We start from the raw sequence: 57,671 nt of genomic DNA, 5'->3' as shown, positions 1-57,671 counted from the left end.
GAACACGGTGACCGCCGAGCCGCCCGCGAGGGAGATCAGCCGCCACAGCCCCGCGCCGCCCAGGAACCCACGGGCCAGCGGCAACGCCCGCCCCGTCCCCGGATCGACCACCTGCCCGAGGTCCCCCGCCAGCACCGGGACCACCCCCGCGACCGTCACCGCCAGGTGCTCCGCCCAGGGATCGGCCGCCACGCCCGCCCCGTACGCCGCGACCGCCTCCGCCACCCGCACCCCGGTCGGCAGCGCGAGGTCGTGCGACGACGCCGTCACCACGGCATCCGCCCCCAGGTCCACCCGCGACCGGCCCGCCCCCGGGTACGGGACCACCGCGGCCTCCACCACGCCCCCGACCGGGAGCGACAGCGCGGGCTCCCGCCCGGCCGCCCCGTACGACAGCACCAGGGCCGTCCGCCCGGACCGCGCCCCGTGCACCCAGATCCGCCGGGTCGTCAACGGGGGCTCCACCGTGTCGTACTGCGCCAGCACCGACCACCGGTCCGGCACCGGCTCCCCCTCCGCCGCGCACGGCAGCCCGACCCGCGTCCGCACCGTGGTCGCGAGGTCCCCCGGCAACGCGTCCCGCCGCAACCAACCCCGGGCCAACAGGTGCAACAGCGCGCACTCCTCCAGCATCCGCACCGGCCACCCCGGGCCCGAACCGGCGAGCGCTGCCAACTCCCGCGCCCGGGAGGCCAACCCCGGCGCCTGCGCATCGACCATCCGGGCCGCCGTCTCCTCCCAGAACGCCCGCCCCTCCCGTTCCGCCGCCGCCAGCCCGCCGCGCAGCACGTCCGCGAGCCGCCGCTCCAACTCCTCGGCCCCCGCCGTCACCCGGGCCTCCCGCCGCGCCGCGCGCCGGCGCGCCGCGGCCCGGGCCGACGCGGTGTCGGGCCCGGCTCCGCGGTCCGACACCGCGTCAGCCAGGCCCGCCCCCTTCGCGTCCTTCATCGCACCCACCCCCTGCCCAGCCATGTCACCGAAGGTAGGCCCTCCCACTGACAACCGCTCCTGACCTGCGAGTTCACCCTCCAGCGAGGTCACTGTCAGTGGTGTGGTGCACGGTGGACACCGGATCAGAACCGTCGATCTGGAGGGGGAACGCCGATGTCCGTGTCCGCGCCCACACCCACGCCGTCCGTCCGGTCGGGCTCGGAAGGAGCCGAGGGGACCCGAGGAGCCGAGGGGACGGACGGATCGGCCGCGCGGGTGCTGCGACCACACGCCGAACACGCCTTCGCCGCCGAACTCGGCGCGCTGGCCGCCCAGGACGACCGCCCGCGCCCCGAACGCTGGCGGCTCTCCCCCTGGGCCGTCGCCACCTACCTGCTCGGCGGCACGCTCCCCGACGGCACCGTCATCACCCCCAAGTACGTGGGCCCGCGCCGCATCGTCGAGGTCGCCGTCAGCACGCTCGCCACCGACCGGGCGCTGCTCCTGCTCGGCGTGCCGGGCACGGCGAAGACCTGGGTGTCGGAACACCTCGCGGCGGCCGTCAGCGGGGACTCCACCCTGCTCGTCCAGGGCACCGCGGGCACCCCGGAGGAAGCGATCCGCTACGGCTGGAACTACGCCCGGCTGCTCGCCCACGGCCCCCGGCGCGACGCCCTGGTCCCCAGCCCCGTGATGCGGGCCATGGCCGAGGGCGCCACGGCCCGCGTCGAGGAGTTGACCCGCATCCCCGCCGACGTGCAGGACTCGCTGATCACGATCCTCTCCGAGAAGACCCTCCCGATCCCCGAACTGGGCGAGGAGGTCCAGGCCGTCGGCGGGTTCAACCTCATCGCCACCGCCAACGACCGGGACCGCGGCGTCAACGACCTGTCGAGCGCGCTGCGCCGCCGCTTCAACACGGTCGTCCTGCCGTTGCCCGCAAGCGCCGAGGCCGAGGTCGAGATCGTCACCCGCCGGGTCGACCAGCTCGGCCGCGCGCTCGACCTGCCGTCGGCACCGGACGGCACCCTGGAGATCAGACGCGTCGTCACGGTCTTCCGCGAGCTGCGCGGCGGGATCACCGCGGACGGGCGGACGAAGGTGAAGTCCCCGAGCGGCACCCTCTCCACCGCCGAGGCGATCTCGGTCGTCACCCAGGGCCTCGCGCTGGCCGCCCACTTCGGCGACGGGGTGCTGCGCCCCGCCGACGTCGCCGCCGGACTGCTGGGGGCGGTGGTCCGCGACCCGGCCGCCGACCGGACCGTCTGGCGGGAGTACCTGGAGACGGTGGTCCGCGAACGCGAGGGCTGGGCCGACCTCTACCGCGCCTGCCGCGAGGTGGACGGATGACCGGACGGGCCGGCCCGGGCCGCGCGGGGCCCGGGCCGCTGCTGCTGGGCGTGCGGCACCACGGCCCCGGTTCGGCGCGGGCCGTGGCGGCGGCCCTGGACGCGGCCGGACCGCGCGCCGTGCTCATCGAGGGCCCGCCCGAGGCGGACGCGCTGCTGCCGCTCGCCGCGGACCCGGCGATGCGGCCTCCGGTGGCCCTGCTCGCCCATGTGCTGGACGGGCCGGGACCCTCCGCGTCCTCGGCGCCCGCTGTGTCCTATGCGTGCTGGCCGTTCGCCGACTTCTCCCCGGAGTGGGTCGCCCTGCGCTGGGCGTTGCGGCACGGCGTTCCGGTCCGGTTCATCGACCTCCCGGCCGCTCACTCGCTGGCCCGCGCGGTCCCCGATGCGGACGCACCCGAGGGAGCGCCGGCGCCGCAGCACGCCGACCCCCTCGCCGTGTTGGCGGGGCTCGCCGGGTACGAGGACCCGGAGCACTGGTGGGAGGACGTCGTGGAACACCGGGGCACCACCGCCACGGACCAGTCCACCCTGTCCGATTCGTCCGACCCCCTCGCTCCGTTCGCTCCGTTCGAAGCGCTCGCCGAAGCCATGACCGCGCTCCGCGAGGCGCCCCCCTACGCAGACACCACCGGTACCGACCCGGGCCACGTCGATGACTGGGACCTGATCCGCGAGGCCCACATGCGGCTGCGCCTGCGGGCCGCCCGGCGCGAGTTCGGGGACGACGTGGCCGTGGTGTGCGGCGCCTGGCACGTCCCCGCGCTGGGCGCCCGGGTCGCGGTCTCGGCGGACCGGGCCCGACTGCGCGGACTGCCCAAGGTCAAGGCGGAACTGACCTGGGTGCCGTGGACCCACCGCAGGCTCGCCCAGGCCGGCGGCTACGGCGCCGGCATCGAGTCCCCCGGCTGGTACGGGCACCTGTTCCGGTGCGTCGACCGTCCCGTGGAGCGTTGGTTGATCGAGGTCGCCGGCCTCCTCAGGGACGAGGGCCGGACCGTCTCGCCCGCACACGTCATCGAGGCGGTGCGGCTCGCCGGGACCCTCGCGGCACTGCGCGGCCGTCCGCTGCCCGGCCTGCCCGAGACCCTGGACGCCGTGCGCGCCGTGATGTGCGAGGGCTCGGACGTCCCACTGGCCCTGGTCCACGACCGGCTCGTCGTCGGGGACGTCCTCGGACGGGTGCCCGACGGGACGCCCGCCGTGCCGCTCCAACGGGACCTCACCCGGCTCCAACGCCGACTGCGGCTCACCCCGGAGGCGGGGGACCGGGAGCGCCACCTCGACCTGCGCAACGAGACCGACGCGGCCCGCAGCCGGCTGTTGCACCGGCTGCGGCTGCTCGGCGTGGCCTGGGGGGAGCCGTCCGACGCCCCCGGCTCCACCGGGACCTTCCGGGAGGGATGGCGGCTGCGGTGGGAACCGGAGTTGTCGGTGCGGGTCGCCGAGGCCGGCGTCTGGGGGACCACGGTGCACGCCGCCGCGACCGCGCGGGCCCGGGCGGACGCGGTGTCGGCCGGGCACCTCGCGGACGTCACGGCACTGGCCGAACGCTGTCTGCTCGCCGGGCTCGGGGACGCGCTCCCGGTGGTGGTGCGGGTGCTCGCCGACCGGGCCGCCCTCGACACGGACGTCGGTCGGCTCGCCGTGGCGCTGCCCGCCCTGGTGCGTTCGGTGCGGTACGGCGATGTCCGGGGCACCGGGACCGGGGCGCTGCGGAAGGTCGCCGAGGGCCTGGCCGACCGGATCTGCGTCGGCCTGCCGTCCGCGTGCGCCTCGCTGGACGAGGAGGCCGCCGCCCGGATGTGCGGCCAATTGGAGGCGGTGCACGGCGCGGTGCGACTGCTCGCCGAAACAGCTGAGACAGGAGCAACAGCCGAAGCGGCCGGTGCGCCGGACACCGCCGCTCCCGCCCGCGGCCCGCTGCCCCGCTGGTACGCCGTGCTGCGTGTGCTCGCCGACCGGGACACGGTGTCCGCTACGGTCCGGGGCCGCGCGGCCCGCGTCCTGCTGGACGACGGGGAACTGCCCGAGGACGGGGCGGCCCGGCTGATGGGGCTCGCCCTGTCGCCCGGCACCCCGCCCCGCGAGGCCGCCGCCTGGCTGGACGGATTCCTCGGGCAGGGCCCCGACGGCGGTCTGCTCCTCGTCCACGACCAGCGGCTGCGGAACCTGGTCGACGGCTGGCTGTGCGCCGTCCCGGAGGGAGCGTTCACGGACGTGCTCCCGCTGCTCCGCAGGACGTTCTCCGGCTACGGACCCGCGATCCGTCGCACCCTGGGCGAGCTGGTGCGCGGACGACCCCGGGCCGGGGAGACGACCGCGGGCCCCGACGGCTTCGGCCCGGAGACCGACCGGGCCCGGTCCGCCGCGGTGCTGCCGGTGCTGGCCCTGCTCCTCGGCGCACCGGCGCCCGCCACCCCGCCCGGACCGACGGGCGACCGTTCCACCGCCCCGCACCCCAAGGCCGCCCCGCATCCCGAGACCGCCCCGCACTCCGAGGAGGCCCCCGCATGACCGATGCGACCGGAGGAGGAACCCCGGACCACCTCGAACGGGGCCCGGCGGCCGACGAGCGGGCCAGACGCTGGCGACTGGTCCTCGGCGCGGCGGCCGACGGCCCGGGGCCCCCGCTCCACGGGCGGGACGCGGCGATGGACGGCGCCCTCGCCGCCCTCTACGAGGCTCCCGCCGCGGACCCGGGCACCGGCGGCGACCGCTCCGGCGGGCTCGGCGCCTCGGCCCCGTCCGTGGCGCGCTGGCTGGGGGACATCCGTACGTACTTCCCGTCCCCGGTGGTGCAGGTCATGCAGCGGGACGCCCTCGACCGGCTCGGGCTGTCCGCGCTGCTGCTGGAACCGGAACTGCTCGAAGCGGTGGAGGCCGACGTCCACCTGGTGGGCACCCTGCTGTCGCTGCACCAGGCCATGCCGGAACGGACCCGACAGACCGCCCGTACGGTCGTCCGCACGGTCGTGACGCAGCTGGAGCAACGCCTCGCGACCCGGACCCGGGCCGCCGTCAAGGGCGCCCTCGACCGGAGCGCCAAGGTGCGTCGGCCCCGCCACCGCGACATCGACTGGAACCGCACGATCGCCGCCAACCTGAAGCACTACCTCCCCGAACACCGCACGGTGGTGCCCGAGCGACTGGTCGGCCACGGGCGGGCCGCCGAGTCGCTCGCCAAGGAGGTGATCCTCTGCGTCGACCAGTCGGCGTCGATGGCGACCTCGGTGGTCTACGCGTCGGTGTTCGGCGCGGTGCTGGCGTCGATGCGGTCGCTCGCCACCCGGCTCGTGCTCTTCGACACCTCCGTGGTCGACCTGACCGGGGAACTGCACGACCCGGTCGACGTGCTGTTCGGCGCCCGGCTCGGCGGCGGCACCGACATCAACCGGGCGCTCGCCCACTGTCAGCGGCACCTCACCCGGCCGGCCGACACGGTGGTCGTCCTGATCTCCGACCTGTACGAGGGCGGGGTCCGGGGCGAGCTGCCGAAGCGGGTGGCGGCGATCAAGGCGTCCGGGGCGCAGTTCGTGGCACTGCTGGCGCTGTCCGACGAGGGCACGCCCGCGTACGACCGGGAGCACGCGCGGGCGCTCGCCGCGCTCGGCGTGCCGGTCTTCGCCTGCACGCCCGAGGCGTTCCCCGAGGTGATGGCCGCAGCGATCGAGCGCAGACCCCTGCCGGTGCCCGCCGACTAGCAACCGCTGAGCACCGTCACCGTGTGGTCCGGCCGGCCGCACACCCGCCGCTCGGGGTGGGGCGGGTCTCGTGAATCACACGCCTCCCACGTGCCCCACTGGGCCTTGTGACTGTTATCACCGCCCCCGGACCACCCGAGATTCAAGGTCCCCCGTCAGTCGGGGATAACCTGCGAGACGGACATGCCGCGTACCCGGCCGACCGTGTGCGCCCCCCAAGTGACCGCGGAGTCACGTTGCCCCTCGCGGCACGCCCACGCAGACAACGAACCGCGAGACCACGATAGGGACGGACGCGCGTGGACCTGTTCGAGTACCAGGCGAGGGACCTCTTCGCCAAGCACGGTGTACCGGTGCTGGCCGGTGAAGTCATTGATACGCCTGAGGCGGCGCGCGAAGCGACTGAGCGACTGGGCGGCAAGTCCGTCGTCAAGGCGCAGGTGAAGGTCGGTGGCCGCGGCAAGGCGGGCGGCGTCAAGCTGGCCGCGACGCCGGACGAGGCCGTCGCCCGCGCGACGGACATCCTCGGCCTCGACATCAAGGGCCACACGGTCCACAAGGTGATGATCGCCGAGACCGCGCCCGAGATCGTCGAGGAGTACTACGTTTCGTACCTCCTCGACCGCACCAACCGGACCTTCCTCGCCATGGCGTCGGTCCAGGGCGGCATGGACATCGAGGAGGTCGCGGAGAAGACCCCCGAGGCCCTCGCCAAGGTCCCCGTCGACGCCAACAAGGGCGTGACCATCGAGGCCGCCCGCGCGATCGTCGCCCAGGCGAAGTTCCCGGCCGAGGTCGCCGAGCAGGTCGCCGAGATTCTGGTGACGCTGTGGGACACCTTCAAGGCCGAGGACGCGCTCCTGGTCGAGGTCAACCCGCTGGCCAAGGTCGTCGACGGCCGGGTCATCGCCCTGGACGGCAAGGTCTCCCTGGACGCGAACGCCGAGTTCCGTCAGCCGGGGCACGCCGCCCTGGAGGACAAGGACGCGGCCGACCCGCTGGAGGCCGCGGCCAAGGCCAAGAACCTCAACTACGTCAAGCTGAACGGCGAGGTCGGCATCATCGGCAACGGCGCGGGGCTCGTGATGAGCACCCTCGACGTCGTCGCGTACGCCGGTGAGAACCACGGCGGCGTGAAGCCCGCCAACTTCCTCGACATCGGCGGCGGCGCCTCCGCGCAGGTCATGGCGGACGGCCTGGAGATCATCCTGGGCGACCCGGACGTCAAGTCCGTGTTCGTCAACGTCTTCGGTGGCATCACCGCCTGTGACGAGGTCGCCAACGGCATCGTCCAGGCCCTCCAGCTGCTCAAGGACAAGGGCGAAGAGGTCTCCAAGCCGCTCGTCGTGCGCCTCGACGGCAACAACGCGGAGCTGGGTCGCAAGATCCTGTCCGACGCCAACCACCCGCTGGTGCAGCGCGTGGACACCATGGACGGAGCGGCCGACAAGGCCGCCGAGCTCGCGGCTGCGAAGTAAGGGACGAGGTTCTCACAGCCATGGCTATCTTCCTCACCAAGGACAGCAAGGTCATCGTCCAGGGCATGACCGGGGCGACCGGCATGAAGCACACCCGCCTCATGCTCGGTGACGGCACCAACGTCGTCGGCGGGGTGAACCCGCGCAAGGCGGGCACCTCGGTCGACTTCGACGGCACCGAGATCCCCGTCTTCGGCTCGGTCAAGGACGCGATCGACAAGACCGGCGCCGACGTCACGGTCATCTTCGTCCCGGAGAAGTTCACCAAGGACGCGGTCGTCGAGGCGATCGACGCCGAGATCCCGCTCGCCGTGGTGATCACCGAGGGCATCGCGGTGCACGACTCGGCGGCCTTCTGGGCGTACGCGGTCGAGAAGGGCAACAAGACCCGGATCATCGGCCCGAACTGCCCCGGCATCATCACCCCGGGCCAGTCGAACGTCGGCATCATCCCCGGCGACATCACCAAGCCGGGTCGCATCGGCCTGGTCTCGAAGTCCGGCACGCTGACGTACCAGATGATGTACGAGCTGCGCGACATCGGCTTCACCACCGCCGTCGGCATCGGTGGCGACCCGATCATCGGCACCACGCACATCGACGCGCTCGCCGCGTTCCAGGACGACCCCGAGACCGAGCTGATCGTCATGATCGGCGAGATCGGTGGCGACGCCGAGGAGCGGGCGGCCGACTTCATCAAGGCCAACGTCACCAAGCCGGTCGTCGGCTACGTGGCCGGCTTCACCGCGCCCGAGGGCAAGACGATGGGCCACGCCGGCGCCATCGTCTCCGGTTCCTCCGGTACGGCGCAGGCCAAGAAGGAGGCCCTGGAGGCCGCTGGCGTCAAGGTCGGCAAGACCCCGACCGAGACGGCGACCCTGGCGCGCGAGCTGCTGAAGTAGTTCCCGCTCAGCTGGCGCACAGCACGGCCGGTGGGCCGCACCCTCACGGGGTGCGGCCCACCGGCCGTTGTGGGCACCGCTCAGTGCAGCTCCGGATGCGTCCGGTACGGGCCGCGGCGGGGGGCCTCGCGGAGCAGGTCGCGCAGGGCCAGCCGCTCGCCCGTGAGCGGACCGGGACCCATCCGCGGCGGAACGCCCCGCACGCTCTCCGGCGGGGCCTCGGGCGGCTCGTACGCGGTCGGCGCGGTGCGCAGGGTCAGCGCCGTCGCCCCGAGGATCAGCACGGTGAACGCGATGGCCGTCCGGGTCCAGAACCGGGTGCGGCGCTCGCAGTCCTCCCGGATCGTCCCCACCCGGGGCGGTTGCAGCTTCTCGCCGCGCGCCAACCGGTCCAGGCCCTGGTGCAGCGCGGTCGGGTCGCCCAGCCCGGGCACGCGCTCGGCCACGCTGCGGCGGGCGTTCGTCAACCGGTTCGCCGTCGCCGGGGTGCTCGCCTCGGTCTCCGCCGCGGTCTCCGGCAGGTCCAGCCCGACGCCGTCGTACAACAACAGCGTCCGGCGGTGGGCGGGCGGCAGCTCCAGCAGCGCGCCCAGCAGCGCACGGTCGTCGGGGTGCGCCGGGGGCGGTTCGGGCTGGCGGTGCGCCCGCCGGAACCGGTGCCAGGGCGACATCGCGTACTCGTACGCGGCGGCCCGCACCCAACCCGCCGGGTCCCGGTCCACGGCGACCTCCGGCCACCGCTGCCACGCCTGGTGGAACGCCCGTTCCACCGACTCCTGGGCGAGCGTCCGCCGCCCGGTGAGCAGGTACGCCTGACGCACGAGCGCGGGGGCGCTGTGCCCGTACAGCTGGTCGAACGCCTGGGTGGCGGTGAGTCCGTCGGCGCGCTCGGCGACGACCACGGAACTGTCGGCCGCGTGCCGGCGCCCGAACGGGCCCGTCACGGGCAGGGGCTGGGCGATGGCGTTCACGGGTGACTGCCCTCCGGGCGGTGCGTGACTGTGGTGGCGGACCTGGCCCGCGAGCGGGGGCGCGGTGGAGCGCGGCGGCGTGGTGCCGGGGCGGCGCCCGTGGGCGGGCGGCCGGGTGGGTGCGCGGGGCGGCGCGGGCGCTCGGGACGGCGTGGCGGGCGCCCTGGTGGCGGCCCGCCGCTCCGCCACCCCGCCCACCGTCTCGACCGCCTCAGCCGTCCGAAGCGCCTCGACCGCCTCGACCGTCTCCGTCGGGTACGGCCGATCGGGTGCAGTGAGTTCCGCCCGGAGCTCCGCCAGCAGGGTCGCGTACGCGTGGCGCTTGCGACCGCGCGGGTCGGTCCGGCCCGATTCCCAGGACCGTACGGTCTCCCGGGTGACCCCCACCCGGGCGGCCACCTGCTCCTGGGTCAGCGCTCCCGCCTCGCGCAACCGGCGCCGCTCCTTCGGCGGCGGCAGGGCGGCGGCGGGCCGGCTCACCACGGGTGCCCCGTCCTGGGGCGGGCCGACCACGCGTACGCCGTCCCCGAACAGAAGCCGGGCCACCGATCAGAAAAGAACATAAAAGTATCTTGAGCGACACATCCGGTAATCGCTCGTTACGCGAAGAAAGCGCGTGTCGTTGGGAGCATGGCGCGCGTGACCCGGAGCATCCCCCACACCCTCACCGCGCCCCCGCTCGTACCGGCCCCCCTGCCCGTGCCTGCGCCCGCCTCGGAACCCGTACCGGAGCCCGCACCGGCGCCCTCCCTGCTCGCCGGGGTCCGGGAACGGGCCCCGGCCTTCGGCTCCTGCATGCTGACCGGAGCGGCGGCGGCCGGGCTGGGCCTCGCCTCGCTCGCCGTGCTGGTCCTGGCCCTGTGGAGCAGCTCGCCGTACCCGGACAGCGGCCCCCAGGGCGCGCTGCACACGGCCGCCGGCGTCTGGCTCCTCACCCACGGCGCCGACCTGGTCCGCACCGACACGCTCACCGGGGCGGCCTCCCCCGTCGGCCTCACCCCCCTGCTGCTGGCCGTGCTGCCCGCCTGGCTGGTCCACCGGGCCGGCCGCGACGCCGCCCGGTCCGGACCGGGCGGGGTGACGACGGTCTGGTCCGGGGTGGTCGCCGGCTACCTCCTGGTCGCGGCGGTCGCCGCCGGGTACGCCTCGGGCGGTGACCTGCGGCCCTCCTGGCCGAGCGGAGGCGTCTGGATCCCCGCACTGGTCGGGACCGCCGCCGCGGCCGGCATCTGGACCGCGCACGGGCGACCGCGTCCCGCCTGGCCGCCGACCGGGTCCGGCTGGGCGGCCCGCTTCCCGCTGCTCCGCGGCGACGGGCGGGGCGCCGCGTGGCGCAAGCACGTGGGGTCGGGGGCGCTCGTCGGGTGGACCGGAGCACTGGTGCTGGTGGGCGCAGGGGCGCTCGTCGTCGGTGCGTCGCTGCTGTGGCACGGGGACGCGGTCCGTGCCTCGTTCCCCGGGCTCACCGACGGGTGGTCCGGACAGTTCACGGTGCTCCTGCTGGCGCTGGCGCTGGTGCCGAACGCCGCGGTGTGGGCCGCGGGGTACGGGCTCGGGACTGGGCTGCTGCTCGGCTCCCCGGTGCCCGTCGGTCTCCTCACCTCCGGGTACGCCGGTCCGCTGCCGCCGTTCCCGCTGCTCGCCGCGGTGCCCGGTGGGGGCGCCGGGTGGGCGTCCTGGGGGGTCCTCGTCGTGCCGCTGGCCGCGGGGGGTGCGGTGGCGTGGGCCGCGGGGCGCCTGGGCGGCGGGCGGTGGTGGGTCGCGTTGCGCGTGCTGGAGGGGGCGGTGTGGTGCGGGGCCCTTGCCGGGGGGTTCGCGTTGTTGTCCGGGGGTGCGTTGGGGTCCGGGGCGTTGGCCCACGTCGGTCCCGTGTGGTGGCAGTTGGGGTTGTCCGCGGCGGGGTGGACCGCGGTGGTCGGCGTGCCCTTGGCCTTCGCCCGCACTCGCCCCCGATGAGCCCCTGCTGGGGTGAGCCGGTCCACCTCGGGTGCGCGGTGAGTTTCGCGCAGTTCCCCGCGCCCCTGATCGGGTACGTTCGGCTGGAGGTGCGTTGTTCTGCGCCCCTGATCGGTCGTCCGCGGGCCGCACCCCGACAGGGGCGCGGGGAACTGCGCAACCGCACAGCGCACCCCGCAGAACAACGCACGCGCAGCAGGACGCACCCGATAAGGGGCGCGGGGAACTGCGCAATCGCGCAGCGCACGCGAGCCGAACCGCGCACTCCGAGCTGGACGTACCAATAAGGGGCGCGGGGAACTGCGCGAACCCGCAGCGCACCCGAGGTGCACCGCGCACCCCGAGGTGGACGTACCCGATCAGGGGCGCGGGGAACTGCGCAGAGCCACCGCGCACCCGAGCAGGAGCAGCGCACGCGCAGCGGATCGCACCCGAGCCCCGCCCGACCGAACGTCAGTCCTTCGTGCTGAGGAGCGGCCGCAACTGCTCCGGCAACAAGCCCTCGCAGGACTCCTTCTGCGGAACGGTCAACGCGTCCCGGACGCACACGTAGTAGTCCCGGTACACCAACTGCGCCGTGAACGTCGCGGCGACCATCGCCAGCGCGAGCCCCCCGGTGACGAGCCCACTGATCGCCGCGGTGCTCATCGACCGCGGGGTGACCCGACCGGTGCCCTCGGACGCCACGGCGCCCCCGTTCCCGGAACCAGAACCGGAGCCGTTCGCACCGGACCCCGCACCGGACCCCGCCGCACTCCGCTCACCCCGCGGCGGCGCACCCCGCACCGCGCTCACGCCCCAGTACACAGCCAGGGCACCCAACATCAGCGCCACGTACGGCCAGCTGAACAACGCGAAGAAGAAGGCCCACATACCGGTGAGCAGCGAGTACCGGGCCCGCCGCTGCGACGGGTCCGTGGGGTCCCAGCGCATGCCGGACTGCTGCCCCTCGGGGCCGCCGCCCTGCTGGCCGGGTCGGTCGCCGAACCGACCGGAGGAGCGCCCGGGCTGCCGATCGCTCCACTGGCCGCCCCACGGGCCGCGCCCGCCGCGCTGGTCGTCCTCGCCGCCGGAACCGCTGGAACCGTCGGAGCCCTCGGGGCGCCGGGGCCGCCAGGGCCGGTCGGGGCTGCCCTCGGGCGGCGGTGCGTAGGGGTTGTCCTGGTCCGCGCCGGGCCGGCTGCCGGAGCCGTTCTCGCTGCCGGAGCCCTCCCCGCCGTGCGGAGCGGGCGCCCCCTTGGGCTCGGTCTGTCCGCGGTCCCGCAGCAGGACGGCGCCGTGGGTGGACCCGGGCGCGGGCCACGTGTGCTGCGGCAGGAGTCGGAGGCTGGGATCCGGCATCAGGTGTGCGACTTCCCCTCGGTGGAACGCGGTGGATCTCGCGCGGTCCACCGATGCGGCCGGGACGATCCGGCCTGAGTCTTCGGTGACCGCTGTGGACCCCAGTGATGGTACGGGCCCCGCGCGGGTGAGCGACCGTACGGGCCCCCCATCGGGGGTGCCGTCGCCACGCAATCCGCCCGGGCACCCGGTCAACGAACCACACCGGGCCGGTGTTCCGGCCCGCCTGCGCGCCGGCCTCCGCGTCCCGACCGGGGCCCGGCCCGGCATCCGCCGCCGGCCGGACGCGTTCCGCCCCCGTCCAGGGGGTCACACCGCCCCGGACGGTATCGTTGCTGCCGGTCGGCCGCTTCGTAGAGTTCCCCGTATCCGGGGAGACCGCACCTTCGTACGAACGTCCAAGAAGTCGTACGGCGGGGAGGGACGGACGACGGCGGACCGCCCGGCTCATGCCGCGCCGGACCAGTGAAACGCCCCCGCAAGAAAGGGCCCCACCGTGGCCGCCAAGCGCCTCGTCGTGTTGGTCTCCGGATCAGGAACGAACCTCCAGGCCCTCCTCGACGCCATCGCCGCCGCGGGCCCGGAGCGCTACGGCGCCGAGGTCGTCGCGGTCGGCGCCGACCGACCCGGCACCCTCGGCCTGGAGCGCGCCGAACGCGCCGGACTGCCGACCTTCGTGCGACAGGTGAAGGACTACGGGTCCCGCGACGCGTGGGACCGGGCGCTCGCCGAGGCCACCGCGGCCCACGCACCGGACCTGGTGGTCTCGGCCGGGTTCATGAAGATCGTGGGCAAGGAGTTCCTCGCCCGCTTCGGCGGCCGGTTGGTCAACACGCATCCCGCCCTGCTGCCGAGTTTCCCCGGGGCCCACGGCGTGCGCGACGCCCTCGCGTACGGCGCCAAGGTCACCGGGTGCACCGTCCACTTCGTCGACGACGGCGTCGACACCGGCCCGGTCATCGCCCAGGGCGTGGTCGAGATCCGGGACGAGGACGACGAAGCCGCGCTCCACGAGCGCATCAAGGAAGTCGAACGCAAGCTGCTCGTCGAGGTCGTCGGCCGGCTGGCCCGCGACGGCTACTCGATCGAGGGACGAAAGGTAGTTATCCCGTGACCGCCGAAGGTACGCAGAGCCCCGAGGGGGCGCAGGTGGCCATCCGCCGGGCGCTGATCAGCGTCTACGACAAGACCGGGCTCGAAGACCTCGCGCGCGGGCTGCACGCCGAGGGCGTCGAACTCGTCTCCACCGGCTCCACCGCCGCGAAGATCGCCGCCGCCGGGGTCCCGGTCACCAAGGTCGAGGACCTGACCGGCTTCCCCGAGTGCCTGGACGGCCGGGTCAAGACGCTGCACCCGCGCGTGCACGCCGGCGTCCTCGCCGACCTCCGCCTCGACTCGCACCGCGCCCAGCTCGCCGAGCTCGGCATCGAGCCGTTCCAGCTGGTCGTGGTCAACCTCTACCCGTTCCGGGAGACCGTGGCGTCCGGCGCGAGCCCCGACGAGTGCGTCGAGCAGATCGACATCGGCGGCCCCTCGATGGTCCGCGCCGCCGCCAAGAACCACCCCTCCGTCGCGATCGTCACCAGCCCCGACCGGTACGCGGACGTGCTGGCCGCCGTGCGCGGCGGCGGCTTCGACCTGCCGGCCCGCAAGCGGCTCGCCGCCGAGGCGTTCCAGCACACCGCCGCGTACGACGTGGCCGTCGCCTCCTGGTTCGCCTCCGCGTACGCGCCCGTCGACGACTCGGCGTTCCCCGACTTCTTCGGCGCCACCTTCGAGCGCCGCAGCAGCCTGCGCTACGGGGAGAACCCGCACCAGGGCGCCGCCCTGTACGTGGACGGCACCGGCGGTCTCGCCGACGCCGAGCAGCTGCACGGCAAGGAGATGTCGTACAACAACTACACGGACACCGACGCCGCGCGCCGGGCCGCGTACGACCACGACGAGCCGTGCGTGGCGATCATCAAGCACGCCAACCCGTGCGGCATCGCGATCGGCGCTAACGTCGCCGAGGCGCACCGCAAGGCCCACGCCAGTGACCCGCTGTCCGCGTTCGGCGGGGTCATCGCCGTCAACCGGCCGGTGACGGAGGAGATGGCGAAGCAGGTCGCCGAGGTCTTCACCGAGGTCATCGTCGCGCCCGAGTACGAGGACGGCGCCCTGGAGGTGCTGACCCGCAAGAAGAACATCCGGGTGCTGCGTGCCCACCGGGCGCCCGCCGCACCCGTCGAGGTGAAGCAGATCGACGGCGGTCGGCTGCTCCAGGTGGTCGACCGGCTCCAGGCCGACGGCGACGACCCGTCCTCCTGGACGCTGGCGACCGGTGACGCGCTCTCGCCGGGCGAGCTGGCCGAGTTGGCGTTCGCGTGGCGGGCCTGCCGGGCCGTTAAGTCCAATGCGATCCTGCTCGCCAAGGACGGGGCCTCGGTCGGCGTCGGCATGGGCCAGGTCAACCGGGTCGACTCCGCGAAGCTCGCGGTCGAGCGGGCCGGCGCGGAGCGGGCCCGGGGCTCGTTCGCGGCCTCGGACGCGTTCTTCCCGTTCCCGGACGGGCTGGAGATCCTGCTCGCCGCCGGGGTGCGGGCCGTGGTCCAGCCCGGCGGCTCGGTCCGCGACGAGTCGGTGGTCGAGGCGGCGAAGAAGGCCGGCGTGACGATGTACCTCACCGGCACCCGCCACTTCTTCCACTGATCCGCAGGGCGACGGGCCGGGCACCCACCGGGGGCCCGGCCCGTCGCCGTACGCGCCGGTCGGTGCGGGCCGCACCCACCGGATTGGAACCCGGCCCGTGCCATCCGCGAAGATGGGGCCATGACCGCCCAGATTCTCGATGGCAAGGCCACCGCAGCAGCGATCAAGTCCGAACTGGCCGTCCGCGTGGCGGCCCTCAAGGAGCGGGGCGTGACGCCCGGGCTCGGAACGGTCCTGGTCGGCGACGACCCGGGCAGTCAGAAGTACGTGGCCGGCAAGCACCGCGACTGTGCGCAGGTCGGCATCGCCTCCCTCCAGCGCGAGTTGCCCGCCACCGCCACGCAGGAGGAGGTCGAGGCGGTCGTCCGCGAGCTGAACGACGACCCGACGTGCACCGGTTACATCGTCCAGCTCCCGTTGCCGAAGGGGATCGACGAGAACCGCGTCCTCGAACTCATGGACCCGGCCAAGGACGCGGACGGCCTCCACCCGACGAACCTGGGCCGACTGGTCCTGGGCGAGCCGGCCCCGCTGCCCTGCACCCCGTTCGGCATCGTCCGGCTGCTGCGCCAGCACGGGGTCGAGATCAACGGCGCCGAGGTCGTCGTCGTGGGCCGCGGGGTCACCATCGGCCGCCCCATGCCGCTGCTGCTGACCCGCCGCTCCGAGAACGCCACCGTCACCCAGTGCCACACCGGTACCCGTGACCTCGCCGCCCACTTGCGGCGCGCCGACATCATCGTGGCCGCGGCGGGCGTTCCGCACCTGATCAAGCCGGAGGACGTGAAGCCGGGCGCCGCCGTCCTGGACGTCGGGGTCTCCCGCGACGAGACCGGGAAGATCGTCGGCGATGTGCACCCCGGTGTCGCCGAGGTCGCGGGCTGGCTGTCCCCGAACCCGGGCGGCGTCGGACCGATGACCCGCGCCCAGCTCCTCGTCAACGTCGTCGAGGCGGCGGAACGGAACGCGAACGGTGTCGGCTGACGCCCCCCGCGCCGTGCCTGGCGCCGAGGGCGCCACCGGCCCGGTCCCGGGTGCGCCCGTCGCCAAGGTCCGCAACCGCCGTTTCTCCCTGACCCGGGACACCGCCCGTCCCGAGGGCGGCGGCCGGACGGCCCCCGGTGGCGCGCCGGCCCCCGCCCGCCAGTGGCCGATGCTCGTCGTGCTCGGTTCGGTCGGAGCGGGGCTGCTGCTCACCGGGCTCGACGCCTCCCGGGTCGGCGCGCTGCTGATCGGGGGCGCGCTGCTCGCGGCCGGGCTGCTGCGCTGGGTACTGCCGTCGGTGGGCATGCTGGCGGTCCGCTCACGCTTCACGGACATGATCACTTACGGGGTGCTCGGCGGGGCGATCGTGCTGCTGGCGCTGATGACCCAGCCCAAACCGTTGCTGGACGTCCCGTTCCTCGAAGACGTGCTCCACTTCACCATCAAGGCGTAGCCCCGGCCCGCTCGCGGCCCGTACCCCCACCCGGGTGCGGGCCGCCGTCGTGTCCGCACCCCGTGCGCCGACGGCTCCGGGCGTCGACCGCGGTTCGAAATCGCACACACCCCCTGCGCACGGGCCGCGGGCGCGGTACGGTGACCGGCGGTAAGCCGCCATGGACCGGGTGTCGGCCCGTCACCACGACCGTCGAAACCGAACGCCGGGTTCCGTATCGCGGACGGCCCCGACGGTGGGACACTGGCGCGCAGGCAGCGGACCACCCGCGCGCGAGAGGCGCATGCAGGGTGGTTCGAACGCTTCCGTGCGCCCCCGGGTGGGGAACTGATGTTCCCGCCCCGGGCATCCCTGTGGGTAGCCAGACCGGGATGGGCCGCGGGCTCGTGGGTTCACGGGTACGCACAGCGACGGCGACGGCGTACCGGTACGTTCAGGGGGATAGGGGGACACAATGCCTCGTTGGAAGGAATTGCCGGAAGAACTCGACCCACAGGTCAAGGAGTTCACGGGGCAGCTCCGCAGGCTGGTCGACCGCAGCGGTCTGAGCATCGCGGCGGTCTCGGACCGCACGGGCTACAGCAAGACCTCCTGGGAGCGTTACCTCAACGGTCGGTTGCTCGCCCCGAAGGGCGCGATCGTCGCGCTCGCCGAGGTCACCGGCACCAACCCGGTCCACCTGACGACGCTGTGGGAGCTCGCGGAACGGGCCTGGAGCCGCTCCGAGATGCGCCACGACATGACGATGGAGGCCATCCGCATCTCCCAGGCGCGGGCCGCGCTCGGCGAGACCGGGGGCACCGACGTCCGGGGCGGTCGCGCCGCCCACCGGGGAACCGCCGGGCGCCCCGCCGGCCCGACCGGACCCGCGGGCCGCGCCCCCGGCGCCCGGGGCGGTGCGCACGCCGCCCGCGGTCCGCGCACCGGAGCCCCCGGCCGGCCCGCCGCGGACGGGGCCCTCGGCTTCTCCGGCGGCCCCGCGACCTCCTCCGACACTCCTCCCTCCGGCAATGACGTCACCTTCCAGAGCGTCCGCTACCAGGGCCCCCTCGGCGGAGCCGTCCCCAACGGCCCCGCCACCCGCCGCCCCGCCCACGGCGGCGGCCCCGCCCCGCAGGTCGCGGGCCCCGGCGGTCCGTTCGGTGGCCCCGGCGGTCCGGGGAGCGGCCCTCCCGGCGGTCGACCGCCGCGACAGCGCCCCGGCGCCGCGGGCAAGCGACGCACCACGATGTTCCTCGCGGGAGCCGTCGGCGCGCTGGTCGTGATCGCGGCGGCCTTCTACTTCGCGGGCGCCTTCGACGGCGACGACGACGCGGAGGCCAAGCCGTCCCCCGCCGCCAAGGTCAGCAAGAAGCCGCTGCCGGCCGGGGTCGAGTGCAGCGGCACGGACTGCACCGGCAAGGACCCGGAGACCATGGGCTGCGGCGGCGAGTACGCACGCACCACGGCCACCATCCGGGTCGGCACCTCCACGGTCGAGGTCCGCTACAGCAAGACCTGCGAGTCCGCATGGGCGCGGATCACCCAGGCCGCGGACGGCGACACCATAGAGATAGCGGCGCCGGGCGCCAAGAAGCAGCTCAGCACGGTGGGCACCACGCCGGACACCGACGCCTACACCGCGATGGTGGCGGTCAAGAAGGCCGGCGACGCCAAGGCGTGCGCCACCGTCCAGGCGGCCACGGAGGGCTGCACCCCGTAGGTCGACCCGCGTCCCACCGACCGCACGGGCCCCGGGGCGGGCCCGTGTGGTCACTGCATTCCGGCCGAATTCGCGCCGCGCGCCCCGACCGTCACCCGCCGCCGGGGAGCCGTCCGGCGCCCCTTGCGGAGCCCGCACGGAAACCGACGCGCGGAACGTGCATGGAACGGACACCACCGGGCACACGGAGGAATACCCCCACGGGAGCGGCCACCACCCCCGAGGCGGCCGTCCGCTCTCCCCCCCCTGAGCGGACGGCCGCCCACCCCACACCGCCCGCCGCCCCCGTTTCACCCCCGCCCGTCCGCGCTCCGCACGAACCGCTCGGCCCGGCGCGCAGCCCCCGAACCACCGACCGCCGGGCCCCGCACAGCACGGAACCAGCCGTCCGCGGGGCCCCCGCCCCGGCTGTGGGACGGGCCACACGGCCCCGCCGATCCGGGACCGCCGGAGCGCGATAGCCTGACCGCTGGATCTCTCTTGACGCCAAGAGATCGATCATCGGGACCGCTGATCGATCACGTGGGCGCTCGCACGGGGTCCCGTTTCCGGGGCAGGGACGCCCCACCGCCAGCTGTCATACGGAGAACGCCATGACCCGCACTCCCGTGAACGTCACCGTCACCGGCGGAGCCGGCCAGATCGGTTACGCCCTGCTCTTCCGCATCGCCTCCGGCCAGCTCCTCGGCGCGGACGTGCCGGTCCGGCTGCGGCTCCTGGAGATCACCCCGGCGCTCAAGGCCGCCGAGGGCACCGCGATGGAACTGGACGACTGCGCCTTCCCGCTGCTCCAGGGCATCGACATCAGCGACGACCCCAACGTCGCCTTCGCCGGTGCCAACGTCGCCCTCCTGGTCGGCGCCCGCCCCCGCACCAAGGGCATGGAGCGCGGTGACCTGCTGGAGGCCAACGGCGGCATCTTCAAGCCCCAGGGCAAGGCCATCAACGACCACGCCGCCGACGACATCAAGGTCCTCGTCGTGGGCAACCCGGCCAACACCAACGCCCTGATCGCCCAGGCCGCCGCCCCGGACGTACCGGCCGAGCGCTTCACCGCGATGACCCGCCTCGACCACAACCGCGCGCTGACCCAGCTCGCGAAGAAGACGGGCTCCACGGTCGCCGACATCAAGCGGCTCACCATCTGGGGCAACCACTCCGCCACCCAGTACCCGGACATCTTCCACGCGACGGTCGGCGGCAAGAACGCCGCCGAGCTCGTGAACGACGAGAAGTGGCTGGCCGACGCGTTCATCCCGACCGTCGCCAAGCGCGGTGCCGCGATCATCGAGGCCCGTGGCGCCTCGTCCGCCGCCTCCGCCGCGAACGCCGCCATCGACCACGTCCACACCTGGGTCAACGGCACCGCCGACGGCGACTGGACCTCCATGGGCATCCCGTCCGACGGTTCCTACGGCGTCCCCGAGGGTCTCATCTCCTCCTTCCCGGTCACCACGAAGGACGGCGCCTACGAGATCGTCCAGGGCCTCGACGTCAACGAGTTCTCCCGCGCCCGCATCGACGCCTCGGTCAAGGAACTCGCCGAGGAGCGCGAAGCGGTCCGCGCCCTGGGTCTCCTCTGACCCCGTCCCTCGCACCACCCCCGCCCCCGGCCGCCCTCGGCACCGGGGGCGGGGTCGTGTCCGGCCCCGGTCCGGCCGGTTCAGTGGTGGGCGGGGCCGTTGGGGCCGGAGATCGCGCCGAGCTGGGACAGGCCGTCGAGGATGTCGGTGCAGGTCCAGTACTCGACGAACCGGCCGTCGCGGACGCGCAGGATGTCGTTGCCGCTGAAGGAGATCTTCGTGCCGACGGGGGCGGTGGCCCGGGGGATGCCGCCGGTGTAGGCGGCGCGCATGGTCCAGCGGGCGGAGATCAGGTCGCCGTCGACGAGCGGGCCGAGATCGACGGTGACGGTGATGTCGCCGAAGGCGGCCATGGTCTGCTCGATCTCGGGCAGCAGACGCCCGGGGCCGGTGACGGCCTCGGAGTCGCTGCCGTCGGGGCGGGCCTGGTGGACGACGAAGTCGGGGTCGAGGATCTCCCCGGCGTGGCTGAAGTCGCCGCGCCACAGCTCGCTCCAGCGGTGGTGGAGGGCGCGTAACTGGTCGGGGGTGTGGTCGGCCATGGTTCTCCCTGGACATGGGGAAAGGACTCGAATTGAATCTGCACCACGCATCATCTGTGTGACGCAGATACAATTAGGGCGCGAGGATGATCCCATGTCAAACAGAAATCGCGGGGAACTGGTCGCGGCGGTCACCGCGACGGCCCGGCGCCACCACGCCGCCTACACGCTGTTCAACCAGGCCATGGCCGAGCGCCTCGGCCTGCACCCCACCGATCTGCAGTGCGTGAGCCTGCTGGTCCTGGAGCCCGGCCCCCGCACCACCGGGGAGATCGCGGAGCTGACCGGCCTCACCTCCGGATCCGCCACCCGCCTGGTCGACCGCCTCCAGAAGGCAGGCCTCGCCGAACGCCATCCGGACGCCCGCGACCGGCGCAAGATGCTCGTCACCCTCACTCCCGACCGCAACCCCGAGATCGAGGCGGCCTGGGAAGCCCCCGGCGAAGCCTTCGACCGCGCCCTGGACGACTTCACCGAAGACGAGCTCGCCGTCGTCGAGCGATATCTGCAACGCACCACGGACGTCGGCGCCGTGCAGACCGCACGTCTGCGCGCCGGCTGAGCCGAACGTGCGCAACGAGCATGTTCGACGCGCGCAAACGGGTGAATGTCAGCGAGCTTCTGCAACCCCCTTGAGCTGTCGCGCGTCCAGGCCGAGGCTTTCTCCATGAACCCTCAGTACTGCTACCGATGCGGCGCCCTGACCGAGAAACCCGTACTGGTGGAGGAGGTGCACAGCGCCAGCGGTCCCGGCCTGGACGTGTACGCCTGTGAGGCGCACGCGCTACGCGTACCGGCGGCCCTCAGTCAGGCCGCCGCACTGGAGTCGGCGTTCCGGGGCAGCCGCCGGCCGGGGGCCTGAGCGGCGCGCCGTCCGGGCGGCGCCGAAACAGGAGGCCGGCGCCGCCGAGCGCACCGGGTCAGTCGACGATCCCGTTCGCTGTCCGGCGGGCCCGCAGCTCACGGATCGCCTCGCGGCGCGCGAGCCGGTGGGTGCGGCGGATCTGGGCCTCCTGGTGGCGCCGCCGGTCCCGCTCGGTCTCCGGCTCCACCGGCGGCACGATCCGGGGCTTGCCGTCCGCGTCGACCGCCGTGAACACCAGGTACGCGGAGCCGACCTGCGTGGCGGTCGTCGACTCGTTCCAACGTTCCGCCATGACCCGGACGCCTACCTCCATGGAGGTCCGCCCGGTCCAGTTGACCTGTGCCTTCACATGGACCAGGTCACCGACCCTGACCGGCTCCAGGAACACCATCTCGTCCATGGACGCGGTGACCGCCGGGCCGCCGGAGTGCCGTCCCGCGACCGCTCCCGCCGCGTCGTCGACCAGTTTCATGATCACGCCGCCGTGCACGGTACCCAGGAGGTTGGTGTCGTTGTGGGTCATGATGTGGCTGAGCGTCGTCCGGGAGGCGGAGGTGGGCTTGCCGGCAACGCTGGGGGCGCCGTGGGCGCCGGGGTCGCCGGGCTCCACGGCAGGGGGCTGTGCTGTCATGCCCTCCACTGTATGGCGTGCGCCGTGCCGCCCATCGGGTGCGCTGTGGTTGCCCGCGCAGTTCCCCGCGCCCCTTTCTGGTGCGTCCACCTGGTGGTGCGTTGTTCTGTGCGGTGCACTGGGTTGTTGCGCAGTTCCCCGCGCCCCTGGATCTCGGTCGCTACCCGCCGCTCCCACCCGACAGGGCGCACCCGCACAGGCCAGCGCACCTCCAGGCAGAGGCGCCCCGATAGGGGCGCGGGGAACTGCGCGAAGCACCAGCGCACCGCACAGGACAGCGCACGGCCAGCGGATCGCACCTGCTCAGGGGCGCGAGGAACTGCGCGAGCAACCACAGCGCACCCGCACAGGCCCAGCGCACCGCCAGGTGGAGGTGCCCGACAGGGGCGCGGGGAACTGCGCGAATCGCACCGCGCACCGCACAGGCCCAGCGCACCGCCAGGTGGACGTACCGAAAGGGGCGCGGGGAACTGCGCGGGCAACCACCGCGCACCCCACCAGATGACCGGAGACGGTCAAGATTGCATCAGCTCTGCAACAGCGCTGCCCCGAGTTTCCGTCCGCCCTGTCAGTACACCGCTGTGAGCCGGCACACTTAGCCCATGAACGAGTGGCCCGAGGGGCGTAGCGGCCGGAGCCGCGACGGTGAAGGATATGGCCGCGGCAGCGCGAACGAGCGGCCCGAGAGCGCCCGCGTGATGCGGCAGGTCCAGCGGGGCCAGGGCCCCGGCCCACGCCCCTCGGCACCGCCCCGTGGCGTTCCGCAGCAACACGGCTACGGTCAGCAGGGCCACCCCGGCGGCCCTCCGGGCCAGGGCGGCGGCCAGCACGGCCAGCAGGAGTACGACAGCGGCTACAACACCGGCCAGGTCTACGGCAACCCCCAGGGCGGCGGCCGGGGTGGCCAGGGCGGCGGCGGTGACGAGGGCCATCTGCGCCCCGGCGGCGGCGGGTCCCGCCCGGCGCCCGACTGGAAGCGCCGCATCAAGATCGGCTCGCTCACCCTGGTCATCCTGCTGCTCGTGGTCTCCGTCGGCACGTACTTCTGGGCCGACTCCAAGCTCAAGCGCGAAGTCGACCTGTCCAAGGTCATCGAGCGTCCGAAGGACGGCGACGGCACCAACTACCTGATCGTCGGTTCCGACAGCCGCGAGGGCATGTCCGACCAGGAGAAGAAGGACCTGCGCACCGGCTCCGCCAAGGGCAAGCGCACCGACTCGATGATGATCCTGCACGTCGGGGACAGCGGGAACGCGATGATCTCGCTGCCCCGTGACTCGGACGTCGAGATCCCCTCGTTCGTGGGCTCCGAGTCCGGCAAGCGCTACGAGAACACCGGGCGCCGGGTGAAGCTGAACGCCGCGTACGCGGAGGACGGCCCCGAGCTGCTCGTCCGCACCGTCGAGCACAACACCGGGCTGCGCATCGACCACTACGCGGAGATCGGCTTCGGCGGCTTCGCGAAGATCGTGGACGCGATCGGCGGCGTCGAGATGAACCTGGAGAAGGGCTTCAAGGACAAGCGCTCCGGCGCCGACTTCGAGGCCGGCAAGCAGACCCTCGACGGTCAGGAGGCGCTCGCCTTCGTCCGCACCCGCTACGCGCTCGGCAGCGACCTGGACCGCACCAAGAACCAGCAGAAGTTCCTGTCCGCGCTGGCCAGCCAGACGGCGACGGTCGGAACGGTCCTCAACCCGTTCAAGCTCTACCCGACGCTGGGCGCGGGTCTCGGCACCCTCGTGGTGGACCACGACATGGGCCTGTTCGACCTCAGCGAGATGTTCTGGGGCATGAAGGGCGTCACCAGCGGCGACGGCGTCTCCATGAACATCCCGATGGCCGGTTCCCGGGGCAGCAACCTCGTCTGGGACAAGGCGAAGGTCAAGACCCTGGTGGAGCAGCTGAACAACGGCGACAAGATCACCGTCACCGGCAACTGACCCGGCCCGCACCACCCCGCACCGTCGAACGGGCGGGCACCCCCGGCGGGTGCCCGCCCGTTCCGTACCCGCAGGTCACGCGTCAGCCGCAGGTCACCTCGTCGCCGGACACCGCGCCGAACTCGCCGGAGTCCGCCGGATCGGCCACCCGGACCCGGGTGACCCCCCGGTAGTCGGCGCCCGCGACCACCCGCATCACCGGGCCCCGCCCCGGCTCCGGCCGTAGCTCCGCCCCCGGCAGGGCCGCGGCCAGCGACTTCACGGAGCGGTCCCAGCGCGGGTCGTAGTGCACGACCGTGCGCTGCGCGGGCCCCGCGTCGACGGGGCGTCCCGTCGTCCGGAAGCCGGTGCCGCGCAGGGCCGTGTCCACCGTGCCGCCGAGGTCCGCCGTACCGGTGCCGTTCTCCACCTGGACGCGGATCTGGTCCGGCGCCACCTCCACCCTGACCGCCTTGCGCCGCACCTTGTGCGCGGCGAGCGGCTCGTCCTCGCGCAGCGCCTCGAACAGTCGCCCCGCCTTGGCGTCGTTCCACTTCACGGTGGAGCCGAGCCCCTCGACCTGGTGCGCGACGTTCTCGATCGGCACCGTCGTGAACTCCGAGGACGAGGGCGAGAAGCCCCGCATGGCCCGGCCCAGCGTCAACATCTCGTCCGTGCCGAAGTTCTTCGACGCCCGCAGCGAGCCGAGCGACGCCTGCGAGAGTTCCCTGAACCGCACCGGGTTCAGCAGGACCCCCGAGGAGGTCGCCTTGGCGATCAACGCGGCCATGAACGTCTGCTGCCGCTGCATCCGCCCCAGGTCGGCGGCGCCGTCGATGTGCCGGGAGCGGACGAACTGGAGGGCCTGCCCGCCGTTCAGCTCGTGCGGTCCGGCCGCGAGGTCGAGACCGGTGCCCGAGTCCTTCAGCGGTTTGGCGGCGCAGATGCGGACCCCGCCGACCACGTCGACCGTGCGCATGAAACTGGTGAAGTCGACCTCCAGGTAGTGGTCGATCTTCACTCCCGTCAGGTGCTCCACCGTCCGCACGGTCAGCGGCGGGCCGCCCTCCGCGTACGCCGCGTTCAGCTTCACCGGGTGGGCCGCGTACCGCTTCCCGGTCGTCCGGTCGACGCGCTCGGGGATCTCCGCGTACGAGTCCCGGGGCAGGCTCACCACGCTCGCCCGCTCCAGGTCCGCCGAGAGGTGCACGATCATGATCGTGTCGGTGCAGCGGCACGGCGCCCCGCCGAGGTGGTACTTCTCCTTCTCCTCGGGGGTGATCCGGTCCCGGCCGTCGGTGCCGACGAGCAGGAAGTTGGTGCCGTGGCCGGCGCTCGGCCGGTTCTTCATGTCCTTGAAGGCGTCCACCCGTTGGATCTCCGCGTCGATGCCCGTCATCAGCGCGTGTCCGATGCCCGCCGCGCCCAGCACGGTCACCGACAGGGCCGTCACCGCGCGGCGCGCCCAGCGGGGCCGCCCGCCGCGCCTCGTGCGCCGTCCCGAGGCCGCGGCAGCGGGTCTGCGTCCGCCCGGGGGAGCGGGACGGACGGGACGGCGGGGCGGCTGGGGCACGGGAAGGACACCTTTGCGTACGGGTGCGGTTCGGCGGGCGTGACCGTCGGACCGGTGCCGTGCGGGTCCGGCCGGGGCCGTGGGGCCAAGGCGACGGTACGTCCATAGGAAATGCTGCCCGCTCCAGCGGCCGGACGGCGCGCGACCGTGTCCCCCGTTCGCGGTAACGTGAAGGACGATGAACGCCACGCCCTCCCCGAAGCTTCCCCCCGTGTCCGTGATCATGCCCGTCCTCAACGAGGAACGGCATCTGCGCGGCGCCGTCCGAGCCATCCTCGCCCAGGAGTACGCGGGCGAGATGGAGGTGGTGATCGCCCTCGGCCCGTCCAAGGACCGCACCGACGAGATCGCCGCCGAACTGGTCCGTGAGGACCCCCGGGTGCACACCGTGCCCAACCCCACGGGACGCACCCCGGCCGCGCTGAACGCCGCGATCAAGGCGTCCCGCCATCCGGTCGTCGTCCGTGTCGACGGGCACGGGATGCTGTCGCCGGACTACATCGCCACGGCCGTGCGGCTGCTGGACGAGACCGGGGCGCAGAACGTCGGCGGCGTCATGCACGCCGAGGGCGAGAACGACTGGGAGCGGGCCGTCGCCGCGGCGATGACCTCCAAGATCGGCGTGGGCAACGCGGCCTTCCACACCGGTGGTCAGGCCGGGCCCGCCGAGACGGTGTACCTCGGGGTGTTCCGCCGCGAGGCCCTGGAGCAACAGGGCGGCTACAACGAGGAGTTCATCCGCGCCCAGGACTGGGAGCTGAACTTCCGCATCCGTGAGGCGGGCGGCGGGATCTGGTTCTCGCCCGAGCTGCGGGTGTCCTACCGGCCGCGGCCCAGCGTGCGGGCGCTCGCCAAGCAGTACAAGGACTACGGCCGTTGGCGGCACGTGGTCGCCCGGTACCACTCGGGCTCCATCAACCTGCGCTACCTCGCACCGCCGACCGCGGTGTGCGCGATCGCCGCGGGAGTGGTGGTCGGCGCGGCGGTCACCCCGCTGGGCTTCGTGGTGCCCGCCGGGTACCTCGCGGCGATCGCCGCCGGGTCGGTGCCCGCGGGGCGGGGACTGTCGTTCGGGGCGCGGCTGCGGATACCGGTGGCGCTCGCGACCATGCACATGTCCTGGGGCTGGGGGTTCCTCACCAGCCCCAAGTCCCTCGCCAAGCGCGTCATCGCCTCCCGGCGCTGAGGCGCCCCCGGGACGAACAGTGGTCCGACGCTCCGGCCGGACCACCGTTCACCCCGCCTCAGGTCGCCCCGGGTCGCCTCAGTAGGTGAAGCCGGGGTTGACCTCCATGCAGGTCTGCTCGTCGGCGCCGTTCAGGAGGTTCGCGGACTTCGGCGCGGAGTCGTCAAGACCGCCGTCCTTCGGATAGGCGGAACCCTCCCGCCAGTCCGCGCCCACGGTCAGGGTCACCCCGGAGACCTCGGTGGACTGCTCCACCGACGACAGCGGGATGCCCAGCGCCTTGGCGACCCGCTGGGCGTCCCCCTCCAGGTCCGCGCTCGGGAACGTGATCACGGTCTGGGCCTCGGACACCGCCCGCTGGGTGTCGGCGACCGACCGGTCGAAGCCCTTGCCCGCCAGCAGTTGCGCCACCGTGGACGCGCGCCCCGCGGCCGGTGCGAGCACGTCGGTACGGGTGCCGTTGACGATCTGCACGGCGATCTGGGCGTCCGGCGCGGGCGGGTCGTCGGACAGCTTCGCCTTCTTCCGCTTCTTGTCCTTGCCGTCCAGCGAGATGTCCTCGCGGATCAGCCGGAACAGCTGCTCCGCGTCCCCGGGCTTGGGCACGACCCGCGGGCCGAGGTAGTCGAACGGCATCGTCGTCATGGTGATGCGGTCCGGCGGCACCTTGCGCAGCTCGTTGCCGAGTTCGTACAGCTTCATCACGTCGTCGAGCCCCTTGTCGACGGTGAGGGCCCGGGTCGCGGTCTCGGCGAGCCCCCGCAGCTTGCCGGGGTTGCTGAGGGTGGCGTTCTTCCGCAACTCCCGCACCATCGAACTCATGTACATGTGCTGGGCCTTCGCCCGGCCGATGTCGCTGCCGTCACCGAAGCCGTAGCGGGTGCGCAGCCACTGGAGGGCCTGCTCGCCCTTGATGGAGTGGGTGCCCTTGGGGAGCTTCAGACCGGAGCCCTTGTTGCTGGCGGTGTGCGAGTAGATGTTCTTGTCCACGCACACGGGGACGCCGCCGATCGCGTCGGCCATGTCGACCACGCCCGCGAAGTCCACCTGGATGAAGTGGTTGATGTGGATGTTGGTGAGCTTCTCCCAGGTGGCGACCGTGCAGCCGGCGCCACCGCGCCCCAGCGACTGGTTGGTCATCACCCGCCCGTTGCTCGCCGGGTGCGCTTCGCCCTCGGGGTCGGTGCACTTGGGGATCTCCACCAGGGTGTCCCGGGGCATGCTGACCACGGACATGTTGGAGCGGTCCGCGGACAGGTGCACCAGCATCTGCACATCGGCCAGCGGGGCCGCGCCGACGCTCTCCCGGGAGCCGCCGAGCCGCAGGTTCTCCTTGGTGTTCCGGCTGTCCGAGCCGATGAGGAGGATGTTGAGGGGGGTCTGCCCCGCGGCGTTCGGGGTGGGGGTCGGGGCCTTGTGCTCGCCGATGTTCAACTCGCCCTTGCGGATGTTGCCGTTCAAGTGGCGGTAGTAGAGGTATCCGGCGCCGGCCGTGCCGAGTATGACGACCGAGAGGACCAGCGCGGCCCAGCGCAGTATGCGGCGCTTGCGGCGGGCCGGCCGACCGCCCGGCCCGCGGCCCGCGCCGCCCGGCCGACCGTCACCGGGGCCGCCGGGCCCCGGGCGGGAACCCGCCGCGCCGGCGGGGCGCTTGCCCCCGGCGGGCCGACGGGGCGCGGCCCGGTCGCGGGGGGCGTCCTCGGCGAGTGCGGCGACGCTCTCCCCGGTGGCCCCGCCCTCCGGGTCCCGCAGGGCCCGCGCCGCGTCGGCGTCCGCCCCCGGCTGCTCGTCCGCGAGGTCCGTTCCGTTCCGTGCGGGCGCGTCGCCGCGGCGGACGCGTGGACGGGACTCCTCCCCACGCATGCCACTTCGGCCCATTCGCCACCCCTCCCAGCACGCCGCCGTAGAACCCAGGTATCCCGTTAGACGCCCGAGACACCCAAAGGGTTACTCCGCGCAGACCGCTTTGTCCGCCTCGACCTTCTGAACCCCCTCCGGCACCTTCTCCGGGGGTTTCATCGCTGCTCCTGCGCCCTTGAAGTCCGGACCGAGCGTCAGCACGATCGCCGGGAGTCCCTGTGCGTTCGTCTCGCTCTCGCCCGGCCTCATGGCGGAGGCGGACAGACCCATCAGATTCGCCAGTCGGCGGGCCTGGTCGGCCTGTTCGGGAGCGTACGCGAGCTGGGTCCTCGAGACGTCTGCCGGCGCGTTCCCGAGCTGGCTGGACTTGAGCACGCCCCCAGTGTTCTGCAAGTAGGTGAGAGTTTCCTGAGCGGAGCCCGCTTCGGCGCCGCCGTTGTAGATGTGCACCCGTACATCGGCGGGGTCCGCCATCGGGCCCTTCAACAGTCCGGCCTGGGCGGCCTTCTCCTTCTTGGCCTTCGCCTTCTTCTGCTGCTCGACCTCGGTCAGCGAGACGTCGCCCCGGATCATCGCGAACAGCGGGTCGGCCTTGGCACTGTCCACCACGACGGTCGCCTTGACGCGTTCGGCGGGGTTGTCGAGCACGGGCAGCGTCGCGAAGCTGATGTTCTTCGGGTCCACCTTCGCCAGCTCCAGGCCCACGTCCTTGAGCTTGTTGATGCTGCCGATCCCGGTGTCCACCTCCAGCGCCTCGGTGGCCGCCTCGGCGAGGTCGAGCATGCGGCTGGGGCTGGTCAGCGTGTCGCTCGACTTGAGCTTGCGCATCAGGGAGCCGAGGAACTGCTGCTGGACCTGGATGCGGTCCAGGTCGCCCTGGTTGCCGAAGCTGTGCCGGGTCCGCACGAAGGCGAGGGCGTCCTCGCCCTTCAGGGTGTGCTTGCCGGCGGACAGCTTGAGGTGCGACTTGGGGTCGTCGACGTCCTTGGCGACGCAGACCTCCACCCCGCCCACGGCCGTCGTCAGCGTCTTCACCGCATTGAAGTCCGCGAGCATGAAGTGGTCGGGCTGGATGCCGGTCAGCTCCTTGACCGTCCGCATCGCGCAACCCGCGTCCCGCCCCTCCTGGCCGAGGCTGGTGTTGAACCGTACGGCCGTCTGGCCGGGGATCACCTCGGTGCTGCCGTCCGGCTGCTTGGTCGGACAGTCGGGGATGTCCGTGATGAGGTCCCGCGGGATGCTCAGCACGGTCGCGTTCGTCCGGTCCTTCGCGACGTGGAGCAGCAGGGCGGTGTCGGCGTGGCCGGCGCTGTTCTTGTCGCCGTAGCCGCCGTTGCCCTCACCGGTGCGCTTGTCGGTGCCGATCAGCAGGATGTTGACGGCCTTGTCCTTGCTGAAGCCGCGGGCGCCCGCACTGCCCACGTCGGTGGTGGTGATGTTGCCGTTCAGGTGCTCCAGGTAGAAGTACGCGGTGGTGCCGGCCCCGATGAGGACGACGGCGAGGGCGCCGCCCGTCCAGGCGAGGACCTTCTTGCCCCGGGACGACTTGCCGGAGCCGTCGGAACGTCCCCGGCGGCGGTTCGGCGGCTGGGGCGGCGCCCCGCGGCGCCTGCGCTGGCCCGGTACGTCACCGGTGCCGGTGCGGCGGGGGGCGTCGGGGGAGGTGCGGGGGCCCGGGGTGCGGCGGCCGGTTCCCCGGGGGGAAGGCGCCGTCGGCGGGTCGGGGGAGGGGCCCAGTCGTAGTTCGTAGTCACCGGTCTGCGGGTTCAGTACCCACTGGTCGGCGGGGTCCACATCGTCCCCCGGCCCACGGCCTTGCGCGTCCACGGTTGTTAGCGTCCTCCGTCAGGCCCCACGCGACGCCACCCCCCTCGAAGGCGCACGGCAGCTCGGTCTCTCGGTGCTCGGTGCGCGACGACCGCAGGCACCGGGATCGCTCACACTATCCGCCCAATTGGGCGTAGAGCGATGGCGGTGACACATTCCACGTCTTGATAACCGGGCAATACGGCTCATACGTTCGGCAGAGCCGTGCGCTACGGAGATCCGGTGCCGATCTTCGGGGCGCCCCGGTGCTCCGGCCGCCGTTCGGCGGGGGAGCGGCCGGGGTCGGGGCGCCGGTCAGCGCACCGTGGCGGTCACGCGTTCGACCTCGACGCGCTTCGCGAGCGCCTCCTCGTCGAGTGCGTCGGCGTTGCGGCACAGCACCACCGAGCCACCGGCGGCGAGCGGCCCGTACAGTCCGGCCGACAGCCCGTCCCAGGTGTCGTACCCGCGCAGCGACAGCACCCGGGCGCCCGGCCCGGCGATCCCGAACCGTCCGGCGTCGGCGACGGCACGTTCCACGACCTCGGCGCCCGAGTACTCGGCGCCCGCGACGATCAGCGCGTCGGCGGCGGGGTCCACCGGGGCGAACGGAACGAACCGGTCCCCCTGCGAGGGCACCTCGACCGCGTAGTCCGCGAACCCCTCGGGCGCTACGGGGAAACGTCCGCCGAGCGGGCGCAGCGCCAGGGCGATCCGCTCCCCGCCGCAGGCCCGCGCCGTCTCCAGCGCATCGGGGCCGGCCACCACCACATCGGCGCGCCCGGCCGACCCGCCGACGTCGGCGACGACGCCCACCGAGGAACAGGCCAGCAGCCAGACGGCGGTCTGCCAGTGCGCGGGGAGCAGCAGGGCGACCCGGTCACCGGGTTCCGCGCCCAGTTCGCCCTGGAGCAGGTTGGCGGTCTTGGCCACCCAATTGGCGAACGTCGCCACGGACAATTCGACCCGTTCCCCGGTCGCATCGTCGTAGAAGGTCACCAGCGGGCGGGACGGGTCCGCGGCGAGCGCGGATCGCAGCAGGTCGGCGGGGGTGCGGTCGGATGCGTTCACGCGCGCAAGGCTACGCGGCCGGCTCGGGTGGTCGCACGGGGTCGCCGGGGTCGCGCGGGACGGGGCGGAACGGCCGGGCGGCCGGCCGGGTGAAGCAGCCGGGCCGGCCGGGTGAAGGTGCGCCCCGCGCGGGTGGGGCGCTGCCCGTCGCGATCGAACGGCCCGTCAGTTCCCGGATGGACATATCGCCGTATTCATGTTCAACATCGGGCGTATGCGTGGATTCATTGCTTCTTCGATCGGCGTCACGTGCGCGATCGCACTGACCTTCCCGCTCACCCTCCCCTCCGGAGCCCAGGCCGCGCCGCGCGGCACGGACACCGCGCCACCCGGCCCCCGGCCCGGTGCCCCGGCCGCCGACCCCGCCCCGCTCCCCGGCAGCACCCAGTCCCTCCCGCTCACGGCCCGCCCGGCCACCCGCTCCCTGGCCCCTGTTGCGCAGGAGCGGAGCCTCGTGGGGCGCAACGTCCGCCCGTTCTCGCTCCTCGGAGTCGTCTGGGACGACGTCCGCACCGTGCTCGACGGCGAGGTGCAGGTCCGCACCCGCGCCACCGGTACCGGCACCTGGTCCGGCTGGCGGTCCGTCCACGCCCACGCCGACACCCACGGCCACGACCACGCCGCCGACCCCGGCTCCGCCGAAGCCCGCTCCGGGCGGGTCCGCGGCGCCACCGCCCCCCTGTGGGTCGGCGACTGCGACGGCGTCGAGGTGCGCGTCACCGGCCACTCCCACCAGGACGCCCACCGGCCCGCCCCTCTCCCCGAGGGCCTGCGCCTCGAACTCGTCGACCCGGGTCCGGAGCCCGCCCCCGACCGCGCGACCGGGACCCGAGCCGTGCCCGGAGCCGCGTCCGCGTCTGCGTCTGCGGGGCGCCGGGCGGCGGCCTCCGCGGACGTCCCGGGGGCGTACGAGATCCCCGAGGTCCCCGAACTCGGCGACCTCTCCCACCTCTCCGACCTCTCTGATCCCCTCGGCATCGACCAGGCCCGTGCCCCGGCCGCCGCCGGCCCCCACACGGCCCCCCGGCCCAAGATCGTCTCCCGCAAGAAGTGGGGCGCCGACGAGAGCCTGCGGGAAAGCGGCTTCGGGTACACCAACTCCGTCAAGGCGGCCTTCGTCCACCACAGCTTCACCGGCAACAACTACCGCTGCTCCCAAGCGCCTTCGGTCATTCGCGGTATCTACCGCTACCACGTGGTGAGCAGCGGCTGGCGCGACATCGGCTACAACTTCCTGGTCGACAAGTGCGGCACCGTCTACGAGGGCCGCGCCGGGGGAGTGAGCAAGGCCGTGCTCGGCGCCCACACCCTGGGCTTCAACAGCAACACCACGGGCATCGCCGTCCTCGGCTCCTACGGCAGCACCACCCCGCCCGCCGCCGTGGTGAAGGGCATCGCCAAGGTCGCGGCCTGGAAATTGGGGCTGTATGGAGTCAATCCGAAGGCCAAGACATATCTGACCTCGGGCGGTGGCAATCTGTACCGAAAGGGAGAGAAGGTTCGGCTCCAGGTGATCTCCGGTCACCGTGACGGTTTCGCCACGGAGTGCCCAGGGGCCCGCCTCTACGGCAAGTTGGGGACCGCCCGCAGCAGTGCGGCCCGCCTCCAGGGACGCTGATCACGCAACCACCGTCACCCCTGATCGCGTCTGCCCGGCGGGTTGGTCCACACACCGGCCGGCCGGCGACGCGTTCGGTCGGCCCTGGCAGAAGGCAGAGACGACAGGTGACAGAAGCGATCCTCCTGGTGGGCGGCAAGGGCACCAGACTGCGCCCGCTCACGGTCAACACCCCCAAGCCGATGGTCCCGGCGGCCGGGGTGCCCTTCCTGACCCACCAGTTGGCGAGGGCCCGGGCCGCGGGCATCGACCACATCGTGCTCGCCACCTCCTACCTCGCGGAGGTCTTCGAACCGTACTTCGGGGACGGTTCCGCCCTGGGGCTGCGCCTGGAGTACGTCACCGAACGCGAACCCCTGGGCACCGGCGGAGCGATCCGCAACGCCGCGACCCGGTTGCAGGCGGGCCCCGGCGACCCCGTCGCCGTCTTCAACGGGGACATCCTCACCGGGCTCGACATCCGCGCCCTGTTCGCCACCCACGCCGAATCCGGCGCCGACGTCTCCCTGCACCTCACCCAGGTCCCCGACCCGCGCGCCTACGGACTGGTGCCGACCGACCCCACGGGCCGGGTCACCGCGTTCCTGGAGAAGCCCCAGACCCCCCAGGAGATCGTCACCGACCAGATCAACGCGGGCGCGTACGTGTTCCGCCGCTCCGTCATCGACACCATCCCCGCCGGGCGCCCCGTCTCCGTGGAACGGGAGACCTTCCCCGGCCTGTTGGCCTCCGGCGCCCACCTCCAGGGCATGGTCGACTCCACCTACTGGCTCGACCTCGGCACGCCCCGGGCGTTCGTGCGCGGCTCGGCGGACCTGGTCCTCGGCCGTGCCCCGTCCCCCGCGGTGCCGGGCCGCTGCGGGGACCGACTGGTGCTGCCCACCGCACAGGTGGCCGCCGACGCCAAACTCACCGGGGGCACCGTCATCGGGCACGGCGCCCGGGTCGGCGCCGGCGCCCGGATCAGCGGCAGCACCGTCCTGTCGGGCGCCGTCATCGCCCCCGGGACGGTCATCACCGACTCCCTCGTCGGGGCCCGCGCCCACATCGGCGCCCGGACCACCCTGCGGGACACCGTCATCGGCGACGACGCCCAGGTCGGCCCCGACAACGAACTGCGCGACGGCGCCCGGGTGTGGTGCGGCGCGGCCCTGCCCGCCGGCGCGGTCCGCTTCTCCTCGGACCAGTGAGCCCTGCCCCCGCACCGGCCGGACGCCCTACAGCAGTCCGATGTCGGTGCGGGGCATCTTGGGGTGGCGGCGCGCGGGCACCCGCCCGGACAACAGGACGAGCCGGGCCGCCCGGTGCCGCTGCCCCGCGTACGGTTCCAGCAGCCGCAGCATCTCGGCGTCGTCCGCGTCCCGGTCCCCGGCCAGCGCGTACCCGATGATCCCGGGCAGGTGCAGATCGCCGACGGTGACGCAGTCGGCGGCCCCGTGGCTGCGCTGCACCACCTCCGCCGAGGTCCAGGGGCCCACCCCGGGAATCACCTCCAGCCGCCGCCGCGCGGCCTGCGGCTCCAGCGCACTGGCCTGCTCCAGCCGGCCGGCGACCCGCACCGCCCGCAGGATCGTCGCCGCCCGCTTGTCGTCCACCCCGGCCCGGTGCCACTCCCAGGACGGCACCCGCAACCAGGTGCCGGCGGCGGGCGGCACGTGCAGCAGCGGCGCCCGGTCCCCCTGGCCCGCCGGACCGGGCGCGGGCTCACCGAAGCCCCGCACCAGCAGCCGCCACGCCCGGTACGCCTCGTCGGCGGTCACCTTCTGCTCCAGGACGGACGGGATCAGCGACTCCATCACCAGCCCCGTCCGGACCAGCCGCAGCCCGGCCCGTCGTCGCCAGGTGTGGGCGACGATCCGGTGCCGGGGCACGAACTCCTCGGGCCGGTCCGCCGCGCCCAGCAGCACCGGCAGCCGGTCGAGCAGCCACTCGGCGCCCGGACCCCAGGCGGTGCCCTCGACGTCCGCTCCGCGCGGCGCCACCCGCAGCGTCCCCGGCCCGGCGGGCGTACGGCAGGCCCGCCACACCGAGCCGTCCGCCAGCGCCCGGAACGTCGGATCGCCGGGACCCCGCCGCAGCGGCCCGAGCACCAGCCCCAGGTCGACCGGCCCGTCGGGGGCCCACACCCGGGTACGGCCCGTCGCGGGCGGTACGGCGCGGCCCGGCCGCGCGGACGGCACGCCGACGGCACCGCCCCGCACGGTCACCCGTGTGGGCCGCTGCTCGAAACGTCCAGCCATCGCCCGCGTCCTGTGCTCGTCCGCTTCCCCGTCACCGGGGTCGTACGGAACCGGTCCCCGCGTTCCATGGTGCCCCGCCCGGCGGGCGACCGTCGCCACGGCGCCCGCCGCTCCCGATCAGCGCACCTCGATGAACGTCTCCGTCTCCCGCGCCGGCCGCTCCTTCGGCTCGCCCGCCGGGTGCCCGATCGCCACCGCGCCCATCGGGTCCCAGTCCGCGGGCAGCCCGAGCACCTCCCGGACCACGTCCCGGCAGAACATCGTGGACGACACCCAGGCCGAACCCAGCCGCTCCCCGGCCAGCGCCACGAGGAAGTTCTGCACGCCGGCGCCCATCGCGACCACGAACATCTCCCGCTCGGCGGCGTCCCGCCGCGCGTGCCCGTAGTGGTGGGCGCCCTCGGTCACCAGACAGGGCACCACCAGGTACGGCGCCCGGCGCAGCACCTCCCCGCGGCGCACCCGCCGGGCGATGGACTCGGGCGACTTCCCGTCCCGCCGCAGGTCGGCGACCCAGGCGTCCCGCATGGCGTCCAGCAGCCGCAGCCGCGAGTCGGCGCTCTCCAGCAGCACGAACCGCCAGGGCGTGGTGTGGTGCGGCGCGGGCGCGGTGACCGCGGCGGCGACCGCCCGGCGCACCGCTCCCGGGTCGACCGGCTCCTCGGTGAACGCCCGCACGGTACGCCGCTGGGTGACGGCCTCCCGCACCGCCTCCGAGGTGCCGAGGCGGAACATGTCGTCCCGCGCGGAGCGCACCAGCTCCCGCGCCCCCGCCCCGGGTACGTCGTCCGCGTCGTCCGCCCGTACGGTGTGCGCGAGCCCGCGCACCACGGCGACCGGCAGCCCGGCGGTCTTGCCCTTGACCAGGTCGCCGGCGGCCGCGAGTTCGTCCGCGGTGGCCACGACGGTGGCGGTCAGCGGGTTGCCGTGGGGGTCGGTGCCGCCCCGCAGGTCGTCCAGGACCCGTACGCCGGCCGCGCCGATCGCGATGTCGGTCAGCCCGTTGCGCCAAGGCCGGCCGGCGGTGTCGGTGACGAGGACGCCGACCTCGACCCCGAGGGCCGCCCGCAGCCCGTCGCGCACGGCACGGGCGGAGGCGTCCGGGTCCTCGGGCAGCAGCAGCACCGTCCCGTTCGGGGTGTTGGAGGCGTCGACCCCGGCGGCGGCCATCACCAGCCCCTGCCGGTTCTCCACGATCCGCAGCGGTCCGCGGCGCGCGACCACCCGCACGGTCTCGGCGTCTATCGCCGCCTCCCGGTCGACCGCGTCCAGGACCCGGCCCTCCGCCTTGGAGACGATCTTCGAGGTGACCAGGACGACGTCGCCGTCCCGCAGGGTCGGTTCGGCGGCGGCGATCAGCTTCGCCAGGTCGTCCCCGGCAACCACCTCGCCGATGCCGGGCACCGCCCACACCCGGAAACCGGTGGGGCTGTCCGTACTCATGCCCGCAGCTCCTCGGCGAGGGTCAGCGCCTCGCGGGCCATCCGCGCGGTGGCGTCGAGGTCCGTCATGAGCAGCGGCACCGCACGGCAGCGGATGCCCGCGGCCTCCACCCGGGCGACGGAGTCCGCGTCGACGGTGTCCACCAGCCAGCCGTCCAGCAGCCCGGAGCCGTAGTGCGCGGCGACCGCCGCGGCGGTGGACTCCACGCCGACCGCCGCCAGGACCTTGTCGGCCATCCCGCGCACCGGTGCGTCCCCGACGATCGGGGACAGGCCCACCACCGGCACCCCGGCCTCCGCGATGGCCTCCCGGATGCCGGGCACGGCGAGGATCGTGCCGATGCTGACCACCGGGTTCGACGGCGGGAACAGCACCACGTCGGCGCCCGCCACCGCCTCCAGGACCCCCGGCGCCGGCTTCGCCCGGTCGGCGCCGACCGGGACCACGGCATGGGCGTCGACGGCGGCCCGCAGCCGGACCCAGTACTCCTGGAAGTGCACCGCCTTGCGCTCCCCGGCGCCCGGCTCGCCCTCCGGCACCGTGATCGCCACGTGCGTCTCGATCCGGTCGTCGGACATGGGCAGCAGCCGCACGCCCGGTTGCCAGCGCTCGCACAGCGCCTCGGTGACCGCGCTGAGGGGGTAGCCGGCGGACAGCATCTGCGTCCGCACGATGTGGGTGGCGAAGTCCCGGTCGCCGAGCCCGAACCAGGTGGGGCCCACGCCGTACGCCGCGAGCTCCTCCTTGACCCGGAAGGTCTCGTCCTCGCGTCCCCAACCCTGTTCCTCGTTGATGCCGCCGCCGAGGGTGTACATCACCGTGTCGAGGTCCGGACAGACCTTCAGGCCGAAGAGGTGTATGTCGTCACCGGTGTTGCCGATGACGGTGATGTCGGTGACCCCGAACTCCCGTGCGGTCTCCTTGAGACCGCGGAGGAATCGGGCGCCGCCGATGCCGCCTGCCAGAACCACAATGCGCATGTGGTCCAGTCTGTCAGGCGCGCAGTGCGCCTCACGGCTCGCCTGTCCACCACGCTCCGTCGCGATCACCCTGCGGGTGCGCTGTCCCGTGCGGGTGCGTGGCGGTTTTGCGCAGTTCCCCGCGCCCCTTTCGGTACGTCCGCCTCGCGGTGCGCGGTTCCCTGCGGGGTGCGCTGGAGCTTCGCGCAGTTCCCCGCGCCCCTTTGGGTGCGTTCACCTCGCGGTGCGCTGTCCCGTGCGGGTGCGTGGGGCTTTCGCGCAGTTCCCCGCGCCCCTATTGGGGCTGATCCGGCCCGGGTGCGCTGTCCTGTGCGGCGCGCTGTGGTCACCCGCGCAGTTCCCCGCGCCCCTTACGGGGCCCGATCTGGCTCGGGTGCGCGCCTGGCCGGGGTTCGCCTGCGGCTTCGTCGGGGCGCGTGTGCTGTGCCGGCGGGGCGGCCGACGACGCCGAGTAGCGCCCGAGATCCAGGGGCGCGGGGAACTGCGCAAAGCCCCAGCGCACCGCACGGGACAGCGCACCCCCAGGCGGACGCACCGGATAGGGGCGCGGGGAACTGCGCGAAAGCACCACGCACCCGCACGGGACAGCGCACCGCGAGGTGGACGTACCGAAGGGGGCGCGGGGAACTGCGCGGGCGACCCCAGCGCACCTGCAGGAACCGCTCAAACAGAAGCAGCCGCAGCCGCCCCCGCACACTGCGCCGCATGCATCCGCATCTCGGTAAGCCCCGGGTAGTACACATGAAGGCTCACCGCAGGTTCCATCGCCGCGTTGACGACCTCGTGGACGTACCCCGGCGCGAAGACCCGCTGCGCCCCCGGCCGCAAAACGTGCGAAGCCTGCCGCGTGCGCTCGGTCAGCTCACCCTCCAGCACCGTGAGCACCCCACTGGAGGGCCCGTGGTCGTGCACCCCGCTGCCCTGCCCGGGCACCCAGGACAGCAACCACACCTCGTACCCGGGCCCGGTGCGCAAGCGGTGGTACCAACGGCTGGTGGCGTCGTAGCGCACCAGATGCGCCCACTGGGCGCGGTCGGCGGCGATGGACCGGGCGAGCCCGGCGAACTCCGCCACCGTGAACGGGTGTTCGCGCGCGGGCTGGAGGAGGTGGGGTACCTCGAGGATGTCGCCCGCGATCTGGAGGTCGCTGTCGCTGTTCATGGGGTGCGGTGGTGTCCTCGGCGAAGAGAAAGAAGAGTGGGGAGGGCGTGCCCGACGGCGCGGACGGGCGGAACGCAGACCTGAGGGTGATGCGGCAGATGCGGATCAGTGGCCGGAGCGCAGTGGGCTCAACAGCAGGAACGGCAACAGCTACAGCGCGAGCGGGCAGCACCGAGGAACCCAGGGCGGGTCGCGGGAAGCGCCAAGTTCGCGAGCATGCCCACCAGGCAACCGGTTCATGCCCGGTATGTCAACCGGGACGCCGGTTGGCTGGCCGAGATTCACCTGTTCCGGTGGCGCCCATTGCCGAAAGGATTGCGCGCCCCTTGACTAGGAAACACGCGGCAACGCACGGCGGCGCCGATCGTCCCCGTGGCGTCGTGGAGCCGTGACGCGGGTGTGATCAGTTTCGCTTCCGCGCCGTCACCGCAACGAGACCTCGTCCCGAGCCGTCTCCCCTGGTGAGACGGTGCCAGGAAGTGGCCCCTCGCCGGTGTCTCGGTTTATGCCGATTTGAACACTTACCGTATACCCTTGGTTCCGCAGAGTGAATAAGGGGCCCGATAGCAGATCCCGGCTTGACTGGCTTGGATCAGCACACTTGTAATTTCACTCGTGTCGTTCGGCCCGAGCAGGCGCGACACCATCACGGGGACGCAAAAACAGACGAGGGGCGCTACATGACCGAGCTGTTCCAGCACCTGCTGATCGAATCAGTGGAGACCGTCGAGGGCATGGACGAAGAGGAACTCGGCTGGCAGGAGCGCGCACTGTGCGCCCAGACCGATCCCGAGTCGTTCTTCCCTGAGAAGGGCGGATCCACCCGCGAGGCCAAGAAGGTCTGCCTCGCCTGCGAGGTCCGCTCCGAATGTCTTGAATACGCGCTCGCCAACGACGAGCGCTTCGGCATCTGGGGCGGCCTGTCCGAGCGGGAGCGCCGCCGCCTCAAGAAAGCGGCGATCTAAACCCGACGGCACCCGGAGCACCGACGGCACCGGGCCACCTGACGGCACCAGCAACTCCGACGGCACCGGGAGCCCCGACAGCCCCGCGCCCGTCCCGGCCGCTCGCACCCCCACCGCGCTCCACCCCTACCCACCCCACACCCCCATCACGCACCCGTACCCCCGCACCCGTACCCACCCCCGCGCACCCGCGGCCCCCGCTCCACCGCCCGGCGCCCGCCCCCACCCCGGCGGGGCCCGGCCGGCGGGGTAACCGGGTGCACCGGACACCGAGGGGCACCCCGACGGCGAAGTGCCGGTCACGGAACGCCGGTCACGGGGTCGTCCACGGCGGCGACCGGTTCCGCGGCCAGCCGTTAGTGTGGTCGCTCGTCCGAGACCCACCACCTCCGTGACCCACGGCCACCGCGCCCGAGGCCACCGGAGCGCCGTGCGCGTCGACCACAGTCCAGCGAACCGGGGCCCGCACCTCGATGTCCCTGCACAGCCACCACGCCGTCCCGGCCAGCGCGCCCGCGTCACCACGACCGGCCCTGTCCGATCCGACCAGCCCGCCCGCGCACCCGCGACACGTCGTGACCGCCGTCGTCGTCACGCACGACGGCGCCCGCTGGCTGCCCGACACCCTCGCCGGTCTCCTCGGCCAGACCCGCCCGGTGCAAAGCGCCGTCGCCGCCGACACCGGCAGCGCCGACGACTCCGCCCGACTGGTCACCGAAGCGCTGGGCGAGGGCCGCGTCCTGCACCTCGCCCGCCGCACCGGCTTCGGCCAGGCCGTCGACGAAGCCGTGCGCAGCGCACCGGCCCTCACCCCCGACGACCTCCCGTACCTCAAGCGCCCCAGCGGCTGGGACCCCGTCAGCCGCACCTGGCACGACGACGCGTACGACCTGCCCGAACTGCCGCACGGCGAGCCCGAACAGTGGCTGTGGCTCCTGCACGACGACTGCGCACCCGAACCGGACGCCCTCGACCACCTCCTGCGCGTGGTGGAGAACGAACGCGAACTCGGCCACGAGGTCGCCGTCGTCGGCCCCAAGCTCCGCGGCTGGTACGACCGCCGCCAACTCCTCGAAGTCGGCGTGACCCTCGCCCACAGCGGACGCCGCTGGACCGGCCTGGACCGCCGCGAACAGGACCAGGGCCAACACGACCACGTACGCCCCGTACTGGCCGTCTCCACCGCCGGCATGCTGGTCCGCCGCGACGTCTTCGAACAGCTCGGCGGCTTCGACCGCCACCTGCCCCTCATGCGCGACGACGTGGACCTGTGCTGGCGCGCCCACCACGCCGGCCACCGCGTCCTCGTCGCCCCCGAGGCCGTCGTCCGACACGCCGAGGCGGCCTCCCGCGAACGCCGCAGCGTCGACTGCGCGGGCCGCGGCACCACCTCCCCCCGCAAGGTCGACAAGGCCGGCGCCGCGTACGCGCTGCTCGCCAACGCACGCTCCGCGGCCCTGCCCTGGATCCTCGTCAGACTCGTCGTCGGCACCGTCCTGCGCGCCCTCGCCTACCTCGTCGGCAAGGCACCCGGACAGGCCCTCGACGAGATCACCGGCCTCGCCGCGACCCTGCTGCGCCCCGGCCGCGTCCTCGCCGCCCGCCGCACCCGCGGGCGCCCCCGGGTCGACAAGGGCGAACTGCGCCCCCTGTTCCCGCCACCCGGCGCCACGATCCGCGCCACCGTCGAACAGGTGACCGGCAGTCTCGTCGGCGGTGCGGGCAGCGACGCCGAGGCCGGCACCGGCGGACGCCACGGAGCCGTCGAGTCCGGACCCGGCGGCGACGACGCCGACTTCCTCGAAGTCGAACAGTTCGCCCGGCTCAAGCGCGTGGGACGCAAGCCGGGCCCCGTGCTCTTCGTGGTCCTGCTGCTGTTCTCCCTGATCGCCTGCCGCGCCCTGCTCGGCGGCGGCGCCCTCGCCGGCGGCGCCCTGCTGCCCGCACCCGCCGACGCCGCCGACCTGTGGGCCCGCTACACCGACGGCTGGCACCCCGTCGGCACCGGCGGCACCCAGGCCGCCCCGCCCTACCTCGCACTCATCGCCCTGCTGGCCAGCGCCCTGTTCGGCTCCACCGGGCTCGCCGTCACGGTCCTGCTGATCGGGTCCGTTCCGCTCGCCGGGATCGCCGCCTACTTCGCGTCCCGCCCCCTCGTCATGTCCCGGCTGCTGCGCGCCTGGGCCGCCATCGCGTACGCCTTCCTGCCCGCCGTCACCGGCGCCCTCGCGAGCGGCCGGATCGGCACCGCCGTACTCGCCGTGCTGCTGCCGCTGATCGCCCGCGCCGCGGTCGCCGCCGGGGGACTGGCCCTGTCCGGCACGTCCACCAAGCGCGGCAGCTGGCGCGCCACCTGGGCGCTCGCCCTGCTGCTGACCGTCGCCACCGCCTTCACCCCCGTGGTGTGGCCCCTCGCGCTGGTCCTCGGCCTGGCCCTGCTCGCGGTGCGCCGCCGCGACCCGATCGCCTACGCGGCCCGTTTCCTCGCCGCCCTCGCCACCCCGCTGCTGGTCCTCGCGCCCTGGTCGCTGTCGCTGCTGCCCACGGGCTTCTTCCAGGAGGCCGGACTCGACCACCAGGTCGACCCCGCCAGCGCCCTCGACCTGCTCGGCGCCTCCCCGGGCGGCCCCGGCACCGTCGGCGGGCTGCTGCTCGTCGGCATCGTCCTGGCCGCGCTCGCCGCCCTGCTGCGCGCCGAGCGCCGCACCGGCGTCCTCACCGCCTGGACCGTCGCCCTCGTCGCCCTCGTCTTCGCGGCCCTCTCCAACGGCTCCGGCTGGGCCGGCCCGGCAACCCTCGTCTACGGCCTCGCCCTGCTCGGCGCGGCGATCATCGGCGCGGACGGGGCCCGCCACCGCGTCGCCGAACAGAGCTTCGGCTGGCGTCAGCCGGTCGCCGCGCTCATCGCCTTCGCCGCCGCCGCGGGCACCTTCCTCGCCGCCGCCGGCTGGATGATCCGCGGCGCCGACGGCCCCCTGGACCGTCGCGACCCGGTCCAGGTGCCCGCCTTCGTCGCCGAGGAGAGCGGCACCCAGGACCAGGCCCGCACCCTCGTCCTCGACGGCGAGACCCCGGCGCGCGTCGCCTACACCCTGGTCCGCGGCTCCGGCGCCCGCCTGGGCGACGCCGAACTCACCGCCGCCGCCCCCGCCGCCCCCCGGCTCGACGAGGTCGTCGCCAACCTGGTCGCCGGCTCCGGCGCCGACCAGGCCGACGAACTCGGCGGCTACGCCGTCCGCTACGTCCTCGTGCGCGACGGCGCCCCCCGCGGCATGAGCCGGGTGCTCGACACCACGCCCGGACTGTCCCGGCTCAGCCAACAGGACGGCAACTCCCTGTGGCGCGTCGACCGGCAGGTCTCCCGGGCCGCGGTCGTCCCGAAGTCCGGCGACCCGCAGCCCGTGGCCGCCGGTCCCGTCGAGGTCCACACCGACATCGCCGCCGGCCCCGAGGGCCGGGTGCTGCGCCTCGCCGACACCGCCGCCGCCGGCTGGACCGCGACCCTGGACGGCGAGCCGCTGACCCGGGTCACCGTCGACGGCTGGGCCCAGGGCTTCACCCTGCCCACCTCCGGCGGACGCCTCGACATCACCTACGACGCGCCCCTCACCCACACCGCGTGGGTGTGGGCGCAGGGCGCGCTCGCCCTGGTCCTGGTCGTGCTCGCGCTGCCCGGCCGCCGCCGGCACGTCGACGACGACCTGCCCGACGCGGAGCAGCCCGCCGCCGCGCCGGTGGCCGCCGGGCCCACCGAACCCGCCGCGCCTGCTGCGCCCACCGCACCCGCTGCGCCCGCGGGAGGCCGTCGGGCCCGCCGGCTACGCGACCGGGCGCCCGCACCGGACCCCGCCACCGAGGTCCCGCAGGCCCCCGTTCCGCACCAGGTGGCGCACCCCGCCTGGGACGACGCGCCCGCCACGCCGGCCGAGCCGGTTCCCCCGGTCCCCCAGGGCCCCGCGTACCCCGGTGCCGCGGTTCCCCCGCAGACCCCGTACGAGGATCCGTACCAGGGCGGCGGCTACGCCCCGTACCCGCAGGACGGCACCCACGACCCGTACGCCGCGGTGTCCCCGTACCCGGACCCCGTCCCGGGCCACCAGGCCCCGCCGGACGTCCCGGGTTACGGCTACTCCGGCTACGACGGCGGCTACGACAGCACCACCCCCGTGTACGGACAGCCCGGCCCCGAGGCGCCCGGGCACCCGCACGGCACCGACCGTGAGCGCCCCGACGGGAGCCAGCAGTGAACCGCACCACCCTGTCCCTGTTCGCCGTGACGGCGGCGCTGGCCGCCGTCACCGGACTCGCCGTCGTGTCCGTGCCCGAGGAGGCCGGGGCCGACGGCGCTCCGGCCGCCGCCCGGCTGCCCGTCGAGCGCTCCGGGGTGCTGTGCCCGGCGCCCAGCGACTCGGACCTCGCGGACACCGTCTACAGCTCCTTCACCCCGAAGTCCGAGGGCACCGCCGCCACCGGCAAGGCACGGCTGACCCCGGCCGAGAAGAAGTCCACCGGTTCGGACGAGCCCAAGGGCACCAAGGGAACCAAGGGCACCGGCAAGGACGGGAAGGGCGCCAAGAACGGGAACGACACCGCGCCCGTCCTCGTGCCGAAGGAACCCGGTGTCCAGGTCACCGGCGAGGAGTCCGGTGCGGACGCGCCCGCCCTGATCGGCGCAGCCGAGGGCGACCTCGCCCCGGGCTGGACCGTCCAGCAGACCACCACCGTCTCGGCGGGCCAGGGCCGCGGGGTGCTCGGCCTCGCCTGTGCCGCCCCCGACACCGACTTCTGGCTGCCGGGCGTCAGCACCGCCGAGGACCGCACCGACTACCTCCACCTGACCAACCCGGACGACGCGGCGGCCGTCGTCGACATCGAGCTCCACGGCAAGGACGGCCCTCTGAAGACCTCGCTCGGCGACGGCATCCAGGTGCAGCCGCGGGCGAGCGTGCCGGTGCTGCTGTCCACGCTGACCGAGAAGCCCCAGGCCGATCTGACGGCGCACGTCACGGTCCGCAGCGGTCGGGTGGCCGCCGCGGTGCGGGCCACCGACGCCCGGCGCGGCTCCGACTGGCTGGCCCCCGCCGCCGACCCCGGGCCCGCGCTGGTGGTGCCGGGCATCCCCAAGGACGTCACCTCGGCCCGTCTGATCGTCTTCGCCCCCGGCGAGAGCGACGCGGAGGTCGACGTCAAGGTGGCCTCCCCGAACGGGCCGATCACTCCCGCCGGGAACGAGAGCCTGCACGTCAAATCGGGGATGACGGCCGTCGTCGACCTGGGTGACGTCACCAAGGGCGAGGCGGGCTCCCTGCTCCTGACCCCCAAGGGCCGGTCCGCCGCGCCGGTGGTGGCCGCCCTCCAGGTCGTCCGGGGCAAGGGCGACCGCCAGGAGACCGCGTACATCCCGGCCAGTACGGCGGTCGGCGCCCGGGCGACGGTCGCCGACAACCGCGCCAAGGGCACCGCGCTGTCCCTGGTCGCCCCCGGCGCCGCCGCCAAGGTGCGGGTCACCGCCTCGGCGGGCAGCGGGGGCGGCGAGGCGGTGACCGAGACGTACACCGTCAAGAGCGGGTCGACGCTGCTGGCCGACCCGCCCGTGCCGCGGGGCCTCAAGGGCACGTACGCCTTGACCGTGGAGTCGATCTCCGGCGGCCCGGTGCACGCCTCGCGGATGCTCGAAGCCCCGGACGACGGCGTCCCGATGTTCACCGTGCAGGCCCTCGCCGACGACCGGGGCACCGTCTCGGTGCCGGACGCGGACCAGGACCTGTCCGTGCTCCAGGACTGAGGGACGGGCTCCGGCAGGAGGGGCGGGCCGGGACTCAGTCCTCGTCGTAGTGGGGGTCGACGGTCTCCGGGGTCAGACCCAGGAGCTCCGCGACCTGCTCCACCACCACCTCGTGCACCAGGGCGGCGCGTTCGTCGCGCCCCTTGGTGCGGATCTCCACCGGCCGCCGGTAGATCACGACCCGGGCGCGGCGCCCCTCCCGGGCCGGGACGATCCCGCCCAGCGGTACGGGGTCCTCGTTCCAGCCGTCTTCGGAGGCGTCCAACCGGGGGACCTCCAGGACCATGAAGTCGAAGTCGGCGAGCTGGGGCCAGCGCCGCTCCAGCCGTTCGACCGAGTCCTGCACCAGGTCCGTGAACAGTTCGGCCCTGCTGGCGGCGAGCGGCACCTGCGGCGGGGCCACGGGGCCGCGCATCCCCCTGCCGTGCCGGTCACGGCGGCGGGGACCGCGGTCGGCGGCACTGGGGGGCACGGGGTTGTCCATCACCGACGAAGCGTAGTCCTCCGGTGGACTCCTCGGTCGTCGGCGCGGCCCGTGTCAGCGCTCCACCGCACCCCGGGTGACCTGCACGGCGGCACGCCCGGGCGAACCGATGTAGGGCATGTCACTTACTGACCATTCCAGCCAAGGTCATGATCGAAATTGATCACTTCAGAGAGTGGCGCCCCCTTGCAAAATGACGAGAATGCCCCTATTCATTACCAGTCGTCACCCGCCTCCCTCTTCCGGCCGGAGGTCACCCGGCGGGACCGAGGGGCAATACCAGAAACCGCGAGGATCGAGTTCACGCCACGACACGGTGGGGTGACGTGCCGAGGAGTCGTCGCGGCCCGCTCAAGAGTGCGGTAGCGTCCATCATCGTGAGCCCTGTACGTCGCTGTTCGCGCACCGCTTGCGGCCGTCCCGCCGTCGCGACGCTGACGTACGTCTACGCCGACTCGACCGCGGTCCTCGGCCCCCTCGCCACCTACGCCGAACCCCACTGCTACGACCTCTGCGCCGAGCACTCCGAGCGCCTCACCGCGCCCCGCGGCTGGGAGGTCGTCCGGCTCGCCGAGGCCAGCGGCCCGCCCCGCCCCAGCGGCGACGACCTCGAAGCCCTCGCCAACGCCGTGCGCGAGGCGGCCCGCCCCCACGAACGCACCACCGACGCGGGCGGCAGGTCGGGCGCCGACCCCGTCGAGGTCGGCCGCCGCGGCCACCTGCGGGTCCTGCGCTCCCCGGACTCCTGACCCCAACTCCCGCCCCCGCAGCGGCCCTCGAACACCCCCCGCGCGACCAGCCACGACACCCCCGCGGCCGAAACCCGGCCCCGGCCCCGTCGGGGAACCGCGTCGCCCACCCGGCCCCGGCACCCTGCGGGTAGTTTGGGGGCCTCAGAGGACCTCCAGGAGGGTTGGCCGTGGCTGTTGATCTGTCGCAGATCGTGAAGGCGTACGACGTCCGCGGGGTGGTTCCCGACCAGTGGGACGAGTCGCTCGCCGAACTCTTCGGCGCGGCCTTCGCACAGGTGACGGGCGCTCACGCGATCGTCACCGGGCACGACATGCGGCCCTCGTCCCCCGGCCTGTCCCGGGCCTTCGCCCGGGGCGCCGCCGCCCGCGGCGTGGACGTCACCGAGATCGGACTCTGCTCCACCGACCAGCTCTACTACGCGTCCGGCGCCCTCGACCTGCCCGGGGCGATGTTCACCGCCTCCCACAACCCGGCCCAGTACAACGGCATCAAGATGTGCCGCGCCGGAGCCGCCCCCGTCGGCCAGGACACCGGACTCGCCGAGATCCGCGCCCTCGTCGAAGGCTGGGCCTCCGGCACCGACCCGGCCCCGGAACCCGCCGCCACCCCCGGCACCCTCACCCAGCGCGACACCCTGAGCGACTACGCCGCCCACCTGCGCTCCCTGGTCGACCTCACCGGCATCCGCCCGCTCAAGGTCGTCGTCGACGCGGGCAACGGCATGGGCGGCCACACCGTCCCCACGGTCTTCGACGGCCTGCCCCTGGACCTCGTGCCGATGTACTTCGAACTCGACGGCACCTTCCCGCACCACGAGGCCAACCCCCTCGACCCGAAGAACATCGTCGACCTCCAGGCCCGCGTCCGCACCGAGCACGCCGACCTCGGCATCGCCTTCGACGGCGACGCCGACCGCTGCTTCGTCGTCGACCAGAACGGCGACCCCGTCTCCCCGTCCGCGATCACCGCCCTCGTCGCCTCCCGCGAACTCGCCAAGCACGGCGGCCGGGGCACCGTCATCCACAACCTCATCACCTCCTGGTCCGTCCCCGAGGTCGTCCGCGAACAGGGCGGCACCCCCGTGCGCACCCGCGTCGGCCACTCCTTCATCAAGCAGGAGATGGCGAACACCGGCGCGATCTTCGGCGGCGAACACTCGGCGCACTACTACTTCCGCGACTTCTGGAACGCCGACACCGGCATGCTCGCCGCCCTGCACGTGCTGGCCGCACTCGGCGAGCAGGACGGCACCCTCTCCGCCCTGGTCGCCCAGTACGACCGCTACGCCGGCTCCGGCGAGATCAACTCCACCGTCGACGACCAGAGCGCCCGCCTCGCCGCGGTCCGCGTCGCCTACGAGGGCCGCGACGACGTCACCATCGACGAACTCGACGGACTCACCGTCACCACCGCCGACTGGTGGTTCAACGTCCGCCCCTCCAACACCGAGCCCCTGCTCCGCCTCAACGCGGAAGCCCGCGACCAGGCCACCATGGCCAAGGTCCGCGACGAGGTCCTGGACCTCATCCGCGGCTGAGCCCCCGCCGCCGCACCCGGACGGGTACCGGACCCACCACCCGGTACCCGTCCCCACCCGCCCCCGGACCCCCGGCCGGGCACCCCCGCCAGCCCGGCACGGACCAGGGCACAGCGGTACGCTGACCACGCCGCGGACCCGACGCCCGCGCGCCCACCACCCGGAAGGAAACACCGCCATGCCGCTCGAAGCCGGACTCCTGGAGATCCTGGCCTGCCCGGCCTGCCACGCCCCCCTGACCGAGGCGGAGGCCGAGCTGATCTGCACCGGCGAGGACTGCGGCCTCGCCTACCCCGTCCGGGACGACATCCCCGTGCTCCTCGTCGACGAGGCCCGCCGCCCCGACTGACGACACCGCCCACCCGGCAGCACACCCGAGCCGCACCCGTCCGACCATGGACCACACCCTTCGCCGCTCCACGCCCGCCGCCCGGCACCCCGCACCACCATCCAGCGAATCGGAGGCCGCCCCCATGCTCGACGAATCGCTGCTGGACGCACCCGAAGCACTCGCCAGGGCCGACCGGCGACGACTGCTGCGGGGCGCGGCCGAAGCGGGCGCCCGGGTGCGCACCGCCGCCCGACGCGCCGCCGAAGCGGGCGTGGCCGACCTCCGGCCCGACGGCCGCCCCCGCGCCGTCCTCATGGCCGGCCCCGGAGCCGCCGCGAACGCCGCCGCCGACATCCTCGGCTCCCTCGCCGGCGCCGGCTGCCCCGTCGTCCGCCTCGACCCCACCGGAGTCGCCGCCGCCCCCGGCGCCCTGCGCTGGGCCCTCCCCGGCTGGGCCGGCCCCGTCGACCTGCTGCTCATCGCCACCCCGGACGGCACCGAACCCGGCCTCGCCCTGCTCGCCGAACAGGCGTACCGCCGCGGCTGCACCGTCGTCTCCGTCGCACCCGACCGCACCCCCCTCGGGGAAGCCGTCAACGGCGTCCACGGCCTCGCCCTCCCCATGGCCACCGCACCCTACGAACAGGACGAACCCGACGCGGCCTCCGCGCCCGGCGCCCTGTGGGCCCTGCTCACCCCGCTGCTGATGCTGCTCGACCGCACCGGACTCGTCAGCGCCCCCACCGACGCCCTGGAACGGGTGGCCGACCGCCTCGACCGCACCGCCGAACGCTGCGGCCCCGCCATCGCCACCTACGCCAACCCCGCGAAGTCCCTCGCCGCCGAACTCGCCGACTCGCTGCCGCTGATCTGGACCGAAGGCCCGTCCGCCGGACCCGCCGGCCGCCGCTTCGCCGCCGCCATCGGCGAACTCGCCGGCCGCCCCGCCCTCGCCGCCCAACTCCCCGAGGCCCTCCCCGCGCACGGCGCGCTCCTCACCGGCACCCTCGCCGCGGGCGCCGACCCCGACGACTTCTTCCGCGACCGCGTCGACGAGGCCCCGGCCCTGCGCGCCCGGGTCGTCCTCCTCCGCGACCGTGCCACCGGCAAGCTCAGCGCCGCCCCCGCCGCCCGTGAACTCGCCCTCGGCCACGACACCGCCATCAGCGAACTCGAACCCGGCCCCACCGGCGACGACCCGCACGCACCCCACGGATCGGGTGACCCCGGCGCCCCTGGCGAACACGGCGCCCCCGGCGAACCCGGCACCCCTGGCGGACCCCGGGACGACGCCGACCGCACCGGCGACGCACTCGAAGCACTCGCCGAACTGATCGCCGTCACAGATTTCGCCGCCGTTTACCTGGCGCTCGCTTCGGGGGCTTGATCTGGACCCGGGGCCCCGCCCCGGCCGTCGCTCCCGAACCCCGCCACCTCGCGGGAAGCCCACCGGCAGCGTCGACCTCGTACTCGAACGGAGAAAGAACCCCATGGACCGCCTCGCCAACCCCATCCGCCCCTACGCCTGGGGTTCCGCCACCGCCATCCCCCACCTCCTCGGCGTGGCGCCCACCGGCGAGCCGCAGGCCGAACAGTGGATGGGAGCCCACCCCGGAGCGCCCTCGCGCACCCCGCGCGGCACCCTCACCGAAGTGATCGACACCGACCCCGAAGGCACCCTCGGCGCCCCGGCCGTCGCCCGCTTCGGCCCCCACCTGCCCTTCCTCCTCAAACTCCTCGCCGCCGGCGCCCCCGTCTCCCTCCAGGTCCACCCCGACCTCACCCAGGCCCGCGAGGGGTACGCCCGCGAACAGCAACAGGACATCCCGCTGACCGCCGGACACCGCAACTACAAGGACGCCAACCACAAGCCCGAACTGATCTGCGCGCTCACCCCGTTCGAGGGCCTGTGCGGCTTCCGCCCCCCGCACGCCACCGCCGACCTCCTCGCCCGACTGGACGTCGACGGCCTCAAGCCGTACGTCGACCTGCTGCGCGCCACCCCCGAGGACGCCGCCCTGCGCGAGGTCCTCACCGCGATCCTCTCCGCCGACCGCACCGAGATCGCCGCCCTCGTCACCGAAACCGCCCAGGCCTGCGCCCGTCTCGCCGCCGAGGACGCCCGCACCGTCGAACCGGGGACGACCGCACCGGCCGCCGACCCCGACCCGGCCGACCCCGCCGCCCCCGCAGCCGCCCGCACCGCCGCCTACGCCGCCTACGCCGGGCTCGCCCACCACTACCCCGGCGACCCGGGCGTCCTCGCCGCGACCCTCCTCAACCACGTCCGGCTCCAGCCCGGCGAGGCCCTGTTCCTCGGTGCCGGAGTCCCGCACACCTATCTGCACGGCCTCGGCGTCGAGATCATGGCCAACTCCGACAACGTCCTGCGCTGCGGCCTCACCCCGAAGCACATCGACGTCCCCGAACTCCTCCGGGTCGTCCGCTTCGAGGCCGCCGACCCCGCCGTCCTGCGCCCCGAAGCCTCCCCCGACGGCGAGGAGGTCTACGACACCCCCATCGACGAGTTCCGCCTCTCCCGCCTCACCCGACCCGAGGGCGCCGCACCCGGCGACCTCACCACCGACACCCCGCAGATCCTCCTGTGCACGGCCGGCACGATCACCCTGCACGGCGGCGGCACCAGCGAGACCCTCACCCCCGGCACCTCCGTCTTCGTCGCCGCCGGCGACCGTACCGAGGTGACCGGCTCCGGCACCCTGTTCCGCGCCACCGTCGTGGTCTGACGCCCCACCGTCCCCGGACGGGCGACACGAACCGTCAAACCGCCTGCGCCGGCCCCCTCGGCCCCGTACGATCCGACGCCGTCACCACCGGGCACACCACCAGGGACCGACGGCGTCCCGCGGGCGCCGGAACGGGCGAAGGGACACCACGCACAGATGAGCGCATCAGGCGGAACCAAAGCCATCGTCGCGGCACTCGCCGCCAACCTCTCGATCGCGGTCGCCAAATTCGTGGCCTTCCTCTTCAGCGGCTCCTCGTCGATGCTCGCCGAGAGCGTCCACTCCCTCGCCGACTCCGGCAACCAGGGACTGCTCCTCCTCGGCGGCAGACGCGCCCGACGCGAAGCCACCCCGCAACACCCCTTCGGCTACGGCCGCGAGCGCTACATCTACGCCTTCCTCGTCTCCATCGTGCTCTTCTCCGCCGGCGGCATGTTCGCGCTCTACGAGGGCTACGAGAAGGTCAAGCACCCCCACGCCATCGAGAACTGGTACTGGCCCGTGGGCGTACTCGTCTTCGCGATCGTCGCCGAGATCTTCTCCTTCCGCACCGCGATCAAGGAGTCCAACCAGATCCGCGGCACCCTCTCCTGGAAGGAGTTCGTCCGCCACTCCAAGGCCCCCGAACTCCCCGTCGTCCTCCTGGAGGACCTCGGCGCCCTCGTCGGCCTGGTCCTCGCCCTCGCCGGCGTCAGCCTCGCCCTCGCCACCGGCGACGGCCTCTGGGACGGCATCGGCACCCTCTGCATCGGCGTCCTGCTCATCCTCATCGCCCTCGTCCTCGCCGTGGAGACCAAATCCCTCCTCCTCGGCGAAGCCGCCGGCACCGACGACCTCCGCACCATCGAGAGCGCCCTCGTCGACGGCACCACCGTCACCCGCCTCATCCACATGCGCACCCTGCACCTGGGCCCCGAGGAACTGCTCGTCGCCGCCAAGATCGCCGTCCCCCGCGACAGCACCGCCGCACAGATCGCCGCCGCCATCGACGCCGCCGAGTCCCGCGTCCGCACCGCCTGCCCCATCGCCCGGGTGATCTACCTCGAACCCGACCTCTACAGCGCGGCCGAAGCCGCGAAGGGCCCCGACGCCGAAGCCACCCCCGGCGGCCCCGCCCACTGAACCCGCCCTACCCCACCCCGACCCGCCGACCCCACCCCGACCCACGGGCCACTCCCGCCCCACGGGCCACCCCCAGCAATCAAGCCGAACCGATTTGCGCCCTGGGGCACACCCGCCCCACGGTGTTAGATTCGTGACCAGAGCCAGACGTCGCTGCTGATGGCGGTCGGGCGGCCCGCACCCCGGGCCGACCGAGGGAGAGAGGGCCTCCGACGGACTGCGCTGCGCACGCGCCCGGGCACCACCCCGCCCGCCGTCGCGCAGAACAGCCGTGCACCCATCTCGACCGACCCACGAGGAGCAGCTCCCCATGACCACTGTCGACAACCGACAGGACTTCAAGGTCGCCGACCTCTCCCTCGCCGCCTACGGGCGCAAGGAGATCACCCTCGCCGAGCACGAGATGCCCGGCCTCATGGCCATCCGTGCCGAGTACGCCGCCCAGCAGCCGCTCGCCGGCGCCCGGGTCACCGGCTCCCTGCACATGACCGTGCAGACCGCCGTCCTCATCGAGACCCTGGTCGCCCTCGGCGCACAGGTCCGCTGGGCCTCCTGCAACATCTTCTCCACCCAGGACCACGCCGCCGCGGCCATCGCCGTGGGCCCCGACGGCACCCCGGACGCCCCCAGCGGCGTCCCCGTCTTCGCCTGGAAGGGCGAGACGCTGGAGGAGTACTGGTGGTGCACCGAGCAGGCCCTGACCTGGCCCGACAGCCCCACCGGCGGCCCCAACATGATCCTCGACGACGGCGGCGACGCCACCGTCCTCGTCCACAAGGGCGTCGAGTACGAAAAGGACGGCAAGGTCCCCTCGACCGACACCGCCGAGTCCGACGAGCACCGCGTCATCCTCGAACTCCTCACCCGCACCCTCGGCGAGGACCCGCAGAAGTGGACCCGGCTCTCCTCCGAGATCCGCGGCGTCACCGAGGAGACCACCACCGGTGTCCACCGCCTCTACGAGATGCACCGCGACGGCACCCTGCTCTTCCCGGCGATCAACGTCAACGACGCCGTCACCAAGTCGAAGTTCGACAACAAGTACGGCTGCCGCCACTCCCTGATCGACGGCATCAACCGCGCCACCGACGTCCTCATCGGCGGCAAGACGGCCGTCGTCTGCGGCTACGGCGACGTCGGCAAGGGCTGTGCCGAGTCCCTGCGCGGCCAGGGCGCACGCGTCATCGTCACCGAGATCGACCCGATCTGTGCGCTCCAGGCAGCCATGGACGGCTACCAGGTCACCACCCTCGACGAGGTCATCGAGACGGCCGACATCTTCATCACCACGACCGGCAACAAGGACATCATCATGGCCGCCGACATGGCCAAGATGAAGCACCAGGCCATCGTCGGCAACATCGGCCACTTCGACAACGAACTCGACATGGCCGGCCTCGCCAAGCTCCCCGGCGTCGTCAAGGACGAGGTCAAGCCCCAGGTCCACACCTGGACCTTCCCCGACGGCAAGGTCCTCATCGTGCTGTCCGAGGGCCGCCTCCTCAACCTCGGCAACGCCACCGGGCACCCGTCGTTCGTGATGTCCAACTCCTTCGCAGACCAGACCCTGGCCCAGATCGAGCTGTTCACCAAGCCCGACGCCTACCCGACCGACGTCTACACGCTGCCCAAGCACCTCGACGAGAAGGTCGCCCGCCTCCACCTCGCCGCGCTCGGCGTGAAGCTCACGACCCTGCGCCCCGAGCAGGCCGCGTACATCGGCGTCGAGGTCGAAGGACCGTACAAGTCGGACCACTACCGCTACTGACCCGGCCCCGCCGCCCCGCGGCGGACCGACAGGACGCACCAGGCAGGCCCCCGCACCCCCGTGCCGGGGGCCTGCCCCGTACCGCGCACCCGAGCCGAACCCGGCGGGCGAACCCGCCACCGGTCCGGCACCGGGAGATCAGAACGACCGAGAACCAGGACCCCCATGCCCCGCGGCCACTACTCGCTCCACGACACGCACGACCACACCCCCCTCGGTGAGGAACACTTCCATTGCGCCCCCGGCCCCTCCGGCTGGCGCTACGTCTCCCAACGCGTCGCCCCCTCCGGCGAACACATCGGCTCCGTCGACCTCACGCTCGACGAACTCGGCCGCCCCCTACGCCTCGAACTGAACGCCGCCAGCTGGCAGGTGCGCGCCGGCGCGCTCGACGGCGTCACCTGGGTCCGTACCGACCCCACCGGAGTCCACGCCACCGAGGGCAACGCCCCCGCCCACGCGTTCACCGGCACCTCCCCGGCCTTCCTCGTCGCGACCGCCCGACTGCTGCGCCTCACCCCCGCCTCCCCACCCACCCGGGTCCGCCTCGTCGCCTTCACCGATCCGGTCCTCGCCCCCCGCACCCTCGACCAGTCCTGGGCCCTGCTGAACAGAGAAACACACACCACTGACAACGCCCCCCTGATCGTGGACGAATACCAGGTCACCGCCCTGGACACCGGCGAACAGCACACCGTCCACCTCACCGGGGACGTCGTCCTGTCGGCCCCCGGCATCGAGCTGGAGAACCTGGAATCGCCCCCGTCGACGTTCCCCTGACGCCCCACCACCCTCAGGACGGCGGCGCGAACCCCGTGCCACCCCCCGCACCGGCCCCACCAGCCCCACCGGGGCCGTTCCCACCCGTGCCGTGCCCGGCCACCGGCCCCGCGGCCCCGCTCCCCGGCCCCGGACCGACGACCGGCCCCGCCGCGACACCCCCACCGGGCGGCGCGAACCCCGAGCCGCCTCCCGCCCCGTACTGACCCGGCCCGTGACCCACCGCGCCGTGACCGCCCGGCCCGTAACCCCCCGGAGCACCACCCCCGGACATCCGCTGCACGTCCCGCGACTGCCGCTCGTGCACCACGGCGGCCAGGAACGCGGCGGGCGGCACCCCCGGCGGCACGGTCGCCCCCGTCCGCGCGACCAACTCCTCCGCCAGCCGCCGCGCCATGTCCCACCCCACCTGCTGATCGAACTGCGACATCCGCGTCAGGTACTGCCGCACCGCCAGCCACAGACCGTCCGGCACCCCCGACAGGTCGAGCGAGGAGAACTGCCCCGCCAACCACGGCGGCGGAGGCGGAACGTACGCACTGCGGGCCACCGGCACCCGCTCCCGCACCACCAGCGTCCCCGCGAGCACATCACCCACCCGACGCCCCCGCTCCGACGCCAACGAGGCGATGGACGCCACCGTGCCGAAGGTCAACAGGATCTCGATCGCCCCGAACGCACCCCGCACCAGCGCGTGCCGGAACCGGATCGGCCCCCCGTCGTCCCGCACCACCCGCAACCCGCACGCCAGCTTCCCCAGCGACCGCCCGTGGCTCAGGGTCTCGACGGCTATCGGCACCCCCACCAGCAACAACAGGAAGCTCGCCACCGACACCGCCGCCATCGCCGCCTCGTCCAGCGACGCGGCGGCCGCTATCAGCCCCACCGTCACCCCGATGTAGACCGTGACCGCCAGGGCCAGATCGATCAGCACCGCCAGGCCGCGGCTCGGCAACTTGGCGGGCTGGAGCTCCAGCGCCACCGCCTCACCCGTTACGAGATCACTCACTACCATCACCTTCCGCCGCCCTGGCCTGCCCCGGGAAGGGCCAGTCTGCCAAGCTGAAACGCGTCGCCGCAGTACGAGAAGCCGAGGAGCAACTGACCCGATGGACCTCGACGTCTTCGTGTCCGCCCACCGGGCCGAATGGGACCGGCTGGACCACCTGCTGCGCCGCCGGCGCCGCCTCACGGGGGCCGAGGCGGACGAACTCGTCTCCCTCTACCAACGCACCGCCACCCACCTCTCCCTGATCCGGTCCAGTACGCCCGACCCGCAGCTCCTCGGCCGCCTCACCCAACTCGTGGCCCGGGCCCGCAACGCGGTGACCGGCACCCGCCGCGCCTCCTGGCGCGACGTGACCCGGTTCCTCACGCACGGTTTCCCGGCCGCGCTCTACCGCACCCGCCACTGGTGGGTGCCCACCGCCATTGTCTCCACGCTCGCCGCGGCGCTCATCGGCTGGTGGATCGCCACCCGCCCCGAAGTCCAGGCGAGCATCGGCGCCCCCGCCGAACTCCGCGAGATGACCCGGCCCGGCGGCGGGTACGAGGCGTACTACTCCAGCAACCCGGCGGCGTCGTTCGCGGCACAGGTGTGGACGAACAACGCCCAGGCCGCCGCGCTCTGCCTCGTCCTGGGCGCCTTCCTGTGCGTACCGGTCCTGTGGATCCTGCTGACGAACATGGTGAACATCGGCATGGGCATCGGGCTCATGGCCTCGGCCGGTCGCCTCGACGTCTTCCTCGGCCTGATCATCCCGCACGGGCTCCTCGAACTGACGGCGGTCTTCGTGGCGGCCGGCACCGGGCTACGCCTCGGCTGGACGGTCATCGACCCGGGCCCCCGCACCCGCCGCGCCGCCCTCGCCGAAGAGGGCCGCGCCGCCCTCGGCATGGCGATCGGCCTGGCCCTGGTCCTCTTCATCTCGGGAGCCATCGAAGGGTTCGTCACCCCGTCCGGCCTCCCCACCTGGGCCCGGATCGGCATCGGCATCGCCGCCGAGCTGCTCTTCCTCGCCTACGTGTACGTACTGGGGCGCCGGGCGGTCAGGGAAGGCGAGACGGGGGACCTCGACGCCGACGAACGGAGCGCCGCCGTGCCCCTGGCCGCCTGATGTGCGTGGGCCGCCGTTCACCTGCTAGTGTCCTCTTCGCCCCAGGGAAATCCGTTGACACGGCCCAGCTGGGGAGGTAGATTTGAACAGTTGCCTACGAACGGGCTCGACCCGTTGGCGACCGCAGAATCTATCTGCTTCTCGGAAGTTCATCGAGTTCATCGAAACGAATCCGAGAAACCTCCTCTGACTTACATGCAGAACTCACTCGGTGGTTCGAACCACCGGAAAGCCTCTGATAAAGTCGGAATCGCCGGAAAGGAAAACGCCGAAAAGCGTTCTCCCGGAAAGCACCGAGGAAATCGGATCGGAAAGATCTGATAGAGTCGGAAACACCGAAGG

45 protein-coding genes (1 of these 45 running past the window's edge) are annotated in these 57,671 nt (G+C 73.5%); 30 read left to right on the top strand and 15 right to left on the bottom strand.

Features of this window, described 5'->3' with window-relative positions; translation table 11 throughout:
• A protein-coding gene (locus ACFV88_RS22375; RefSeq protein WP_385493503.1) for a hypothetical protein crosses the window boundary here: on the bottom strand, positions 1–972 show its 5' portion. 75 nt of this gene lie to the left of the window's left edge; the window shows 972 of its 1,047 coding nt (coding positions 1–972); its start codon is at positions 970–972; its stop codon lies beyond the left edge, outside the window.
• A gap of 132 nt (positions 973–1,104) precedes the next feature.
• Here ACFV88_RS22375 and ACFV88_RS22370 point away from each other — a divergent pair, with 132 nt between their 5' ends.
• The 5 genes from ACFV88_RS22370 to sucD all read left to right on the top strand — a co-directional run bounded on the left by ACFV88_RS22370 (position 1,105) and on the right by sucD (position 8,363).
• Positions 1,105–2,280 (top strand): AAA family ATPase, encoded by a 1,176-nt coding sequence (locus ACFV88_RS22370; protein ID WP_385493502.1) that lies wholly within the window; start codon positions 1,105–1,107, stop codon positions 2,278–2,280.
• Positions 2,277–4,796 carry a DUF5682 family protein gene (locus tag ACFV88_RS22365; protein ID WP_385493501.1) on the top strand — a complete coding sequence of 840 codons (2,520 nt, stop codon included), beginning with the start codon at positions 2,277–2,279 and terminating at the stop codon, positions 4,794–4,796. Before ACFV88_RS22370 ends, ACFV88_RS22365 begins: the two co-directional genes overlap by 4 nt.
• Positions 4,793–5,983 carry a VWA domain-containing protein gene (locus tag ACFV88_RS22360; RefSeq protein WP_385493499.1) on the top strand — a complete coding sequence of 397 codons (1,191 nt, stop codon included), beginning with the start codon at positions 4,793–4,795 and terminating at the stop codon, positions 5,981–5,983. Before ACFV88_RS22365 ends, ACFV88_RS22360 begins: the two co-directional genes overlap by 4 nt.
• A 299-nt stretch (positions 5,984–6,282) precedes the next feature.
• Positions 6,283–7,461: an ADP-forming succinate--CoA ligase subunit beta gene (gene sucC / locus ACFV88_RS22355; RefSeq protein ID WP_385493498.1), complete on the top strand. Its 1,179-nt coding sequence runs from the start codon at positions 6,283–6,285 to the stop codon at positions 7,459–7,461.
• Between the two features lie 20 nt (positions 7,462–7,481).
• Positions 7,482–8,363: a succinate--CoA ligase subunit alpha gene (sucD, locus tag ACFV88_RS22350; RefSeq protein ID WP_385493497.1), complete on the top strand. Its 882-nt coding sequence runs from the start codon at positions 7,482–7,484 to the stop codon at positions 8,361–8,363.
• 80 nt (positions 8,364–8,443) lie between these two features.
• Here the strand turns inward: sucD and ACFV88_RS22345 are convergent, their stop codons facing one another.
• The gene (locus ACFV88_RS22345) at positions 8,444–9,817 is read right to left on the bottom strand and encodes a helix-turn-helix domain-containing protein (RefSeq protein ID WP_385493658.1); all 1,374 of its coding nucleotides are present in this window, start codon (positions 9,815–9,817) and stop codon (positions 8,444–8,446) included.
• A 156-nt stretch (positions 9,818–9,973) separates the two neighbouring features.
• Between ACFV88_RS22345 and ACFV88_RS22340 the strand changes: the two genes are divergently transcribed.
• Positions 9,974–11,290 carry a DUF6350 family protein gene (locus ACFV88_RS22340; protein WP_385493496.1) on the top strand — a complete coding sequence of 439 codons (1,317 nt, stop codon included), beginning with the start codon at positions 9,974–9,976 and terminating at the stop codon, positions 11,288–11,290.
• 453 nt (positions 11,291–11,743) lie between these two features.
• On the opposite strand, the gene ACFV88_RS22335 is transcribed toward ACFV88_RS22340, so the two are convergent.
• A complete protein-coding gene (locus ACFV88_RS22335) occupies positions 11,744–12,631 on the bottom strand; it encodes a hypothetical protein (RefSeq protein WP_385493495.1) in 888 nt (295 codons plus the stop codon).
• A gap of 496 nt (positions 12,632–13,127) precedes the next feature.
• Between ACFV88_RS22335 and purN the strand changes: the two genes are divergently transcribed.
• The 6 genes from purN to ACFV88_RS22305 all read left to right on the top strand — a co-directional run bounded on the left by purN (position 13,128) and on the right by ACFV88_RS22305 (position 20,045).
• Positions 13,128–13,745: a phosphoribosylglycinamide formyltransferase gene (purN, locus tag ACFV88_RS22330; RefSeq protein ID WP_385493494.1), complete on the top strand. Its 618-nt coding sequence runs from the start codon at positions 13,128–13,130 to the stop codon at positions 13,743–13,745.
• Complete coding sequence (gene purH / locus ACFV88_RS22325; RefSeq protein ID WP_385493493.1) at positions 13,742–15,322, top strand: bifunctional phosphoribosylaminoimidazolecarboxamide formyltransferase/IMP cyclohydrolase; 1,581 nt, start codon at positions 13,742–13,744, stop codon at positions 15,320–15,322. Before purN ends, purH begins: the two co-directional genes overlap by 4 nt.
• Positions 15,323–15,442: 120 nt before the next feature.
• On the top strand, positions 15,443–16,306 hold the full coding sequence (locus ACFV88_RS22320) for a bifunctional methylenetetrahydrofolate dehydrogenase/methenyltetrahydrofolate cyclohydrolase (protein WP_385493491.1): 864 nt from the start codon (positions 15,443–15,445) through the stop codon (positions 16,304–16,306).
• Positions 16,296–16,760, top strand: a complete 465-nt coding sequence (locus tag ACFV88_RS22315) for a DUF3017 domain-containing protein (protein WP_385493490.1) — start codon at positions 16,296–16,298, stop codon at positions 16,758–16,760. The genes ACFV88_RS22320 and ACFV88_RS22315 overlap by 11 nt, the downstream gene beginning before the upstream one ends.
• 454 nt (positions 16,761–17,214) lie before the next feature.
• The gene (locus ACFV88_RS22310; RefSeq protein WP_385493489.1) at positions 17,215–18,462 is read left to right on the top strand and encodes a DUF2690 domain-containing protein; all 1,248 of its coding nucleotides are present in this window, start codon (positions 17,215–17,217) and stop codon (positions 18,460–18,462) included.
• A gap of 593 nt (positions 18,463–19,055) precedes the next feature.
• Entirely contained in the window at positions 19,056–20,045 is a 990-nt protein-coding gene (locus tag ACFV88_RS22305) for a malate dehydrogenase (protein ID WP_385493488.1), read from the top strand.
• Between the two features lie 80 nt (positions 20,046–20,125).
• On the opposite strand, the gene ACFV88_RS22300 is transcribed toward ACFV88_RS22305, so the two are convergent.
• The gene (locus ACFV88_RS22300; protein WP_385493486.1) at positions 20,126–20,587 is read right to left on the bottom strand and encodes an ester cyclase; all 462 of its coding nucleotides are present in this window, start codon (positions 20,585–20,587) and stop codon (positions 20,126–20,128) included.
• A gap of 94 nt (positions 20,588–20,681) precedes the next feature.
• Between ACFV88_RS22300 and ACFV88_RS22295 the strand changes: the two genes are divergently transcribed.
• Positions 20,682–21,149, top strand: a complete 468-nt coding sequence (locus tag ACFV88_RS22295; RefSeq protein WP_385493485.1) for a MarR family winged helix-turn-helix transcriptional regulator — start codon at positions 20,682–20,684, stop codon at positions 21,147–21,149.
• A gap of 105 nt (positions 21,150–21,254) precedes the next feature.
• Entirely contained in the window at positions 21,255–21,449 is a 195-nt protein-coding gene (locus ACFV88_RS22290; RefSeq protein WP_385493484.1) for a hypothetical protein, read from the top strand.
• 58 nt (positions 21,450–21,507) lie between these two features.
• On the opposite strand, the gene ACFV88_RS22285 is transcribed toward ACFV88_RS22290, so the two are convergent.
• Complete coding sequence (locus ACFV88_RS22285; RefSeq protein WP_385493483.1) at positions 21,508–22,083, bottom strand: acyl-CoA thioesterase; 576 nt, start codon at positions 22,081–22,083, stop codon at positions 21,508–21,510.
• A 602-nt stretch (positions 22,084–22,685) separates the two neighbouring features.
• Between ACFV88_RS22285 and ACFV88_RS22280 the strand changes: the two genes are divergently transcribed.
• Positions 22,686–24,023, top strand: a complete 1,338-nt coding sequence (locus ACFV88_RS22280; protein ID WP_385493482.1) for an LCP family protein — start codon at positions 22,686–22,688, stop codon at positions 24,021–24,023.
• 82 nt (positions 24,024–24,105) lie between these two features.
• Here the strand turns inward: ACFV88_RS22280 and ACFV88_RS22275 are convergent, their stop codons facing one another.
• The gene (locus tag ACFV88_RS22275; protein ID WP_385493481.1) at positions 24,106–25,575 is read right to left on the bottom strand and encodes an LCP family protein; all 1,470 of its coding nucleotides are present in this window, start codon (positions 25,573–25,575) and stop codon (positions 24,106–24,108) included.
• 178 nt (positions 25,576–25,753) lie between these two features.
• Between ACFV88_RS22275 and ACFV88_RS22270 the strand changes: the two genes are divergently transcribed.
• Positions 25,754–26,761: a glycosyltransferase family 2 protein gene (locus tag ACFV88_RS22270; RefSeq protein WP_385493480.1), complete on the top strand. Its 1,008-nt coding sequence runs from the start codon at positions 25,754–25,756 to the stop codon at positions 26,759–26,761.
• A gap of 78 nt (positions 26,762–26,839) precedes the next feature.
• On the opposite strand, the gene ACFV88_RS22265 is transcribed toward ACFV88_RS22270, so the two are convergent.
• The 3 genes from ACFV88_RS22265 to ACFV88_RS22255 all read right to left on the bottom strand — a co-directional run bounded on the left by ACFV88_RS22265 (position 26,840) and on the right by ACFV88_RS22255 (position 31,498).
• Entirely contained in the window at positions 26,840–28,624 is a 1,785-nt protein-coding gene (locus ACFV88_RS22265) for an LCP family protein (protein WP_385493477.1), read from the bottom strand.
• 84 nt (positions 28,625–28,708) lie between these two features.
• Positions 28,709–30,448: an LCP family protein gene (locus ACFV88_RS22260; protein ID WP_385493476.1), complete on the bottom strand. Its 1,740-nt coding sequence runs from the start codon at positions 30,446–30,448 to the stop codon at positions 28,709–28,711.
• A gap of 294 nt (positions 30,449–30,742) precedes the next feature.
• Positions 30,743–31,498 (bottom strand): TIGR03089 family protein, encoded by a 756-nt coding sequence (locus tag ACFV88_RS22255; protein ID WP_385493475.1) that lies wholly within the window; start codon positions 31,496–31,498, stop codon positions 30,743–30,745.
• A gap of 214 nt (positions 31,499–31,712) precedes the next feature.
• Here ACFV88_RS22255 and ACFV88_RS22250 point away from each other — a divergent pair, with 214 nt between their 5' ends.
• The gene (locus ACFV88_RS22250) at positions 31,713–33,116 is read left to right on the top strand and encodes a peptidoglycan recognition protein (RefSeq protein WP_385493474.1); all 1,404 of its coding nucleotides are present in this window, start codon (positions 31,713–31,715) and stop codon (positions 33,114–33,116) included.
• A 107-nt stretch (positions 33,117–33,223) separates the two neighbouring features.
• Positions 33,224–34,306 (top strand): sugar phosphate nucleotidyltransferase, encoded by a 1,083-nt coding sequence (locus tag ACFV88_RS22245; RefSeq protein WP_385493473.1) that lies wholly within the window; start codon positions 33,224–33,226, stop codon positions 34,304–34,306.
• A gap of 27 nt (positions 34,307–34,333) precedes the next feature.
• Here the strand turns inward: ACFV88_RS22245 and ACFV88_RS22240 are convergent, their stop codons facing one another.
• The 4 genes from ACFV88_RS22240 to ACFV88_RS22225 all read right to left on the bottom strand — a co-directional run bounded on the left by ACFV88_RS22240 (position 34,334) and on the right by ACFV88_RS22225 (position 38,940).
• Positions 34,334–35,356, bottom strand: coding sequence for a DNA-3-methyladenine glycosylase family protein (locus tag ACFV88_RS22240; protein WP_385493471.1), 1,023 nt, complete (start codon positions 35,354–35,356; stop codon positions 34,334–34,336).
• 117 nt (positions 35,357–35,473) lie between these two features.
• The gene (locus ACFV88_RS22235) at positions 35,474–36,799 is read right to left on the bottom strand and encodes a coenzyme F420-0:L-glutamate ligase (protein ID WP_385493470.1); all 1,326 of its coding nucleotides are present in this window, start codon (positions 36,797–36,799) and stop codon (positions 35,474–35,476) included.
• Positions 36,796–37,779, bottom strand: coding sequence for a 2-phospho-L-lactate transferase (gene cofD / locus ACFV88_RS22230; protein ID WP_385493469.1), 984 nt, complete (start codon positions 37,777–37,779; stop codon positions 36,796–36,798). Before cofD ends, ACFV88_RS22235 begins: the two co-directional genes overlap by 4 nt.
• Positions 37,780–38,442: 663 nt before the next feature.
• Positions 38,443–38,940, bottom strand: coding sequence for a cysteine dioxygenase (locus tag ACFV88_RS22225; protein WP_385493468.1), 498 nt, complete (start codon positions 38,938–38,940; stop codon positions 38,443–38,445).
• Positions 38,941–39,620: 680 nt separating this feature from the next.
• On the opposite strand from ACFV88_RS22225, the gene ACFV88_RS22220 reads away from it, so the two are divergent.
• The 3 genes from ACFV88_RS22220 to ACFV88_RS22210 all read left to right on the top strand — a co-directional run bounded on the left by ACFV88_RS22220 (position 39,621) and on the right by ACFV88_RS22210 (position 45,690).
• Positions 39,621–39,905 carry a WhiB family transcriptional regulator gene (locus tag ACFV88_RS22220; protein WP_385493467.1) on the top strand — a complete coding sequence of 95 codons (285 nt, stop codon included), beginning with the start codon at positions 39,621–39,623 and terminating at the stop codon, positions 39,903–39,905.
• Between the two features lie 473 nt (positions 39,906–40,378).
• Complete coding sequence (locus tag ACFV88_RS22215; protein ID WP_385493465.1) at positions 40,379–44,152, top strand: glycosyltransferase; 3,774 nt, start codon at positions 40,379–40,381, stop codon at positions 44,150–44,152.
• Entirely contained in the window at positions 44,149–45,690 is a 1,542-nt protein-coding gene (locus tag ACFV88_RS22210) for a DUF5719 family protein (RefSeq protein WP_385493464.1), read from the top strand. The genes ACFV88_RS22215 and ACFV88_RS22210 overlap by 4 nt, the downstream gene beginning before the upstream one ends.
• Positions 45,691–45,724: 34 nt before the next feature.
• Here ACFV88_RS22210 and ACFV88_RS22205 read toward each other — a convergent pair whose 3' ends face one another.
• Complete coding sequence (locus ACFV88_RS22205) at positions 45,725–46,174, bottom strand: metallopeptidase family protein (protein ID WP_385493657.1); 450 nt, start codon at positions 46,172–46,174, stop codon at positions 45,725–45,727.
• A gap of 326 nt (positions 46,175–46,500) precedes the next feature.
• Here ACFV88_RS22205 and ACFV88_RS22200 point away from each other — a divergent pair, with 326 nt between their 5' ends.
• From ACFV88_RS22200 to ACFV88_RS22165, 8 genes are all read left to right on the top strand, one after another.
• Entirely contained in the window at positions 46,501–46,923 is a 423-nt protein-coding gene (locus ACFV88_RS22200) for a DUF3499 domain-containing protein (protein WP_385493463.1), read from the top strand.
• 170 nt (positions 46,924–47,093) lie between these two features.
• On the top strand, positions 47,094–48,464 hold the full coding sequence (locus tag ACFV88_RS22195; RefSeq protein WP_385493462.1) for a phosphomannomutase/phosphoglucomutase: 1,371 nt from the start codon (positions 47,094–47,096) through the stop codon (positions 48,462–48,464).
• A gap of 178 nt (positions 48,465–48,642) precedes the next feature.
• A complete protein-coding gene (locus tag ACFV88_RS22190) occupies positions 48,643–48,813 on the top strand; it encodes a Trm112 family protein (protein ID WP_385493461.1) in 171 nt (56 codons plus the stop codon).
• Positions 48,814–48,937: 124 nt separating this feature from the next.
• The gene (locus ACFV88_RS22185) at positions 48,938–50,182 is read left to right on the top strand and encodes an SIS domain-containing protein (RefSeq protein ID WP_385493656.1); all 1,245 of its coding nucleotides are present in this window, start codon (positions 48,938–48,940) and stop codon (positions 50,180–50,182) included.
• A 103-nt stretch (positions 50,183–50,285) separates the two neighbouring features.
• On the top strand, positions 50,286–51,542 hold the full coding sequence (gene manA, locus ACFV88_RS22180; protein WP_385493460.1) for a mannose-6-phosphate isomerase, class I: 1,257 nt from the start codon (positions 50,286–50,288) through the stop codon (positions 51,540–51,542).
• A gap of 156 nt (positions 51,543–51,698) precedes the next feature.
• Positions 51,699–52,664: a cation diffusion facilitator family transporter gene (locus ACFV88_RS22175; RefSeq protein WP_385493459.1), complete on the top strand. Its 966-nt coding sequence runs from the start codon at positions 51,699–51,701 to the stop codon at positions 52,662–52,664.
• A gap of 310 nt (positions 52,665–52,974) precedes the next feature.
• Positions 52,975–54,432, top strand: a complete 1,458-nt coding sequence (gene ahcY / locus ACFV88_RS22170) for an adenosylhomocysteinase (RefSeq protein WP_385493458.1) — start codon at positions 52,975–52,977, stop codon at positions 54,430–54,432.
• 165 nt (positions 54,433–54,597) lie between these two features.
• The gene (locus ACFV88_RS22165) at positions 54,598–55,212 is read left to right on the top strand and encodes a hypothetical protein (RefSeq protein WP_385493457.1); all 615 of its coding nucleotides are present in this window, start codon (positions 54,598–54,600) and stop codon (positions 55,210–55,212) included.
• Between the two features lie 13 nt (positions 55,213–55,225).
• Here the strand turns inward: ACFV88_RS22165 and ACFV88_RS22160 are convergent, their stop codons facing one another.
• Complete coding sequence (locus tag ACFV88_RS22160; protein WP_385493454.1) at positions 55,226–56,221, bottom strand: RDD family protein; 996 nt, start codon at positions 56,219–56,221, stop codon at positions 55,226–55,228.
• Between the two features lie 100 nt (positions 56,222–56,321).
• Between ACFV88_RS22160 and ACFV88_RS22155 the strand changes: the two genes are divergently transcribed.
• The gene (locus ACFV88_RS22155) at positions 56,322–57,329 is read left to right on the top strand and encodes a stage II sporulation protein M (RefSeq protein WP_385493453.1); all 1,008 of its coding nucleotides are present in this window, start codon (positions 56,322–56,324) and stop codon (positions 57,327–57,329) included.
• Positions 57,330–57,671: the final 342 nt, after the last annotated feature.

Source organism: Streptomyces sp. NPDC059816, from assembly GCF_042732055.1.
In the GTDB taxonomy this organism is placed as follows: Bacteria; Actinomycetota; Actinomycetes; order Streptomycetales; family Streptomycetaceae; genus Streptomyces.
This window is presented reverse-complemented; position numbering and strand designations above follow the sequence as displayed.

Coding starts and splice junctions, on each gene's coding strand:
- ACFV88_RS22250 (WP_385493474.1), top strand. CDS start 31,713: ATGCGTGGATTCATTGCTTCTTCGATCGGCGTCACGTGCGCGATCGCA.
- ACFV88_RS22365 (WP_385493501.1), top strand. CDS start 2,277: ATGACCGGACGGGCCGGCCCGGGCCGCGCGGGGCCCGGGCCGCTGCTG.
- ACFV88_RS22225 (WP_385493468.1), bottom strand. CDS start 38,940: ATGAACAGCGACAGCGACCTCCAGATCGCGGGCGACATCCTCGAGGTA.
- ACFV88_RS22220 (WP_385493467.1), top strand. CDS start 39,621: ATGACCGAGCTGTTCCAGCACCTGCTGATCGAATCAGTGGAGACCGTC.
- ACFV88_RS22215 (WP_385493465.1), top strand. CDS start 40,379: ATGTCCCTGCACAGCCACCACGCCGTCCCGGCCAGCGCGCCCGCGTCA.
- ACFV88_RS22360 (WP_385493499.1), top strand. CDS start 4,793: ATGACCGATGCGACCGGAGGAGGAACCCCGGACCACCTCGAACGGGGC.
- ACFV88_RS22320 (WP_385493491.1), top strand. CDS start 15,443: ATGACCGCCCAGATTCTCGATGGCAAGGCCACCGCAGCAGCGATCAAG.
- ACFV88_RS22295 (WP_385493485.1), top strand. CDS start 20,682: ATGTCAAACAGAAATCGCGGGGAACTGGTCGCGGCGGTCACCGCGACG.
- ACFV88_RS22265 (WP_385493477.1), bottom strand. CDS start 28,624: ATGCGTGGGGAGGAGTCCCGTCCACGCGTCCGCCGCGGCGACGCGCCC.
- ACFV88_RS22240 (WP_385493471.1), bottom strand. CDS start 35,356: ATGGCTGGACGTTTCGAGCAGCGGCCCACACGGGTGACCGTGCGGGGC.
- sucD (WP_385493497.1), top strand. CDS start 7,482: ATGGCTATCTTCCTCACCAAGGACAGCAAGGTCATCGTCCAGGGCATG.
- ACFV88_RS22205 (WP_385493657.1), bottom strand. CDS start 46,174: ATGGACAACCCCGTGCCCCCCAGTGCCGCCGACCGCGGTCCCCGCCGC.
- manA (WP_385493460.1), top strand. CDS start 50,286: ATGGACCGCCTCGCCAACCCCATCCGCCCCTACGCCTGGGGTTCCGCC.
- ACFV88_RS22270 (WP_385493480.1), top strand. CDS start 25,754: ATGAACGCCACGCCCTCCCCGAAGCTTCCCCCCGTGTCCGTGATCATG.
- cofD (WP_385493469.1), bottom strand. CDS start 37,779: ATGCGCATTGTGGTTCTGGCAGGCGGCATCGGCGGCGCCCGATTCCTC.
- ACFV88_RS22290 (WP_385493484.1), top strand. CDS start 21,255: ATGAACCCTCAGTACTGCTACCGATGCGGCGCCCTGACCGAGAAACCC.
- ACFV88_RS22235 (WP_385493470.1), bottom strand. CDS start 36,799: ATGAGTACGGACAGCCCCACCGGTTTCCGGGTGTGGGCGGTGCCCGGC.
- ACFV88_RS22285 (WP_385493483.1), bottom strand. CDS start 22,083: ATGACAGCACAGCCCCCTGCCGTGGAGCCCGGCGACCCCGGCGCCCAC.
- ACFV88_RS22310 (WP_385493489.1), top strand. CDS start 17,215: ATGCCTCGTTGGAAGGAATTGCCGGAAGAACTCGACCCACAGGTCAAG.
- ACFV88_RS22175 (WP_385493459.1), top strand. CDS start 51,699: ATGAGCGCATCAGGCGGAACCAAAGCCATCGTCGCGGCACTCGCCGCC.
- ACFV88_RS22305 (WP_385493488.1), top strand. CDS start 19,056: ATGACCCGCACTCCCGTGAACGTCACCGTCACCGGCGGAGCCGGCCAG.
- ACFV88_RS22280 (WP_385493482.1), top strand. CDS start 22,686: ATGAACGAGTGGCCCGAGGGGCGTAGCGGCCGGAGCCGCGACGGTGAA.
- ACFV88_RS22190 (WP_385493461.1), top strand. CDS start 48,643: ATGCCGCTCGAAGCCGGACTCCTGGAGATCCTGGCCTGCCCGGCCTGC.
- ahcY (WP_385493458.1), top strand. CDS start 52,975: ATGACCACTGTCGACAACCGACAGGACTTCAAGGTCGCCGACCTCTCC.
- ACFV88_RS22335 (WP_385493495.1), bottom strand. CDS start 12,631: ATGCCGGATCCCAGCCTCCGACTCCTGCCGCAGCACACGTGGCCCGCG.
- ACFV88_RS22300 (WP_385493486.1), bottom strand. CDS start 20,587: ATGGCCGACCACACCCCCGACCAGTTACGCGCCCTCCACCACCGCTGG.
- ACFV88_RS22155 (WP_385493453.1), top strand. CDS start 56,322: ATGGACCTCGACGTCTTCGTGTCCGCCCACCGGGCCGAATGGGACCGG.
- ACFV88_RS22185 (WP_385493656.1), top strand. CDS start 48,938: ATGCTCGACGAATCGCTGCTGGACGCACCCGAAGCACTCGCCAGGGCC.
- ACFV88_RS22165 (WP_385493457.1), top strand. CDS start 54,598: ATGCCCCGCGGCCACTACTCGCTCCACGACACGCACGACCACACCCCC.
- ACFV88_RS22370 (WP_385493502.1), top strand. CDS start 1,105: ATGTCCGTGTCCGCGCCCACACCCACGCCGTCCGTCCGGTCGGGCTCG.